The sequence below is a fragment of the Niabella sp. genome (genome assembly GCF_030150205.1).
GTDB lineage: Bacteria > Bacteroidota > Bacteroidia > Chitinophagales > Chitinophagaceae > Niabella.
This window is the reverse complement of the sequence record NZ_JASLGT010000011.1, coordinates 288,358-341,678: the sequence shown is the minus strand read 5'-3', so window position 1 is coordinate 341,678 and position 53,321 is coordinate 288,358. Positions and strand designations below refer to the sequence as shown.

General features: G+C 47.7%; 38 protein-coding genes and 1 riboswitch (1 of these 39 running past the window's edge). Of the genes, 31 read left to right on the top strand and 7 right to left on the bottom strand.

Annotated elements, in window-relative coordinates; all coding sequences use genetic code 11:
- Positions 1–273: 273 nt before the first annotated feature.
- The gene (locus Q1V85_RS11735; protein ID WP_300600108.1) at positions 274–1,263 is read left to right on the top strand and encodes a YncE family protein; all 990 of its coding nucleotides are present in this window, start codon (positions 274–276) and stop codon (positions 1,261–1,263) included.
- A 285-nt stretch (positions 1,264–1,548) separates the two neighbouring features.
- A riboswitch (Fluoride riboswitch) is annotated at positions 1,549–1,623 on the top strand.
- Between the two features lie 34 nt (positions 1,624–1,657).
- Positions 1,658–2,941: a voltage-gated chloride channel family protein gene (locus Q1V85_RS11730; protein WP_300600106.1), complete on the top strand. Its 1,284-nt coding sequence runs from the start codon at positions 1,658–1,660 to the stop codon at positions 2,939–2,941.
- A 325-nt stretch (positions 2,942–3,266) separates the two neighbouring features.
- Here the strand turns inward: Q1V85_RS11730 and Q1V85_RS11725 are convergent, their stop codons facing one another.
- A complete protein-coding gene (locus Q1V85_RS11725; protein ID WP_300600104.1) occupies positions 3,267–7,316 on the bottom strand; it encodes a hybrid sensor histidine kinase/response regulator transcription factor in 4,050 nt (1,349 codons plus the stop codon).
- A gap of 343 nt (positions 7,317–7,659) precedes the next feature.
- On the opposite strand from Q1V85_RS11725, the gene Q1V85_RS11720 reads away from it, so the two are divergent.
- The 4 genes from Q1V85_RS11720 to Q1V85_RS11705 all read left to right on the top strand — a co-directional run bounded on the left by Q1V85_RS11720 (position 7,660) and on the right by Q1V85_RS11705 (position 15,361).
- A complete protein-coding gene (locus Q1V85_RS11720) occupies positions 7,660–10,818 on the top strand; it encodes a TonB-dependent receptor (RefSeq protein ID WP_300600103.1) in 3,159 nt (1,052 codons plus the stop codon).
- A 40-nt stretch (positions 10,819–10,858) separates the two neighbouring features.
- On the top strand, positions 10,859–12,592 hold the full coding sequence (locus tag Q1V85_RS11715) for a RagB/SusD family nutrient uptake outer membrane protein (RefSeq protein ID WP_300600101.1): 1,734 nt from the start codon (positions 10,859–10,861) through the stop codon (positions 12,590–12,592).
- 157 nt (positions 12,593–12,749) lie between these two features.
- Positions 12,750–14,039 carry a glycoside hydrolase family 88 protein gene (locus tag Q1V85_RS11710; protein ID WP_300600100.1) on the top strand — a complete coding sequence of 430 codons (1,290 nt, stop codon included), beginning with the start codon at positions 12,750–12,752 and terminating at the stop codon, positions 14,037–14,039.
- A gap of 53 nt (positions 14,040–14,092) precedes the next feature.
- Positions 14,093–15,361 carry a DUF2264 domain-containing protein gene (locus Q1V85_RS11705; RefSeq protein WP_300600098.1) on the top strand — a complete coding sequence of 423 codons (1,269 nt, stop codon included), beginning with the start codon at positions 14,093–14,095 and terminating at the stop codon, positions 15,359–15,361.
- 297 nt (positions 15,362–15,658) lie between these two features.
- Here the strand turns inward: Q1V85_RS11705 and Q1V85_RS11700 are convergent, their stop codons facing one another.
- Positions 15,659–16,270 (bottom strand): sugar phosphate isomerase/epimerase, encoded by a 612-nt coding sequence (locus Q1V85_RS11700; protein ID WP_300600097.1) that lies wholly within the window; start codon positions 16,268–16,270, stop codon positions 15,659–15,661.
- On the bottom strand, positions 16,236–16,541 hold the full coding sequence (locus Q1V85_RS11695) for a hypothetical protein (RefSeq protein ID WP_300600095.1): 306 nt from the start codon (positions 16,539–16,541) through the stop codon (positions 16,236–16,238). The genes Q1V85_RS11700 and Q1V85_RS11695 overlap by 35 nt, the downstream gene beginning before the upstream one ends.
- 90 nt (positions 16,542–16,631) lie before the next feature.
- Between Q1V85_RS11695 and Q1V85_RS11690 the strand changes: the two genes are divergently transcribed.
- The 9 genes from Q1V85_RS11690 to Q1V85_RS11650 all read left to right on the top strand — a co-directional run bounded on the left by Q1V85_RS11690 (position 16,632) and on the right by Q1V85_RS11650 (position 28,466).
- A complete protein-coding gene (locus tag Q1V85_RS11690) occupies positions 16,632–17,876 on the top strand; it encodes an ATP-binding protein (RefSeq protein WP_300600093.1) in 1,245 nt (414 codons plus the stop codon).
- Between the two features lie 241 nt (positions 17,877–18,117).
- Positions 18,118–19,248, top strand: a complete 1,131-nt coding sequence (locus Q1V85_RS11685; RefSeq protein WP_300600091.1) for a TlpA disulfide reductase family protein — start codon at positions 18,118–18,120, stop codon at positions 19,246–19,248.
- Positions 19,249–19,311: 63 nt separating this feature from the next.
- Positions 19,312–19,968, top strand: a complete 657-nt coding sequence (locus Q1V85_RS11680; protein ID WP_300600090.1) for a class I SAM-dependent methyltransferase — start codon at positions 19,312–19,314, stop codon at positions 19,966–19,968.
- A gap of 357 nt (positions 19,969–20,325) precedes the next feature.
- A complete protein-coding gene (locus Q1V85_RS11675; protein WP_300600088.1) occupies positions 20,326–20,685 on the top strand; it encodes a hypothetical protein in 360 nt (119 codons plus the stop codon).
- 74 nt (positions 20,686–20,759) lie between these two features.
- Positions 20,760–21,959, top strand: coding sequence for a vitamin K epoxide reductase family protein (locus Q1V85_RS11670; RefSeq protein WP_300600086.1), 1,200 nt, complete (start codon positions 20,760–20,762; stop codon positions 21,957–21,959).
- Between the two features lie 342 nt (positions 21,960–22,301).
- The gene (locus Q1V85_RS11665) at positions 22,302–23,771 is read left to right on the top strand and encodes a DUF3375 domain-containing protein (protein WP_300600084.1); all 1,470 of its coding nucleotides are present in this window, start codon (positions 22,302–22,304) and stop codon (positions 23,769–23,771) included.
- Between the two features lie 10 nt (positions 23,772–23,781).
- Positions 23,782–24,372, top strand: a complete 591-nt coding sequence (locus tag Q1V85_RS11660) for a DUF4194 domain-containing protein (protein WP_300600082.1) — start codon at positions 23,782–23,784, stop codon at positions 24,370–24,372.
- A complete protein-coding gene (locus Q1V85_RS11655; RefSeq protein ID WP_300600081.1) occupies positions 24,344–27,727 on the top strand; it encodes an SbcC/MukB-like Walker B domain-containing protein in 3,384 nt (1,127 codons plus the stop codon). Before Q1V85_RS11660 ends, Q1V85_RS11655 begins: the two co-directional genes overlap by 29 nt.
- A 313-nt stretch (positions 27,728–28,040) precedes the next feature.
- A complete protein-coding gene (locus Q1V85_RS11650; protein ID WP_300600078.1) occupies positions 28,041–28,466 on the top strand; it encodes a Dabb family protein in 426 nt (141 codons plus the stop codon).
- 147 nt (positions 28,467–28,613) lie between these two features.
- Here Q1V85_RS11650 and Q1V85_RS11645 read toward each other — a convergent pair whose 3' ends face one another.
- Together Q1V85_RS11645 and Q1V85_RS11640 are read right to left on the bottom strand one after the other, a co-directional pair.
- Complete coding sequence (locus Q1V85_RS11645; RefSeq protein ID WP_300600076.1) at positions 28,614–28,805, bottom strand: hypothetical protein; 192 nt, start codon at positions 28,803–28,805, stop codon at positions 28,614–28,616.
- 341 nt (positions 28,806–29,146) lie between these two features.
- Positions 29,147–30,007 carry an AraC family transcriptional regulator gene (locus Q1V85_RS11640; RefSeq protein WP_300600074.1) on the bottom strand — a complete coding sequence of 287 codons (861 nt, stop codon included), beginning with the start codon at positions 30,005–30,007 and terminating at the stop codon, positions 29,147–29,149.
- 128 nt (positions 30,008–30,135) lie between these two features.
- Between Q1V85_RS11640 and Q1V85_RS11635 the strand changes: the two genes are divergently transcribed.
- The 5 genes from Q1V85_RS11635 (at position 30,136) to Q1V85_RS11615 (ending at position 35,174) form a co-directional block, all read left to right on the top strand.
- Positions 30,136–30,897, top strand: coding sequence for an SDR family oxidoreductase (locus Q1V85_RS11635; protein WP_300600073.1), 762 nt, complete (start codon positions 30,136–30,138; stop codon positions 30,895–30,897).
- Between the two features lie 76 nt (positions 30,898–30,973).
- A complete protein-coding gene (locus tag Q1V85_RS11630; RefSeq protein ID WP_300600071.1) occupies positions 30,974–32,200 on the top strand; it encodes an enolase C-terminal domain-like protein in 1,227 nt (408 codons plus the stop codon).
- Between the two features lie 16 nt (positions 32,201–32,216).
- Positions 32,217–32,558 carry an L-rhamnose mutarotase gene (locus Q1V85_RS11625; protein ID WP_300600069.1) on the top strand — a complete coding sequence of 114 codons (342 nt, stop codon included), beginning with the start codon at positions 32,217–32,219 and terminating at the stop codon, positions 32,556–32,558.
- Positions 32,559–32,563: 5 nt separating this feature from the next.
- A complete protein-coding gene (fucP, locus tag Q1V85_RS11620) occupies positions 32,564–33,823 on the top strand; it encodes an L-fucose:H+ symporter permease (RefSeq protein WP_300600068.1) in 1,260 nt (419 codons plus the stop codon).
- 40 nt (positions 33,824–33,863) lie between these two features.
- The gene (locus tag Q1V85_RS11615; RefSeq protein WP_300600066.1) at positions 33,864–35,174 is read left to right on the top strand and encodes an alpha-L-fucosidase; all 1,311 of its coding nucleotides are present in this window, start codon (positions 33,864–33,866) and stop codon (positions 35,172–35,174) included.
- Between the two features lie 299 nt (positions 35,175–35,473).
- On the opposite strand, the gene Q1V85_RS11610 is transcribed toward Q1V85_RS11615, so the two are convergent.
- Entirely contained in the window at positions 35,474–36,172 is a 699-nt protein-coding gene (locus tag Q1V85_RS11610; RefSeq protein ID WP_300600065.1) for a GntR family transcriptional regulator, read from the bottom strand.
- Positions 36,173–36,361: 189 nt separating this feature from the next.
- Between Q1V85_RS11610 and Q1V85_RS11605 the strand changes: the two genes are divergently transcribed.
- From Q1V85_RS11605 to Q1V85_RS11590, 4 genes are all read left to right on the top strand, one after another.
- On the top strand, positions 36,362–37,267 hold the full coding sequence (locus tag Q1V85_RS11605; RefSeq protein WP_300600063.1) for an aldo/keto reductase: 906 nt from the start codon (positions 36,362–36,364) through the stop codon (positions 37,265–37,267).
- Between the two features lie 15 nt (positions 37,268–37,282).
- The gene (locus Q1V85_RS11600; RefSeq protein WP_300600061.1) at positions 37,283–38,455 is read left to right on the top strand and encodes a mandelate racemase/muconate lactonizing enzyme family protein; all 1,173 of its coding nucleotides are present in this window, start codon (positions 37,283–37,285) and stop codon (positions 38,453–38,455) included.
- Positions 38,456–38,475: 20 nt separating this feature from the next.
- Entirely contained in the window at positions 38,476–40,041 is a 1,566-nt protein-coding gene (locus Q1V85_RS11595; RefSeq protein WP_300600059.1) for a sodium/solute symporter, read from the top strand.
- Between the two features lie 99 nt (positions 40,042–40,140).
- Positions 40,141–40,572, top strand: a complete 432-nt coding sequence (locus Q1V85_RS11590) for an L-rhamnose mutarotase (RefSeq protein ID WP_300600057.1) — start codon at positions 40,141–40,143, stop codon at positions 40,570–40,572.
- A gap of 771 nt (positions 40,573–41,343) precedes the next feature.
- On the opposite strand, the gene Q1V85_RS11585 is transcribed toward Q1V85_RS11590, so the two are convergent.
- Positions 41,344–42,219: an AraC family transcriptional regulator gene (locus tag Q1V85_RS11585; RefSeq protein ID WP_300600055.1), complete on the bottom strand. Its 876-nt coding sequence runs from the start codon at positions 42,217–42,219 to the stop codon at positions 41,344–41,346.
- 178 nt (positions 42,220–42,397) lie between these two features.
- Between Q1V85_RS11585 and Q1V85_RS11580 the strand changes: the two genes are divergently transcribed.
- The 7 genes from Q1V85_RS11580 to Q1V85_RS11550 form a co-directional block, all read left to right on the top strand.
- Positions 42,398–42,652: a hypothetical protein gene (locus Q1V85_RS11580; protein ID WP_300600053.1), complete on the top strand. Its 255-nt coding sequence runs from the start codon at positions 42,398–42,400 to the stop codon at positions 42,650–42,652.
- Between the two features lie 57 nt (positions 42,653–42,709).
- Positions 42,710–45,832: a TonB-dependent receptor gene (locus Q1V85_RS11575; RefSeq protein WP_300600051.1), complete on the top strand. Its 3,123-nt coding sequence runs from the start codon at positions 42,710–42,712 to the stop codon at positions 45,830–45,832.
- Between the two features lie 30 nt (positions 45,833–45,862).
- Entirely contained in the window at positions 45,863–47,605 is a 1,743-nt protein-coding gene (locus Q1V85_RS11570) for a RagB/SusD family nutrient uptake outer membrane protein (RefSeq protein ID WP_300600050.1), read from the top strand.
- Positions 47,606–47,841: 236 nt separating this feature from the next.
- Positions 47,842–50,247, top strand: coding sequence for a hypothetical protein (locus Q1V85_RS11565; protein ID WP_300600048.1), 2,406 nt, complete (start codon positions 47,842–47,844; stop codon positions 50,245–50,247).
- Between the two features lie 149 nt (positions 50,248–50,396).
- Complete coding sequence (locus Q1V85_RS11560; protein ID WP_300600046.1) at positions 50,397–51,224, top strand: hypothetical protein; 828 nt, start codon at positions 50,397–50,399, stop codon at positions 51,222–51,224.
- The gene (locus Q1V85_RS11555) at positions 51,209–52,717 is read left to right on the top strand and encodes a hypothetical protein (protein ID WP_300600045.1); all 1,509 of its coding nucleotides are present in this window, start codon (positions 51,209–51,211) and stop codon (positions 52,715–52,717) included. Before Q1V85_RS11560 ends, Q1V85_RS11555 begins: the two co-directional genes overlap by 16 nt.
- 228 nt (positions 52,718–52,945) lie before the next feature.
- Positions 52,946–53,321: the start of a hypothetical protein gene (locus Q1V85_RS11550; protein ID WP_300600043.1), read on the top strand. It continues 1,952 nt past the right edge of the window; the window shows 376 of its 2,328 coding nt (coding positions 1–376); its start codon is at positions 52,946–52,948; its stop codon lies beyond the right edge, outside the window.

Genomic DNA, 53,321 nt, shown 5'->3' with positions numbered 1-53,321 from the left:
CTACAATAACATTGAAGACTTACAACAAAGGCTAACGCAAGTCGTTAACAACATTACTACAATCATTACAAAATCAATCTGCGGAAATGAATTCTACCTAAAAACCTTTAAATATAAATTTAATGTCTAATTGGTATTACTATTCACTATTAACGCCTGCCTATTCTCCATTTCCACTCCCGATAGCAATCGGGATTCAAATTCCCAAATTCCCCAAAAAATTCAGGGTTTCTTCAGATTTGGAAGATAAGATTGTAAAAATCTTTATACCATATGCGATCAACGATCTTCTTCCTGCTGATGTTTTTTGCTGCGTCTACATTATTTGCCCAGGAAAAGCCGTACAAAGTAGTACGGAGCTTCCCCGTATCCGGTAATGACGGCTGGGATTATCTTGCCGTATATAATCAATACCTGTATATTGCGCACGGCACGCAGGTAAATGTGATCGATAAAAAATCCGGGCAACCGGTTACCGTCATTCCCAATACACCCGGTGTGCATGGTATTGCTTTTGTTGCTTCCTTACACAAAGGATATATTACCAACGGGAGGGGCAACAATGTAACCGTTTTTGATCTGAACACGAACCAGGCGCTTGGCCAGATCGCCACCGGCGAAAACCCGGATGCGATCCTTTACGATGCGTTCTCCAAACAGCTGATTGTATGTAATGGCCGGGGAAAAAGTCTTTCGGTAATTGATCCGCAAACCGATAAAGTGGTACATACCATACCGGTGAATGGTAAGCCGGAAACAGCAGTAAGTAATCTCGCCGGAAAGATATTTGTAAATATTGAAGATGCAAGTTCTATTGCTGCTGTTGATATCGTTAAGCACACGGTCATTGCCAATTGGCCGCTTGCTCCGGGCGAAGAGCCATCAGGCCTTGCAATAGACCGGAGCACCAACCGGCTCTTTGCCGGCTGTGATGGAAAACTGGTAGTGGTGAATGCCGTAAACGGGAGCGTGGTGCAAACTGTAGCAATCGGTGACGGTTCAGACGGTGTTGCCTTTGATCCTAAAGCCAGGCACGTGTTTTCATCCAACGGAGATGGTACCCTTACCGTTATTCAACAACAGGCAGCGGATCATTATACCGTTGCACAAACACTTTCTACGGCTCCGCACGCACGTACATTAACGATCGATGAAACCACCCGAACCATTTACGAGCCCGTGGCAGAGCTGCAGCCGCAAAAAGAAAAAGGGAAACACGCTCCGCCTGTGACGGGTACATTCCGGGTATTGGTCATTCAGTAGGTGAGCGGCATTTGGCGTTTAGCCTTCAGCTATCAGCCTTCAGCTATCAGTCGTCAGTTTTCAGTTATCAGTTGATCATTAAGTATGAGAGGATCTAACTTGGATCGTAAAATTGCCTTTAGCCTTTAGCATTTAGCCTTCAGCTATCAGATGACAGATGATCCTGTGTGGTTTGATCTTTGTTTTTTGTTTTTTTGGTCTTTGTCTTTTGATCTTTGTTTTTTGATCTTTGGTTCTTGGTCTTTGGTTTTTGCTCCACTTTTAGAATTCCGTATATTTGTACCATACAAAACAGGAAATGGTGTCTTCCTGAACCAACCGTTCACGCCCTGTGCGGGATCTGATGGCGCCTGCAAATAGTAATATTTTATTACTCCATTAATCTATTTGTAGGATGTATCAATTTAAAACAGAACAGGGAAAAATTTTTCACCAGTTAGCAAACTGGACCATCCGGCTCATACCCCTTTCATTTGTTGTAGGTTCATTGGTTGCCTTATTTTTATGGCTGCTGGACTGGGCTACCCATACCCGCTGGCAGCACTTATGGCTGCTTTTTTTACTGCCGCTGGCCGGTGTCTTTATCTGGGCATTGTATCACTATTTTGGTAAGGATGCGGAAGCCGGCAATAACCTGGTTATGGACGAGATCCATGAACCGGGAGGGGGAGTGCCTGCCCGTATGACCCCGTTGGTGCTGGCCGGTACGATCATTACCCACCTTTTCGGAGGCTCTGCGGGCCGGGAAGGTACCGCGGTGCAAATGGGGGGTAGTACTGCCGCTCTTTTTGCAAAATGGTACCAGCTTAAAAAGGAAGATCGCAGTATCCTGTTGATGTGTGGAATGGCTGCAGGCTTCGGCGCTGTATTTGGAACCCCGGTAGCGGGTGCCATATTCGCTATGGAAGTATTGTTTATCGGCCGTATTAAATACCATGCGCTGATTCCCTGCCTGATTTCGGCAGTGCTGGCCCATATTGTTTGCAGCAGTTATGGAATCAGTCATACCCAATATACCATCAGCTCAAAGATAAATCAGTCGGTTACTACCTGGATCCCCGGTTTTTCTTTTGACCTGTTGCTGTTATTAAAAGTAATTGCAGGGGGTATTGCTTTTGGACTGGCTGGTATGGCATTTGCCCGTTGTACCCAATGGTTAAAGCAGGGCTGGGCGCGCCTGATACCTGTTAAATGGCTGATCCCGGTTGCCGGTGGTATCGTTATCATCGGTGGCAGCTATGCCCTGGGCAGTTTTGACTATCTTGGATTGGGGGTCGTTAATCCGGATGCACATAACAGCATCCTGAGCGCATTTGCTGCCGGTGGTGTAGACACCTGGAGCTGGCTGTGGAAACTATTATTTACCGCAGTTACCCTTAGCGCCGGATTTAAGGGCGGTGAAGTAACGCCGTTGTTCTTTATTGGTGCGGCATTGGGCAATACGCTGGCTGTTTTAAGCGGTGCGCCTCCTGATCTCTTTGCCGGACTTGGGTTTATCGCTGTATTTGCAGCGGCTACCAATACGCCCATTGCCTGTATGATCATGGGCGTAGAACTCTTTGGCGGAGAAAATATCCTGTATTTTGCTGTGGCTTGTTTTACGGCTTATTATTTTAGCGGCCATTCCGGTATTTATAAGGCCCAACGGATCGCTGTTCCGAAGATTCATAAGAAATAACCCCCATTTACACATTCCCACACTTCCATATTTTCACATTTTCAAATTTTCAAATATTTTTGGGCGACATGGAGACCGGTGGAACATCGAGGCTATATTATGCCCGATAGACAAAACTAAAAGCAGAGAGCCGTTTCATGCTCGATAATCATCTGATAACTGAAGACTGAAAACTGATAACTGATAACTGAAAACTGATAACTGAAGGCTGATTTCTGCCTATAAACCCATTGACTACTACCTACTAACTATTCACTATTAACCCTTGCCTATTCACCATTCCCACACTTCCACATTTTCAAAATTTTCAAATTCCCCATCCAACTCAATTGCCGGATTCTTCCCTGTTTTTATCTGACTGGTGCTGCAGCAATGCCTGCTGTGTAAAATCGCTGGGAGCTACCCCAAAATATTTTTTAAACTCCCTGCTGAAGTATTTCCGGTCATCATATCCTACAGCATAGGAAACCTCATTAATGGTCAGTTCTTTTTGAAGGATCAACTCCGCGGCTTTTTTAAACCGGCGCGTTTTGATAAATTCATTTACAGACATATTTGTAAGCGCCCGTAATTTCTTATAGAGGATCGGGGCACTCATCCCCACTTTCCGGGATAGTTTTTCAACGCCGAAATCGGCATCCTCCAGGTGATGATCGATGAATTCAATGATCGTGGTTAAAAAATCTGAATCTATTTTGTTTCTTTCAACGATGGTTCCTTCCGGCAATGCTACCGGGGCGGCCCGCAACGTAAACTCCCGGATGGTACGCTGTTGTAACTTTTTGCGCGTTTCCAGCAGGTTACGGATATGTAATTCCAGGATCTTTGCACTAAATGGCTTGGATATGTAAATATCTGCGCCGTGCTCCAGGCCGGCCACCTGGTCTGTTTGTGTACTTTTTGCAGTGAGCATGATCACGGGGATATGGCTGGTACGTGGGTCCGTCTTTAACCGGGCACAAAGTTCCATACCATTGAGGTTGGGCATCATTACGTCACTGATGATGAGGTCCGGGATACTTTCTGTTGCCATTGCCCAGCCCTGCAACCCGTCGGCCGCCTGTTGAATATAATAACCGGGTTCCAGTTGCTGGCAAACAAGCGCGCGCAATTCAGGATTGTCTTCTACAACAAGAATGGTGTACTGCCGGCTGGCCGGTAGCAGGGGATTGGTTGTATTGGGATCGGCCTTTGCCAGGGACAGTTCTTCACTCCGGAAAACTGTGGGTACTTGCTGTTCAAGAATGGACACATATCCATTGTTTTCAAAATGTTTTTTACCATTATGGAGCGTTACAAAAAAACAGGTATAACCCTCGCTATTTGCGGTTGCCGGTGTACTTTCCACACGAATGGTTCCGCCATGCAGTTCGGTGATCTTTTTTGAAAGAGCCAGACCCAGCCCATATCCGGTGTTTTGTATCCCATGATCGGCTACCTGGTAATAATTGGTAAACAGCTTACTTAAGTAAGGCGCGGCGATTCCTCTTCCGGTATCGGCCACCTGTATTTCCGTAGTTGTTTCCCTGCGATGAACAGATACCATAATACGTCCGCCTTCCGGTGTAAACTTAAAGGCATTGGCCAGCAGGTTAAAAAATACTTTTTCCAGCTGCTTTTCATCAAAATATAACAATGCCGTTTCGGTGTCATGAGTAAGGGAAATCTGTATACTTTTCGACAGTGATAATTCGCTGAAACTGGCATAGATCTCCTGCAGGAAAGCAATGAGATCCTGTTTTTTTACCTTCAGTTTGAGATGATCGGATTCGGCCTTCCGGAAGTCCATCAACTCGCTGACCAGTTTTAACAGCCGGTTGGAATTATTTTTTATCTGGGTGATCTGTTGTGTGGTAAACTGATCCGATTGATTTACCTCAAGCAGTTTTTCAACCGGAGCCATGATCAATGCCAGGTGGGTCCGGATCTCATGCGAAACATTGGTGAAAAAATTCAGTTTCACCTGGTGCAGTTCCTCTTCTTTGTTCAGCAGCGCACGAAGGAATAAAAAGCGCATAATAAAGAAAAGTACACCAATAAAAAGCAGCAGGTAAATTGTATAGGCCCACCAGGTGCGCCAGAAAGGTGGCCATACAATAATTTTCATACTAACGGGCTGCGTCCATAACCCGTCATTATTGGCGCCCCGTACGGAAAAAGTATAATCTCCCGGAGGCAGATTCGTATAGGTAGCAGCAGGTGTTCGTACCTGTTTCCAGTCTTTGTCGAACCCTGCCAGTTTATATGAATAGCGGTTCTTATTGCTTTTTATAAAGTTGAGCAGTGCAAAATTGATGGTGAACAGGTTTTGATCATGTTTAAAATAGATCTGGCTGGTATGACTGATATTCTGTTGCAGCAATCCATCGGAAGCACCAATATGAACATCCGCATTATTGAGCCGCAGATTGGTAAATACCAGGGGCGCCTGGTATTGATTCACCTGGATCTGGTTAGGAAAGAAATAGGTGATGCCGCGATATCCGCCAAAGTAAAATGTACCTTTGCTGTCCTTTAAATAGGCATTATAATTAAACTCCCTGCCCGCAAGTCCGTCGGCAACCGTATACGAGAGCACCGCTTTTGTTGCGGGATCAAACCGCATGAGTCCCTGATCGGTACCCAGCCAAAGGAATCCGCGGCCGTCTTGCAGGATCCCGACGATGTTCCTTGAAGTGCCTGATAGGACGATGAATTGAGAAAGCACCTTTTTCTTTTTGTCATAAAAAATAAGGGTGCCATTCCGGGAGCCGGCCCATATATTACCAGCAGTATCTTCCAGGAAGGTGTTTACCGGAATAGAGCCATTAATGGTATGAAGTTGATTGCCCTGCACGGTAAAAAGGCCGGAAAGTCCGCCCATCCAGATCCAGCCGTCGCGGTCTTTATAGATCTTATTGGTAGAAAGCTGGCTTAGTTTTTTATCAATGACTGTAACCGGTAAAGGCTCCAGCTGAAGCCCGGATTTGTTAAAAATACGGATGCCCGCATTGGTGGCCAGCCAAAATCTTCCCTGGTCGTCCTCCTCCAATGAGGTAATTTCCAGGCCGGCGCTTTCCACATCTCCCGGTTTGTATAAATAATGCCGGAAGCTGTGGGTTGCCGGATCCAGCACATTTAGGCCTCCTCCATGTGTGCCGCACCAGATATAGCCCTGTTTGTCGATATATACTACTTTTACAAGGTTGGAAGCAATGCTTCCGGGGTCATTGCCGTCATTTTTAAATACGCTGAACTGACCGTTGCGGCGGTTATACAATACAAGACCACCGCCTTCGGTTCCGATCCAGAGATCGGTATTGCGGTCTTCCAGGATGCTGCTGACTACATTATTGGGGATGGCATTCCGGCTACCATCATTATGCAGCACCCCGAAGCCGGTGGTAAACGCATCCACACGGTTGGCTCCCCCAAAATAGGTTCCGATCCAAACCGATCCATTGGCATCCCTGTATAAACTATAGATAGAATTCTGGCTCAGACTTTTGGGATTAGCACCATCGTTTTGAAAAGAAACCATCCGCCCGGTATGGGTATTTAAGACGCTCAGTCCTTCCTGGGTACCAATCCAGAGAGCACTGTCATTTTGGAGCATCAGGGTCCGGATATTATCATGGATGAGTCCCTGCGGGTTATGATTCTTTATAAATCGTGTAAAGGTTTTTGTTAGGGGATCGTAGAGATTAAGTCCTGAATTCTGTGTGCCTACCCACAGGCGGTGGGCCCGGTCTTCGCAGATAGCCGAGATATTGTCGCTGCTCAGGGTTTTCGGGTTGGCTGGATGATACCGGAAAGATTCATAATAATAACGATCGCCGGTTTCCCACATCCGTACCAGGCCGGTAGTAGAACCGATCCAGATATTCCCCGCCTGGTCCTGGAAAACGGTTTTGATCATGGACCCCGCCAGGTTTTGCTTATCGGGCGTTACAAAACAGGTGATCTTTTCCCGTTTCTTGCCGGTAAGAGCAAAAAGGCCTTTTGAGGTTCCGATCCACAGACGCTGCCGTCGATCTTCAAAAATGCAATTGATGGCCACAGGGGCAGCTACGGGTAAGCGGATCTTTTCAAAATTGTCCTTTTCGTCATTATAGTGATTTAGCCCTGCGCTGGATCCCGCCCAAAGTTGCTGCCGGGAATCGCGGAAAAGCGCAATGATATTATTGGAGGAAAGACCAGACTGATCATCGCCGGCCATGTATGTTTTGATCTGGGAGCCGTCATACCGGTTCAGGCCGTTGGAGGTACCCAGCCATATAAACCCCTGTGCGTCCTGGGTAATGGACAATACAGAGTTATTGGACAATCCATTCTCAGAGGTGAGGTGATTAAAATCGATATTCTGTGCCTCGCCGGCAGTTTTAAATACAAGCAAGCTGCTTAACAGCCACACCTTTATTATATATGAAGATCCGGCTTTACAGCAGGGAAACCTGCAGCACATTGCAAAAGCTCTTTTCATCACGCCTCATGTATTTAAAAAAACAAATAAAGATAAGGAGAGAAATGGCTTTATGTAAATAAAATATTTCATTGATTATCAGCAAATTATTTCCCTGTTTAAAAAAACACCCCCATTCTTTTAGGATTTTCATCCCCCGCCGGAGCGTCCGTGGCAGATATTGCAGTCAGGAGATTGTACATGAGAGAAATGCTTGTCAGAATTGCTGTCAATCATTACATCTGCTACTATTTATCATTTAAAAAAGTTTGTGCTTATGCCATTCAAGGATTCAGGCCATGGGCTTTATCACCGCTGTTGCCGGGTGATTGCCGTATTATTTTTATTGGTGCCTTCGCTGCTACACGCGCAGTCGAAGCAAATTCAGGGTGTTGTAACGGACGATAATAAAGCGTCTGTCCCCAACGCAACGGTTGTAAACAAAACTACGGGAGCAGGTACGGCCACCGATATGCAGGGGCGGTTTAAGATCAGCGCTTCCGCAGAAGATGTGCTGGAGATTTCTGCGATCAATTATGAAACAAGCACGGTTAAGGTTGGGGTGCAAACATCCATACCTGTTAAACTGGTAGCCAGTGCAGCCAGCCTGGCAGATGTAGTGGTAGTGGGTTATGGAACCCAGAAAAAGACTTCTGTAACCGGTTCGGTGTCGGTGATCAGCAGTAAAACCATTGCCAACCGGCCGGTAACCAATGCCATTAATGCCTTACAGGGAACGGCGCCGGGTCTGGTTATTTCCCGTACCAGTGGCCAGCCGGGTAAAGAAGGCTGGAATATTAATATCCGGGGACTTGCTTCGCTAAGCGGTTCCAACTCGCCGCTGATCATTATCGACGGGGCGCCAGGTGATCTGAATACCATTAACCCGGATGATATTGCGAATGTGTCCGTGCTGGAAGACGCTGCGGCTTCAGCTATTTATGGGGCAAAAGCGGGTGCCGGGGTGGTGCTGGTAACTACCAAAACGGGAGCGGGAAGCCGGAAGCCCAAAATAACACTGTCTAACATTTATACGATCCGTACACCGTATGCACGGCCCGATATGATCAGTGCCGGCGAGCAGGCCCGTCTGCAAAATGTGGCACTGAGTAATAACGGGCAGGCCCTGGCTTATACCGATCAGCAACTGCGTTGGTTCGATGATCCGGATACCAACTATGTATGGAACACCGCAACAAAGGGCTATGATTATTACTATAATTATAACCTGGCAGATATGGTGATGCGCAAAACCAGTCCCCAGAATAATACGAATATCTCCATTTCGGGTTCCAATGGGAAATCGTCTTACCTGATGTCATTTGGTTATTCCGGACAGAGCGGTGTATTCAAATTCGGACCGGATAATTACAAGCGCTACAATGCCCGTTTGAACTATGTTACCCAGATCTCGAATAAGATAAGCTTTGATTCTCGGATCGCTTACTCTTACGAAAAAACGGCTACACCTGCCTATGCCATCGGGGGTGATGGCAGCCTGATGTATGAAATTTACCAGATCCGGAGTTCCCGTAACCCCATATGGACGCCGGGCAGCGACAGCACCAAGTATATGTACCTGGGAACACTGTCCAGGGCCATACCCACTTTAAAGGATGGCGGCTACGATAATAGCTTTAAGCATTCCATCAGTGGTGTGTTTACGCTGGCTGCAAAAGAACTGGCAAAAGGTCTGCAGTTAAGGGCTGTATACAGCCCCACGTTGATCATCAACAGCGAGGATTTCTTCCAGAAACCCATTCCCCGTTACACAATCGATTCCTCCCTCAATTCGATCTTAACCCCAACGAACCAGTGGCTCAACTATCCCGGTTATATGAATAAGATGCGGGATATTACCGTAAAGCAGGATCTACAGGGACTGGCGGATTATGACTGGCGTATAAAAGATGATCATCATTTTCATGTACTGGGTGGTTTTGAATACCAGATGTATAATTATAATTACGTTAAGGCCATGCAAAGAAGCCTGCTGGTTACTTCATTCCCAACATTGAACTATACCACACTGGCTACAGCAGATATTACCAATGTTGGAGATAATATCCAGGCCTATGCCTATGTTTCAGAATTCGGACGCCTGGATTATGAATACAGGAACAAATACTTTTTACAGGCAAATATCCGGAATGATGGTACCTCAAGGGTGGCTCCCGATTTAAGGTATAAACAATTCTGGGGCATCTCCGGGGGCTGGCGTGTAACCGAAGAGAATTGGATGAAAAATATTACCTGGCTGAATGAATTAAAGCTAAGGGCTTCTTATGGCTCAAACGGTTTGGTGCAAAACGATAATGACAACGCCAATAACTACGATTATCAGGCAACATTAAATCCGGGCTATTACCCTTTTAACGACAGCCGCACAGCCTATGTGTACCAGGGATCGTTACCCTCAGTAACCAAGGCCTGGGAGGTGATTACCCAAACGGATTTTGGCGTAGATGCATCGGCATTGAACCGGAGGCTGAATTTTACCTTTGATTATTACGTCCGCAACAATAATAATATCTTTGTACAGCAACAGCTGCCGTCTACATTGGGTGTAACGCCCAGCAGCAAAAACATCGGGGCCTTTAAAGTAAATGGCTGGCAGGTAAGCCTGGGCTGGAACGATGTATTTAAAAACGGCAGCTATTTTGTATCCGTAAACCTGAATGATAACAAAACCCTGGTAACAAGATATGATGGTTCCATTGCTATAACAGCCGGCGTTAACAAAAACCTGCCTGGATACCCGGTGAATTCCATTTTTGGTTATAAAACAGATGGCTATTTCAACACACAGTCGGAGGTGGATAATTATGCGAAAATCGACTCAAAGGTACATCCTGGAGATATTAAATATGTAGATCAGAACGGTGACGGCCAGATCACACAGGGAAACAATACCCTTCAGAACCCCGGAGACCTGGTATACCTGGGCAATACCAACCCACGATATACCTATGGCATTAACCTGGGTGCTACCTGGAAAGGCTTTGATATTTCAGCGTTGATCCAGGGCGTAGGCAAAAAATACATGTTGCTGCCGCCCACGCTGGCAATGCCTTATTACAACGGATGGCAATTACCCTGGAAGATCCATGAAGATTACTGGACACCCGATCATACCGATGCTTTATACCCTGCATACCGGTTTGGCGACCAGACCATCAATGCGCAGATCTCCTCATTCTTTGTACAAAAGGCAAATTATATACGGTTAAAAAACCTGCAGGTGGGCTATACCTTTAATAAGAAACAGCTGGGTAACGGAATGTTCGAAAGTGTACGGGTCTTCTTTTCCGGACAGGATATCTGGGACAAAACAGGGATGTGGTTTAAATACTTTGATCCGGAAAATACAGACCGGCTCACCTTCCAGTATCCCCTTTGGAGAAGTTATGCAGTGGGTATTAATGTGAACTTCTGATAATCGTACTATTTGTAAAACAAGTTCAATGAGATTAATAATGAAATACTTGAAAAAAAATATAAAGACAACAGGATTGGGGCTGCTTACGGCCGGGATGCTGTTGACAAGTGGCTGTACAAAACAGCTGGATCAGTTGTCGCAAACGACCCTGGTGAATCAGCAATTCTGGAATAATTCCAGCGACCTCAATATAGGAACCAACTACCTTTATTCCTTTCTTCCGGGTTTTGAAACGCCGCTGGAAGACCGGTACGGCGGACTGGCAATGGATGTATTTAACGGCACGCTGGATAAAATAAGCGATGGCACCCGTACGGTTCCGGCAAATGATGATAACTGGAACAATCCCTATAAACTGATCAGGGCAGCAAACAATATTCTTGAAAAAGCGCAAACGATTACAAACGATAATCCGGCACTCACCACTTACAGTATTGCACAGGCTCGTTTCTTCAGGGCTTTCGCGTATTATAAACTGGTGCGCGCTTATGGTGATGTGCCTTACCTGGGCCGCACAGCCAGTGAAACCGACTCACTCATCTTTAGTCCCCGGTTACCACGGGAGCAGATTATGGATTCTATGTATGCAGACCTGGATTTTGCCGCAGCCAATAGTCCGCAGGCAGATAAAATATCCGGAAGTACCACTGTTGCCGGATCTGCAGGAAGTGAATATGGACGTATTACCCGTGGGGGCGTGCTTGCCTTTGAATCGCGCGTGGCATTAATGGCCGGTACCTGGGCCAAGTTTCGTGGAGGCAGCAATGCCGCCAAGCATTTACAAAAAGCTATTACTGCTGCCCAAACCGTAATGACGGAAGGCAAATATGCATTGTATACCGGCGATGGGGCCAACAGCTACATATCGCAGTACGGGTATGCCGCAGAAACCTATTCGCAAAACAAAGAAGTGGTAATGGCGCGTCTTTACGGACAAAATGCTTCCAATAATGTAAGCTCCCAGTCTTTTGCACGAAATCCCACTACGGACGGTACCTGTGCGGCTACCCGCAAATATGTATTGACAGCATTGTATTCCGATGGTTTGCCTGCCGGGAAATCGCCTCTTGACTCTAATGGAAAAGAGACCGGCTTACTTACCGACTACCAGAACAGGGATCCGAGATTGGTGCTGACATCCTTTAAGGTTGGGGATCCATATGTAAGTATCAACAATGCGGTGAACCTCACCTATGGTAATACCTATTATTATCAGCAGAAGAAATATTGGGTTAAAGAAGACTTTACGCAGGGGTATGGATTTCATGACTATTACATTATCCGTTATGCAGAAGTGTTGTTAAACTATGCGGAAGCAACCTTTGAACTGAACGACGGGAAGATTTCTGATGGAGATCTGGATGCCACGATCAATTTACTGAGAAAAAGGGCCACCAATAATGATAATACGAAGTTACCGCTCTTAACAAACGCTTTTGTTACGGCAAACGGACTGGATATGCGTACCGAGATCAGAAGGGAGCGGACCATTGAACTGGCTTTTGAAGGATTCTATTATTGGGATCTTTTGCGCTGGAAAACTGCAGAAACAGAAATGCCCCAGGCGCTTGTTGAAAGAAAGTATTTCACTGGCCTTAATTATGGTGGTGCAACCCCTCCAAAAAATATTGATGCCAATGGATATATTATAATGGAGGCTGCAGCACCTGTACGTAAGTTTGATCCGAATAAAGATTACCTGTGGCCGATCCCTTCCACGCAAATAGGTTTAAGCCATGGCAACGTAATTCAAAACCCGGGCTGGCAATAATCATTGCTAAAATATATGATTCGCCCATCTGGCATCCGGTGCCGGTTTCAAGGTGTGGCCAACTAAAAACGGGCAGCGCTCATACTGTTCCATTGAAACGTTTTTAGTTGGCCGTGCCCTTGGCACAGTTCCGGATGCCTTTTTATAACTTTAATCTATGTTTAAGAATATTTTTACCGTATCCTGTGGGATCCTGTTGCTCATTTCCTGTGCTACATCAAAAGTTGGCAAGTCGCCTTCTGACGGCAATTTTGTTGCCGAAAACTTCTCAAATGGAGCAAAGATGCTGCAACTGCAGTTGAACGATGCCGATAAAAATTTTGCCACGCCCAAAGGCGCCTTCCCGCGTACTACTGATCCTAAGGGAAAACTGGTCACTACTTCCATGTACGATTGGACGCCCGGTTTTTTCCCGGGTAATCTTTGGTATACCTACGAGTATTCAAAGGATGAAGCACTGAAAAAGGAAGCGCTTCGCTGGACGGAAAAGCTGGAGCCGCTTAAAAATTTTACCGAACATCACGACCTGGGATTTATGATGTACTGTAGCTATGGCAATGCGTACCGGCTTACCCATAATGCGGCTTATAAAGACATTTTGGTGCAATCGGCCCGTTCGCTGGCTACCCGGTTCGATCCCCGGGTGGGCAGTATTAAGTCCTGGAACCGGTTTGTATCCTGGCATGGGAATAAGACCTATTATTACCCGGTTATAGTAGACAACCTGATGAACCTGGAGCTGTTGTTCTTTGCTTCAGAAGCATCGGGTGACCCTTCTTTTAAAAATATAGCCATTACCCATGCGCTCAACGCTATGAAGAACCAGGTGCGGCCCGATTACAGCACCTATCATGTAGTTTGCTATGATTCCGCCTCACCGTCTGTAGCAGGCCGGGAAACGGCACAGGGGTATGCCGATAATTCTACCTGGGCGAGGGGACAGGCATGGGCTATTTACGGGTTTACCATGGTGTACCGGTTTACAAAAGATCCACAGTTCCTGAAAACAGCGGAAGGGCTGGCCGATTACTATATAAACAATAAAAACCTGCCGGCCGACAAAATTCCGTACTGGGATTTCAATATCGGTCAGCCAGGTTATACGCCGGGTATAAAATCCAATGCGTTAAACGTAAAAACACCATACCGTGATGCTTCTGCCGCAGCGGTAACAGCATCCGCATTATTAGAGCTGAGCGGGTATGTACCCGGTCAGAAAGCCGGTCAGTATAAACAATTTGCCACCGAAACATTGCAGACACTTGCCAGCCCGGCATATCGTGCCAAAGAGCATACCAACGGAAATTTCATTCTCATGCACAGCGTGGGCAGCATTCCGCATAATAATGAAATTGACGTGCCCCTGGTATACGCCGATTACTACTTCCTGGAAGCGCTGCTGCGGTATCAGAAAATTACCCGTAACGAAAAACTGTTTAAAGAATAACAAAAAAAGACATATTTGCGCTATTAATCGGGTCTTCAATAAAACATATACAAATGAAAATCGGATCATTCGTAATCGCTCTCTTGCTGATATCCGTTGCGGGCAGCGGGCAACCGGGACGCAATCCTAAAATAACATTGGCGAATCCACGCATCGCCGGTGGTGCACAGGACCGTGCCCAATGGGTACGGAACCTGTATAAAATTGCCTATCCTGTAGTACACAATCTTGCTGCAGGCACCTTAAAAAAGAACCTGCCGCTGGAGCAGGGGCCATCCTATAACCTGGTGGTAACAGATGTAACCTACCTTGAGGCGGTTGGACGAACGGTTGCAGGGATCGCACCCTGGCTGGAGTTACCGGATGACCAGACGGAAGAGGGCATATTGCGGGCTAAGATGCGTAACGAGCTATTACAGGGACTTAAAAATGCGGTGGATCCTGCAAGTCCGGATTGTCTGAATTTTAAAAAACAAAGTCAGCCCATCGTAGATGCCGCCTATCTGTCGCATGCCTTCCTGAGGGCGCCCAAAGCCTTATGGCAGCCACTGGATACGGTTACCAAACGCCGCTATATTGATGCGTTTAAATCCCTGCGTACCCGTAGCGGAGCCTACAATAACTGGCTGGTATTTGCGGCGCTTACTGAGGGATTTTTGCGCTACATTGGGGAAGACTATGATCCGGTGCGCATCGATTATGCCCTCAACAAAATGAAGGATTGGTATACGGGTGATAGCTGGTATAAGGATGGAGACCTGTTCAGCATGGACTATTATAATTCCTATGTGATCCATCCGATGCTCACAGATCTTATCGGCACACTGCTGGAGAAGCGGCCCGGAAAAATACATGTTACAGCCGGTGACTATGAAACCGCGCTGCGCCGCATGGTGCGGCATGCAGAGTTCCTGGAGCGCATTATTGCTCCGGATGGAACGTATCCCGCTTTCGGAAGGTCGGTAACCTACCGTACCGCAGCATTCCAGGTATTGGGCCAGGTAGCGTTAATGGAAAAATTGCCGGAATACATCCGGCCGGCACAGGTGCGCTGCGCACTTACCAAAGTGTTTTCCAATATGTTTGATGGTAACCAGAATTTTGATGCCAACGGATGGCTGGTACTGGGTTTTAACGGACACCAGCCGATGATGGCCGATGTATATACCTCCACCGGAAGTTTATATATGGCTACCCTGGGCTTTTTGCCGCTGGGACTGCCGGCCAATAATAAATTCTGGACCGACCCGCCCGCAGACTGGACCAGTAAGAAGGCCTGGAGCGGACAGCCGGTGAAGAAGGACTATAAGGTGGAGTATTAGCTTTTAGATATCAGTTTTCAGTGTTCAGTTATCAGTGTTCAGTTTTCAGTTAACAGTTATCAGTGTTCAGTTTTCAGTTAACAGTTTTCAGCTGATTTTTTCTGTTATCAGTGTCAGTTATCAAGGTAAGAAACGTAATCTAACGTTGAACTTTAAACATTAAATGTTAAACGGCCATAAGCTATCCGTTTTGGCCCCGGGCATAAGATGGCCACAATGTCGCACCCGTCTCCATGTCGCCCGGAAAATATATGAAACAGCTATCAGCAGATCCTCTCTTAAACCTTAAACAAAACCCTACGCCTGAAGCTCCTTCCGGGCAAAGGCCAGGCATTTTTTTACCTCCTGCACGGCATCGGATCCTTCGGGTACTTTGTACTCCAGTTCAATGGTAATGGGGATTTTATACTTATTATTTTTAACAAGGGTTAATATTTCTTTAATCGGTGTATCGCCCTCGCCCCAGGGCAGGTTGGCCCCGCCATGCGCGGCACTTTGCCGGTCTTTCAGGTGCATGGAAGTGATCCGGTCATGCCGCTTTTTGATCAGCGCCAGCAAGGATTCGGTACTATGCCCCTGAGCGGCAATATAGTGGCCGCAGTCCAGGTTCATGGAATTGTAGGGTGATTGTTCCAGCGCTGTATCCCATAACGTATCTGTGGCCTGCGTATGGGCATGATACCCGATATAGACCTTATGTTTGGCTGCCAATTTTCCTAAACGTTCTGTTTGCTGAGGATTGTTGGGTAACTCCACAGTAACGGAGGTTGCTCCCAGTGCTTTGGCCGCTCTAAGGGCGTATTCAATTTCGGCATCCGTATTCTGGGCTCCCAGTGCATTGGGTTTATAGGCATAGATCGTTACACCGGCTGCATTAAACAGCTTTTTTACCGGAAGGGCAACCCGCATATTGCTCCACAGCATCACCCATTAACTCCACAGCACTGATCCCGCTGTTTACGGTATATTGTAAGATCTCCTGCAGGCTACCGGGCAGGCTCCGGTACGAATAGGTAATAACACCGATTTGTACACCCAAAATTTTTGAATCCGGTCCCTTAAACAAACTCCAGGGTTCTAAAAGAGCGGGAACCGTAAAGAATCCAAGAGAAGCCAATCCACTTCTTTTTAAAAAATGCCGGCGCGAAACAGCACCGGATTGTTTCTTTGTTGCAAGCATAGTATGCATGTTTTTAAATAATCGTTAACTGGTTCAAAGGTACGGGGTTCGGCTATATTTCTCTATATTCGTTTTATAAATTCGCCTTCAATGAACCCCGATCCGCTTATTATGGAAACCGCTCCCGATAAAAGATTGCAACGGTTGGTTAGTGTGGTGCAGGAGCTGTCACTGGCCCGTAACCTGGAAACTGTAACCCGTATTGTACGTACCGCGGCAAGGGCACTTACCGGTGCAGATGGCGCTACATTTGTATTGCGGGATAAAGACAAATGTTTTTATGTAGATGAAGACGCGATCAGTCCCCTGTGGAAAGGCAGCCGTTTCCCTATTGAAACCTGCGTAAGCGGCTGGGCCATGCTGAACCGGCAACCCGTTATTATTCCGGATATTTATAAGGACGATCGTGTACCCTCCGAAGCGTACCGGCCAACGTTTGTAAAAAGCCTGGTAATGGTGCCGATCCGTACAATGGATCCGATTGGCGCCATTGGTAACTATTGGGCAACGCACCACCATGCATCCGATGATGAGGCCCAGATTTTACAGTCGCTGGCCGATATTACGGCCGTAACATTGGAAAACGTACAGATGTATGCAGAGCTGGAAGAACGGGTGAAACTGCGGACGGCTGAACTGGAAGTTGCCAATAAACAACTGGAAGCTTTTTCCTACTCGGTATCGCATGATTTAAGAAGTCCCCTGGCCGGCATATTGGGCCTGGTACAGGTATTGCAGGATGAGTACGGCGTTCAGCTGGATGCCGAAGGGCAGGAACTTACGGGCCTGATTGAACAGAGTGTAATGAATATGACCCGTTTGATCGATAACCTGCTGGTGTTTTTCACCACTTCCAAAAAACAGTTAAGCAGTGTGCATGTTCCCATGAAGGAAATGGCCATCGAGTACTTTACAATGCTGAAAAGACAGGAACCGGCAGACCGCTCCTTCGAATTTTCTGTCAGTAACCTGCCGCATGCGCAGGTAGATGTATCCCTTATAAAACAAGTATGGCTCAATCTTTTAGGGAATGCCATAAAGTACAGCCGCAAAAAAAATAAAACGGTTATTGATGTCGGGTTCCTGGAAACACCGCGGGAGATCGTCTATTTTGTAAAAGATAAGGGCTGCGGTTTTGACATGACGCAGTATGATAAACTGTTCAGTGCTTTTCAGCGATTGCACAGCGAACAGGAATTTGAAGGCAATGGTATCGGGTTATCGCTGGTAGAGCGGATCATTGGCCGTTATAAGGGCCGGGTATGGGCAGAAGGAACACCGGGAGAAGGTGCTGCTTTTTATTTTTCATTACCCAGGACAGCGGCCTTCCCATAGAAAAAAGAACAATTATACCGTCCTATAAAACTGCTTTATAATATCGAAGCGGATCCGTATTTTTCAGTACTGTAGATCGGGCCGGCTTCAAAATCTTGCACCACAGATATCTTATATGTAGTATGTAGAGGTTTCCTGCCCAGATTAAACTGCCAGTAACAAAAAATAAACAAAGCCAGAACAATCCACAACTGGAGATCTTCCAATAACGTATATTTATAAACTTATAAAGATTCAATACATGAAACAGTTTTTTCTTTTGCTTGCGGCGTTTCCCCTTTGTGTTTTTGCACAAAAAGAAAAACCGGCGATCATAAAGGGACAGATACATACACCGGCGCCCCCTCAGATGCTTTATTTGATTCACTATGCTGACAAAAAAATGATCACCGACAGCACTGTTGCGGTGAACGGAAATTTTCAGTTCGCGGTTCCTATGAAAGAACCTTCGCTGGGATACCTGAGAGCAAAATTTGAAAGTCCGGAGAATGAAAAGAGCAAATACCGGTATGAGTTGCTGCCCCTGTTTTTGCAGCCGGGTATTACTGCGGTAACCATCCGTGATTCAGTAAAGCTGGCCACGGTAACCGGATCGGCCGCTCATAAGGAATTTGAACAGTATACCGCCCTGCAAAAACCATATAATGATGAGCTGATGAACCTGCGTCGCAGTTATATTGCGTGCAGGGAGAACAAAAACGAAACTGGCATGAAGCAGGCGGAGTTCCGGATGGACAGTGTATCGGACTATAAAAGGGAGCAGGTTGTGGCGCCCTACCTCGCAGCCCATCTGAAGTCGCCCATTGCATTGCATGTGTTAAGGGAATATGCCGGATACGACCTGGATCCGAATAAAATAGAACCGCTGTTTAAAAAATTACCTGCGGTAGCAAAGGCTTCTCCCGCCGGCTTGCTGATGAAGGAGAAGATCGAAAAAGCCAAAGCCACATCCATAGGTAATTTTGCACTTAATTTTACGCAGAACGATACCCTGGGGCAACCGGTAAGCCTGGCTTCTTTTAGGGGCAACTATGTGCTGCTCGATTTCTGGGCGAGCTGGTGCGGGCCCTGCCGTGCAGAGAATCCCAATGTGGTAAAAGCCTTCCAGCAGTATAAGGATAAAAATTTCAGGGTGTTGGGCGTATCACTCGACCGTACCGATGGAAAAGAAAAATGGCTGGAAGCCATTCACAAGGACGGGCTAACCTGGACGCATGTAAGCGACCTGAAGTTTTGGGACAATGCTGTTGCCCGGCAATATGGTATTGAAGCCATTCCTCAGAACCTGCTGCTTGACCCCAGCGGAAAAATCATTGCAAAGAATATCACCGGGGAGGAACTGCAAACGAAACTAAAAGAATTATTTCATTAATGGTTAAGGTAAAAGGAGGGATGGTCTTCCTGCACTGCATCTGTATAATACCGGGAAAAATATATGAGCGATAACGACGCGTTAAAAACACTGGCCGGACAGTTGCGGCAGCCCAGCGGGGCCATGGCTATAGAAGTAGCCGATATGATGCATGCTTCCAATATCGGTATGACCGTTGATGCCATCGACCGGCTCTCCATTACAGAAAACAGCCGTATCCTGGAGCTGGGACATGGGAACGGAAAGCATCTGCCGTACCTGCTGCAGCAAAAAGAAGGACTTGTTTATTACGGGCTGGACATTTCGAGGGAAATGAACCGGGAAGCAGGAACGGTCAACCAGGCTTTTGTAGCAAACAAACAGGCAATGTTTCAATTATACGACGGCCTGCACATTCCTTTTGTAGATAACTACCTGGACCGGATCTTTACGGTAAATACCATTTACTTCTGGCAGGATCCGGAACGGTTGCTGCTGGAACTGTACCGGGTATTAAAACCGGGAGGGCGGCTGAACATTACCTTTGCACAGGAACACTTTATGCAAATGCTTCCTTTTACAAAGTATGGCTTTACGCTTTACAACGACGAAAAAATTGCGCAGCTGATCAAAAAAAGTCCGTTTAAAATTACAGCGTCGGTAACCCAAACCGAAGCGATCGAAAGTAAAACCGGTGAGCGGTTCAGCAGGGATTTTACCACGGTTTCCGTGGAAAAATAATTTTCATTAATAAACAACACAAAAGAGCGCAGATCCGGAGCGGGTCTGCGCTCTTTTGTGTTGTTCCGTAAAATGAATGGCGAGCGCCTCCTGGTGTTTAAGAAAAGCATTGCTGCTTTTGCAAGCGCAGTCCTGATACAGGCCCGGCCCGGAAGTTTTTTTTAGAATCACCCAAATTGGCGACCCTCTGAATTTGGAAACCGGTCAGTCGCAGGAGTACCTTCGTTTTGGATATCCGCGATTCATTTAATCAAATTTAAAACGCCGGCAAATAGTTGCTGGTGACAAAACTTAAAAGTTTAACCAAAACGTATTCATCCGTTTCCGTACACTCTTTTATAACTAAAAAAAATTACAATGAAAAAATTAAGTATCCTGTTTGCAGCAGTTATTGCCGTGGCCGCGTTAACCATCAGCTGGAAAGCGGCTGTTAACAACGCTGCCGTGCATATTACGGATTTTACATGCGCATTTGCCGATGGCAATGGCAACCCCTTTTTTACTGACAACAGCGCTATTGTGATCACCAATAGCGGCAATGGCAATTTCAAATGTCAGGCATCCGGCGTGCCCAATTCAACCGGCAAAGCAGTCCGGTACGGCGGAGCAACCACCGGAGGATGGTGCTATACCCAGGCTGGTGCCACTGACGATTGGCAGGAAGTGATCAGTGCCGGCGGTCAGGCAACCCTGATCTGCAAGGTGCATCCAAACTAGTAAAATATTCGACATTTTGGAATAAGGCACCATATTACAGGTGCCTTATTTTTTGAGTATTAATCCATACCCACATGAAAAGAATGCTGGCAATAACAGGAGTTGCAATATTGGCCATATCGGGGGGCCTTATTTCCCGTTACCTTTTTTACAAACATCTGCACGCCGGCGGGCCCGATCTCTGCTCCGCTGTTTTTGGCAGCAGTTGCAATGGGGCGCTTACCAGCTCTTTTGCCGAAGTATTCGGTTTGCCCCTGGGAGGTTGGGGGATGCTGTATTATTTTGTACTGGGTTTGCTGTTCCTCGTTCCCCGGTTGTTTGGAAAGGCTTTTTTGCCCGGAAGTCGTTTTTTAATTTTTACGGTTACCTTCTGTAGTGTGGTCACCGGCTTGTTCTTTACCGGATTGATGCTCCGGCATCCCGCAATGTTCTGTCCCTTATGTTCACTGGTTCACGGGATCAATTTTCTGCTGTTTTTCTTGCTGATAAAAATAAATAGATATGGGTTCCCGCAGTTCTTCAGCAGTTTTAGCAGCCGTAAGCCTGTAAACGCCGGACCGGGCCGTTTCTGGAAGCCCTTTGGATTCCTGGTGGCCTTCTTTTTTGTACTATCGGCCTTTTGGGGACTAAAGGCACTGGCGCTTTCCGTAGCTGCCGCGCAAAAGGTCGATTTTAAAGCTGTACTGGCAGACTACGATCAACAACTGGTACGGAAAATTCCCCTTTTAAGGGAAGATGCAATGGCCGGTAATCCTTCAGGCCTTATGACCCTGGTGATCTTCACCGATTTTTATTGTCCCGTTTGCCGGGTCCTTTCTGCTGAAACGGAAACCATTGTGAAAGAATTCGGCAAGGAATGTTTGGTCGTATTTAAACAGTTTCCGCTAAACACCGATTGTAATCATTTCATCGACAAAAATGTGCATACCGGTGCCTGCGAGGCAGCCCTGGCGGGCCTGGCTGCGGCACAGCAGGGAAAATTTATAGAATATCACCGTATATGGCTTAACAGTAACAGTACCGAAACCATCAGCCCGGTAGAAGTGGCCCGGAAATGCGGTCTGCAAATACAGGCTTTTGATCTTTTCCGGGAAAGTCCGCTGGCAGAAACTGTTCTCCAGGCCGATATCCGGCAGGGAGCGGAACTGGGCATCGAGGGAACTCCCACCGTTTTTTTAAATGGCCGGCAAATAAAAGATACCCGTCCGGGAGTGGTACGGTCGGTTTTGATGAGGGAATTACAAGCCCGGGCCCGGAAGGCACCGGCTCAATAGTCTTCAATATGCCTTCATAATGTCTTAACTCCTGGCTTGGGAGAGCAGGACTTCATTTTCCGGAGCTCTGGTTCAATATGTCTATTTATTAATTAAATATAAATTTATCATTTAATTAATTATCAATTTTATAATTATATTTATATCTATTTTAAAATGATATTAATAAGATACCTTGAGATCACCTTTCTTGTTTATTTGATGCAGCAATCGGCTTTATAGCAAATCCATTCATTGCCGCTGCGTTGCAGGCCCCCGGGGCCCTCAATGTTCAGTTCTAAAATCTCGGCAGATTATCTTATTTTGCAGGCCCCCATTGTAAAGCGATGATTTTGTAGAGGTATGACAAGCGAGCAAATTGCGTTTTTAATTAATGCTTCACCGGCGCTGCAAATGTTACGGCTTCGTAACGCAGGCTGGGTGCTGCCCTTTTTATATACCGTTTTTAAGGAAAACCGCCGGATGGTGGTCCGGGAAGACCAGCTGGTGCCCTTGCTGGCGGAAACCCTGGGCGCCCATGCAGATGGTACGGAAGACTGGGAAGAGGCCCGGATCGATTTCGGGGAAGATGAAGAAAGCCGCAGCCGCAAATACCTGTTGAGCTGGGTGCAAAAAAGGATCCTGCAGGATTTTCCGGACACCGAAGGAAACACCAATTACCAGTTGAGCGCACATACGGAAAAAGTATTTCAATGGATGCAGAACCTGCAGCTGGGGCAGCACCATGTGGGTACGGAAAGCCGGTTTAAAATGTTGTTTTCTTCCCTGCGGGACATGGTGGAAAACACAGAAGACGATCGCGAACGCAAACTACAGATCCTGAAAGACCGGAAGGCCGAGATCGATAAAGAGATCCGGGCGCTGGAGCTGGGGGTAGCCCCACAGCGGTACAATAATGCGCAGGTACAGGAACGGCTTGACCTGTTTATTAAGCTTTGTTATGAACTGATCGGGGATTTCAGGGAAGTTGAAGATAATTTTAAACAGATCCATCGCAGCATTGTAGAGCAGCATACCCGCGCCGAGCAAAATAAAGGCGCCATTGTGGGCTTTGCCTTCGAATCCTATGATGCACTGCGCAGCAGTAACCAGGGAAAAAGCTTTTATGCTTTCTGGGACTTTCTTATTTCCCGCAGCGGACAGGAGGAATGGCGGCAATTGACCGAACAATTACTGTCCCTGCTGGATGACCGCCAGCTGGAGGCAGACACCGATTTCCTCCAAAACGTAAAATCGTTCCTGCTGGAGCAGGGGCGGTCTGTATATGATGCCAATGACCGGATGGCGGAAAAACTCAGCCGGATCATTACCGAAAAAGAAATTGCCCGGCACCGGAGGCTGCGTCAGCAGATCGGTGGCATCAAGGAGCTCATCTTTGAGCTGATGGAGGAAGAGCCCGTAACGGCCGGACTGGTGCTGGAAGAAGCTTCCGACATCCGGATGGTGATGGATCGTTCCCTGACGCTGGAAGCAAAAAAAACAGCCGGGGCCTTAAAACAACCCGCTGCGGCCGTGGAAAAGATCGCCGATATTGACCGGTTTAACCGGCTGCTGAATACCAGTTTTATTGATAAAAAGCAGCTTTGGAAAAAAGTAGAACAGGTGCTGGAACATAAACAAACGGCAACCTTAAAAGAGATCATTGAAGCCACACAGCTGGAGCATGGCCTGGCCGAAGTGATCAGTTATTATAGTTTTTTAAAAGAAAAATCAAAAAAGGTACAGGTGGTAGGCAACGCGGTAGAACTGATCCCGCTAAACAGCAATGCTGATAAGTTTGTGGAAGTACCTTATTTGTTATTTAGTAAATAGAAGCAATCGGATGGCTGAAAAAATACACACGTTTACGCCCGTATTCATTAAACTGCTAAAGGGACCTGTGGAGTATCTTGAAAAAAGTACCTGGGAAAAATTACAGCAGTACAAAGCGGAGCTCACTGCTTTTTTACAACGGCTGGGACTAACCCTGGTATTGGATGAGCAGGACGGCTATGCCTATATAAAGCACACCGTATCGGAAGAAGATGCCACCAGTGTAAGCTGGGTGCAGCGCCGGGCGCTGGCCTATGATGAAAGCGTAATGCTGGTATTGCTGCGGGATATGATGGCCGAATTTGAAGTAGGAGAGGCCACGCAGCGCGAATTGATCAAGAAACGAAGAGAGATAAAAGAATATGCCGAACTGTTCTTTAAAGAAAACGCCAGCAGGGTAAAAATGCTGAAGGACATTGACCGGCTCATTGAGCGGGCGGTGGAAAATGGTTTCCTGGAGCGTTCCGGTACACATGAAGTGGCGGATGAACAAAAATTCCGGATAAAAAAGCTGATCAAGGCCCGGGTAGACAGTGAAGTTTTAGAAGATTTTAAACAGCAATTAACAGCACATGCAGCTAAGCGTATTCAGCACGGATAATGAAAAGAGCGGCTTTCGCCTGCAGTATATGGAGGTTTTTAACTGGGGAACCTTTGATGAGCAGATCCATACCATTATGCCGGGCGGCGAAACCAGTTTGCTTACCGGATCTAACGGAAGCGGGAAAACCACCTTTGTAGATGCCCTGTTAACATTAATTGTACCGGAGAAAAAATACCGGTTTTATAACCAGAGCAGTGGCAGTGAAAAAAAAGGCGACCGTACAGAGGAAACCTATGTACTGGGTGGTTATGGCACCATTAATACTGAGAACGGCGTTACAAAAGCGCTTTACCTGCGGGAGAACCGGGAAGAAGCCTATAGCATCCTGCTGGCTAATTTTACCAACGAGGCGATGCAGGAAGTAACCCTGTTCCAGGTGCGGTACTTTAATAACGGGGATATGAAGCGCGTGTTTGGTGTGGCCCATAAAAGTCTGCATATTGAAGAAGACTTCAAACCCTTTGACCTGGGTAATGCCTGGAAGCGCCGGTTGGATCAGCAATACAATAAAGGAAGCCGGAAACAGGTAGAATGGTTTGATGCGGCCAGCAAATATGCCTATCGCCTGGTAGATGTGCTGGGAATGCAGAGCATACAGGCGCTTACCCTCTTTAACCAAACGGTAGGGATCAAAGTGCTGGGCAACCTGGATGATTTTATCCGCACCCATATGCTGGAACCCCGGGATATGGAATCCCTGTTCCAGGAACTGAAAAAACACCTGGCTACCTTGCTGGATGCCCAGCGGAATATTGAGAAAGCAGAGGAGCAGATCCGGCTGTTGCAGCCCGTACAGGAACATTATGCAGGATTCAGAAACTTGCAGGCCCGGCAACAGGAAGTACAAAAAGCCCTGCATACGGCCGCAGCATGGAAAGGGTATACCCAGGACTTATTGTTACAGCAGGCGTTGGAAGAAGCCCGCGCCGGCATTAAAGAACTGGAAGAAAAAACAACAGCGGCAAGAGCGGGTATTGATGCGCTGCACGAAGAAGAGCGCATTACCCGCAACCAGATCGATCAGAACCAGGCGGGTCAGCGTTTAAAACAACTGGAACAGGAGCTGCAGGCATTGCAGGCCAAAAGAGCGGCCGCAGAAGAAAACCTGGCACTATTTACAGAATGGTGTACCACGCTGCACCTGGAAGACAAAACGGCTTCTGATGAGGAGGGATACAAACGGGTACTGAAGGAAGCCGGTCACGCTACACAGCGGCTCGAAAAAGAAAACCGGCTGAATGAGACCGATGATTTTGACGCCAGGAACCAGCATAAAAAAGCCGGCGAGGCAAAACAGAAACTGGAAGAGGAACTAAACATCCTGCTGCATAGTAAAAGCAATATTCCGGCACACCTGGTACAGGTTCGGCGGCAATTATGTGCCGCACTGAAGCTGGATACGACCGAACTGCCTTTTGCGGGTGAGCTGATGCAGGTGAAACCCGAAGAACAGGACTGGCAGCCGGCAATTGAAAAACTATTATATGCATTTTCACTGCGGCTGCTGGTACCGGATCAATATTATAAAAAAGTAACCCGTTACCTGAACCAGACCAATACCGGAACCCGGCTGGTATATTACCGGGTGCTGGATACCCTTCAAATGATTGCCGAAGACGATACGGTATATCATAAACTCGATTTTCATCCGGAACACCCGCTTTCCGGCTGGGTGCAGCAACAGGTGATCCAACAGTTCTCTTATACCTGCCTGGAAGATGAAAAACCTATGGAGCGCTATGATAAGGCGATCACCCTGAACGGACTGATCAAAAACCGCGACCGTCATGAAAAGGATGACCGGCCGGGTAGCAATGATGCAGGACGTTATGTAATGGGCTGGAATAATGAAAGCAAGAAGGAAGCGTTGATCCGCGACCGGAATAAATTAGCCGATGAACTTTCCAATACGGCGGAGATCATTGAACGCTGCCGTAACCGGGCTGCCCGGCTGCAGAAGCAATTTTATGCGCTGAACCGCTTGCAGGAGCATAGTGGTTTTGCCTTGCTGGACGTAGCGGGTATTCAACGGAATATTCATAAAACAGAGGAGCAGCTGAAAGCATTGGGTAAAAGCAACAACCAGTTGCAGGAATTGACGGCACAGCTGGAAGAGATTGTCCGGCAGCGCCAGGAAGTACAGAAAAACTGGGAGCTGGCGGCCCAGGCCAAAACAACCCTGCAAAACAGCAGTGCAGCCATGGAGCAGCAGCGGGAACAGTTGCAATTACTGTTACAGCATATTACCGAAACAGATAAAGAAGCCCTGCTTCAGTTTCAGCAGCAGCATGCCAACATCCTGGCTGTAGTAACCCTCGAAAACATGGAAACGGTATATGCGCAGTTCAGAACACAACTCGAAAACGAAACACAGGAGGTACAGCGGTTATTGCATAAGGAGGAAACCCATTTAAACCGCAGCATCAGCCAGATCAAAAATCCATCTCCGGCCTTGCTGCAGCGTTTTCCTGACTGGTATAGCGATGTACAGTTCCTTCCGGAAGAAGCGGAACATGCGGAGGAATTTAAAGAATGGCTGGACAAGCTGACCAGTGAAAATCTTCCGAAGTACCGCAAGGATTTTGAAAACTTTGTCAACGATACCATTACTTATAAGATCGGAGGACTGAATGAGGAAATGGAAAAATGGGAGCGGGAGATCAATAATAGTGTAAACAAGCTGAACCAGTCACTGGGTGGTATCAACTTTAACAAGCTCCCGGATACCTATATCCAGCTGGGGAAACGAAAGGTACAGGACGCTACGGTAAATGCGTTCCGCAATGCCTTGCTGGATGCCTTACCGCAGGCGGCCAACTGGCAGCAAAGCAGTTTCGAAGATAAGGCAACGCATTTCCGCCAGAAAGTGCAACCGCTGATCGATAGCCTGGATGAAAGCGAAACCTACCGGGCAAGGGTGATGGATGTACGGAACTGGTTCGAATTCTGGGCCGACGAAAAGTACCGGAATACCGGGGAGCTTAAAAAGACCTATCGCCAGATGGGACAGCTGTCTGGCGGGGAAAAGGCCCAGCTTACCTATACCATCCTTTGTAGCGCTATTGCCTACCAGTTTGGTATTACCCGCGAAGGAAAGAACAGTCGCAGCCTGCGGTTTATTGCAGTAGATGAAAGCTTTAGTAACCAGGATGAGGATAAAGCTACTTACCTGATGGAACTGTGTAAACAATTACACCTACAATTACTGGTGGTGACCCCCAGCGACAAGATCCAGATCGTACAGGATTATATTGCCCATGTGCACTTAGCACAGCGGGTAAACAACCGGCATAGCATTATGTATAATATGACCATTAAAGAGTTGCAGAAACAGATGAAGAAGGCGTCTTAGTTTGGTTTGGTTCCAGGTTTAAAGTTTCACGTTAGATTACGTTTCTTACTTGATGTTCTGTCAGCAGGCCCGCATCGCCCGCATGCTGGGAGCACACCGGGAGTTGTTACTATAAACCAGATGTATAAAACCCTGCAATAACCGCTTATATGATGTATAGGGAATCAATGAAGCTTTTCCTTCGTTACCCTTGTTCAAGGTTTCCATTTGGAGCCTCTGCTTTACAAGACGCATCTGCAAAGCAGTGTCATCATTGCACCGGCTTTCCGTATCTTTATGCGATCACATCGGTTGATCATTTTAAATACAGCATATGCAGCATAAAAACAAGCGTACGCATACCCGGAGACGATTTATAAAGAATGCAGCAGTACTGGCGGCTTCACCAGCGGTCATAAGCCAACATCCGGGAGCACCGCGGCAACAGGTTATTCATCATGTGTTCTTCTGGTTAAAAAATCCGGATGCTGAGGCCGATAAGAACGCCCTGATCACCGGTTTAAAAACGCTGAAAGCCATTCCGCAGGTGCGGCAGCTGCTTATTGGTACGCCGGCCTCCACCGTAAAACGGGAGGTTGTTGATAATAGTTTCCAGGTTTCTGAGCTTATGTACTTTAACAACACGAAGGATCAGGACGATTACCAGGTACATCCCCTGCATAAAGCCTTTGTAGAAAAATACAGTCACCTCTGGGAGCGGGTAGTGGTGTACGATATGATCACAGACGGCACTGTCTAGATATATTGTCACTAAGACACAAAGACACACAAAGAAGAGAACTTAATCTTAATGGCTCTTCGTGCCTTTGAGCCTTCGCGGCGAACACCTGGTCCATTGTGTCGTTACGTGAAATAGAAACCCGCAGGTATTTATGTTTCGGATATATTAATTGCTGGCACTGATGGCCGCAACCTTATGAATATGCAGCCATTCGCGGAATTCCTCCGGGCGTTCCGGTGAAAAATGAATGATCTCTCCCGATTTAAGCAGGATCGTAAAAAAGCCGGAAGATTCCACAAATTTGTTCAGCTGTGCATGGCCGTATTCAAATTCTGGAAATAAAGCAGCAATGTTCATATTAAAACTGTTTAACCAGGCACTATGCCCCGGAATGTGTTAAATACTCCACATAAAAGTATCAAAATATCCTGCATAAAAAACAACCCGGAGTCCCCGGCAAATTTCCTGGGGACAAAAGGTGGAAATCTTTCGGTTGTAAAAAGAAAACAGCCGCCTGGCTAAACGTGTTGGCTGTATAAACCCCGGGCAATTGTTGCCGGGATCCGGCAGTAAATAATGAATGAGCTTACAGCAGTTACAGGAGCTGCGCCTCAAAGACCATGACGAACCAATTATCTGCAAATACAATCTGCGCATCTGTGGCAATAAGATATTGCATTGGCACCGGGTCAGCCATCCTATGTATGAATAAGCTTCCGGTATTCGTTGGGTTGAATATGCTTCATTTTTTTAAACAGCCGGTTAAAATGGGTAATATTATTAAACCCGCTTTCATAGCAGATCTCTTTGATACTTTTCTGACCTTCAGATAATAGTTTACAGGCATGACCGATCCGCAGTTCTGCAATAAACTGCGTATAACTTTTCCGGGTGCAGGATTTAAAATACCGGCAAAATGAATTCACCGTAAGGTTAGTGATCGCAGCAACCTCTTTGATATAAATTGTAGACTTAAAATGTTGAAGGGTATAATTATAGATCTTATTGATACGCTCCGATTGGGTAAATGGATTGTTGCTTTGATGAGCGGAGGAAATGGTACCGGCTTTTTTACATTCAGAAAGACAGATCAGCAGCTCCAGGAGAAGGACTATTCTTTTGGTATCTGTGGCGGCGATCAATTCCGTAAGAAGCCCTTTGGCTGCTTCGGCCTTTGCACCCCGGAGTATTAATCCTTTCTTACTCTTATCCAACAGGGCTGCGATCTTTTGATTTTCCGGTATAGTCAAAAAATCCTTACCCCAGAAATCCTCACGGAACTGCGTTAGTTCAATATAAGATTTTGCCGGGACCTCCGAGGTATATAAGCTGTCAAACTTCCAGTAATGTGGCAGATAGCTGCCAATAAATACCAGGTCGCCGCTTTTGAAATGATGGATACCATCCCCTGCAAACAGCGTACCACCACCTTTTATCACATGGATCAGCTCAAACTCCGGGTGGTAATGCCAGCTGTTACTCTTATACGACTTACTGTCGGACCTTGCGCTGAACGAGATCGCCGGACCGGATGTGATTTTAAGAAGAATGGGTTTCATACCTAAAGATATTCCTTTGTTGGCCAAAAATAAACCATTTATGTTAAAATAGTGTAGGTAATGGCACATACAATGCGGCCTTTGCTGTGGATTATTTTATTTCTTTGTTGTGAAGAACGAAAGTTGCCATGGTATTATCAAATAAAGTGATTGTTGTTACAGGCGGGGCCAGCGGTATCGGTTATGAATGTGTAAAAGCCTATACAAGGGAAGGCGCGCGGGTGGCGGTACTGGATGTACAGCGAGGCGCCATTGAACGGTTAGGAGAAGAAACCGGTAAGGCACATTTGTATTTGCATTGCGATGTGTCTGACGAAGCGCAGGTGAAAACAGCGGTTGCGCAAATTGAACAGCATTACGGAGTGATCGATTGCATCCATAATAATGCGGGCATTGCAGCTCCGGCCAAACCGCTGCATGAAACCACGGTTGGCGAATGGCAGGCGCTGATGCAGGTAAACGTATTCAGTATCTATTTAACCACCCGGTATGCACTTGCCGCACTGCAGCGATCGAAAGGGTGTATTTTAAACACAAGCAGTATGGTAGGAAGTATGGGGCAGGCCAATCACGCAGCTTATACAGCTACCAAGGGGGCTGTGGATGCGCTTACCAAATCGATGGCGCTGGATTATGCGGCCGATGGCATCCGGGTAAATGCAGTGGCTCCGGCCGGTGTATGGACGCCGTTGCTGCGGGAATGGGCAACGGAGCAACCCGATACGGCGGGTATTGAAACCTACCTGGATGGAATCCACGCCCTGGGCTATTGTCCCGAAGGCGATGTGATCGCAGATGCCTGTGTATACCTGGTTTCCGAAAAAGCACGGTTTATAACGGGATGCATCCTGCCTGTGGGCGGGGGCGCCGAACTGGGGTACCGGCGGTAAACGAAATAGAGGTATCCGTCAAAGTGCGACGGTTCATACAGGTGTTATTTTTATTAAACATTGACAGGACTAATATATGATTCGGGATATAGCGATTAAAGACAGACGATTTCCATTATCGGGGGGAGCCGGCAGCGATGCGGTGCACCGGAATCCGGTTTATTCATACGCGGTTACGGAACTGGTAGATGACAGCGGTATAAAAGGTACCGGTTTCGCCTTTACACTTGGAGCCGGGAACGAGCTGGTATGTAAGGCCGCAGCATTTTATGCGCAGGCATTAAAGGGATCGGATATTGAAGCGATCATGTCAGACTTTGGCAACTGGTTCAATCGCTTGTCTAACGAGCAGCAGTTCCGTTGGCTGGGCCCGCACAAAGGCATTGTACACCTGGCCCTGGCATCCGTAACCAATGCCTGTTACGATCTGTGGGCGCAGAAAAGAGGCGTGCCGCTCTGGAAGCTGCTGACCGATCTGAGCCCGGAACAATTGGTAGCCACGCTGGACCTGAGCTACCTGGAAGATGAATTAAGCCGGGAGGAGGCCATAGCCCTTATCCGGGAGCAGGAAGTAACCAGAACCCAACGGGAGCCCATTTTAAAAACGGGATATCCCGGGTATGATACCTCTGTGGGATGGTTTAATTATGACGATGAACAGATCCGTGAAAACTGCCACCGGGCGATCAATAACGGCTTTTCCGCCCTGAAGTTAAAAGTAGGATCGGCGGATGCGGAACGGGATATCCGGCGGGCACATATTGTAAGAGCAACAGCCGGCGATGCGGTAAAAGTAATGCTGGATGCCAATCAGCAATGGACCCTGCCCCAGGCCTTACAGATCTGCAGTTCCCTGAGTGCTATGAAACCCTACTGGATCGAGGAGCCCACACATCCGGACGATATTGCGGCGCATCGCATGCTGGCAAGGGCTATTGCGCCGGTACCACTGGCCATTGGAGAACATGTGCCCAACCGGGTGATCTTTAAAAACTACCTGCAGGCAAAATGCGTGGGCTTTATCCAGGCCGATGCCGTTCGGCTGGGAGGCGTAAGTGAATTCATTACCGTTAGCCTGCTTTGCCGCAAATATGGCATCCCCGTGGTACCACATGTAGGCGATATGGGACAGCTGCATCAGCACCTGGTACTGTTTAATCATATAAAACTGGGACATGAAGCACTGTTCCTGGAACATATCCCGCATTTGAAAAAAGCGTTTTTACATCCTGTAAGGATTGAAGACGGTAACTATAAAACGCCGCAGGAGCCGGGTAGTTCCTGCGCACTGGTAGAACCATAAAAACAATAAAGCTGGTATGAAACGTTTTTGTTTAACATTGGATCTGAAGAATGACCCGGAGCTCATCCGTCAATATGAGGCCTATCACCGGGCAGACCAGGTATGGCCGGAAATTATCGGCGGGATCCGGAGTTGTGGGATCTATACAATGGATATTTACCGGGCAGGGAACCGGTTGGTGATGATCCTGGAAACAACAGACGGTTTTGAGCTGCAAGCCGGCTTTGAGGCCATGGCGGCCCTGCCACGGCAGCAGGAATGGGCCCGGCTGATGGATACCTTTCAGCAACGGCTGGCTTTTGCAAAACCGGATGAACACTGGGTGGAAATGAAACAGATTTTTAAGCTTTATAACTGATCAGCGTGCCTGTATCCTCCATATCAAAACCCGCCCGGTTCCTGGTGCCACTGTGCATTGTAATGAGCCTGATGTTCTTCTGGAACATGAGCCGGAACATCAATGACATATTGATCCCGCATTTAAAACGTGCCTGCCAGCTAAGCGATTTCCAGTCTTCCCTGGTACAATCGGCCTTCTTTGGCGCTTATTTCTTGCTGGCCATTCCGGCTGGCATGTATATTCATCGCAAAGGATACAAGGCCGGAATGGTTACCGGGTTGTTGGTGGCCGCGGCCGGGGCAGCGTTGTTTTACCCCGCTGCAGAGATCCGTTATTATCCTTTGTTCCTGGGTGCGCTCTTTATCATGGCGGCAGGATTTACGTTCCTGGAGGTAACAGCCACACCCTATATTTCCAAACTGGGCGATCCTGCTGAAGCATCCAGCAGGCTTAGCTTATCCGCAGCGGTAGGCTCTGTAGGCGCTACGGCAGCACCCTATATCGGAGCACTGCTCCTGTTGCATAAAGAAGACATTCCGGAAACGGTGATCCGCACCTATTCCGCAAGTCAGTTGCAAAACTTCCTGGCTGCTGAGGCCAATCTTGTGAAACTGCCCTATGTTTCACTGGCATTGCTATTTCTCATAATGGCGGTGGTATTACTGTTTATAAAACTTCCGCCCATCCGGGATGAAGTTACCGGAAAACATTCCTTTAAAGATATTCTTAATTATCCGCACTTATTGCTGGGCGTAGGGGCTGTATTTTGTTATGTAGGGGCTGAGGTAGGAATCGTGAGTTTTATGATCCGGTATGCGCAGTCGCTGAAATTGCCCGGTCTCACACAACAAAAGTCGGCATTGTTTATTTCATTATTTATGGGCCTGGTATTAGCTGGCAGACTGGGAGGCGCTTATATACTACGGAAAGCAGCTGCATCACGGATGTTAGTCATTTCGGCGGGAGGGGCCTTCCTGCTGGTGATAACGGCCATACTGGTGAACGGGTACGGATCGCTGTTCCTGTTATCGATGGTTGGCTTGCTGACCTCCATCATGTACCCGGTTATTTTTACCTTAAGCATCAACGGGCTGGGAAACCATACAAAAACAGCATCCTCCTTATTGATCATGGGCATTGTAGGCGGGGCATTAATTCCTCCGGCGATGGGGCTGATTTCAGACAACGTGGGCATTAGCTGGGCATTTATTTTTCCGGCGCTCTGTTATGTATACGTATTGTATTTTGCAATAAAAGGATACCGGGCACCGGTCCGGAAATAACAAATAGTAACGGCAATTGATATAATTTAAAATGGTACAAATGATAAAACAAATACAACTGATCGGTTTGCTGATCCTGCTAAGCAGTAGCCTTTTAATAGCACAGCAAGAGGTTCCTTACAGTTCCATCAGCAAAAAGACCATGGAGGGATTTATGGACAAACGGTTTGGCATGTTCATTCATTGGGGACCGGTTACGCTGCGCGGAACAGAGATTGGCTGGTCGCGTAACCATGGGGTGTCGCAAAGCGATTATGATAACCTGTATAAGAAATTTGACCCGGTATCATTTGATGCAGATGCATGGGTAAAAACCGCCCGTGATGCGGGAATGAAATACCTGACCATTACCGCAAAACATCATGATGGTTTTTGTCTCTGGCCCACAGCCTATTCAGACTACAATATCATGAATACACCCTTTAAAAAGGATGTGGTAGGGGCATTGGCAAAAGCCTGTAAAAAATATAAGATCAAATTCTGTATCTACTATACCGTGCTGGATTGGTACGACCGCCGTTATCCGCTGCATAACGATGGCAACACGGTACCGGATCCCAAAGCGGATATGCAGCAGTTTGTGCAATACATGAAAAACCAGTTGACCGAGCTGGTGACCAATTACCATCCCTATATGCTCTGGTTCGACGGAAACTGGGAGGCTCCCTGGACAGCAGCACATGGCCGGGATATATACGATTTTTTACGAAAACTGGATCCGGAAGTGATCATCAACAACCGGCTGGGAAAGGGTACGCATGAAGTGATGAGCGCTGCAACAACCGGTGATTATGCCACACCCGAACAAAAGGTTGGTGGCATCAATATGACAGATCCCTGGGAGTCCTGTATTACACTTTGTACACAATGGGCCTGGAAGCCCGGCGATGCCATGAAATCATTACAACAGTGTATCCGCACCCTGGCCAGCACCGCCGGTGGAAATGGCAATCTTTTATTAAATATCGGCCCGATGCCGGATGGTCGCATCGAAGAACGGCAGGCTGCACGCTTACGTGAAATGGGCAGCTGGTTAAAGAAATACGGTGCGTCCGTTTACTCAACAAAAGGCGGACCTTTTTTACCGGACAGTGTACTGGCCGCTACCCGTAAGGGCAATAAGATCTATATACATCTTTTTCAAAAACCTGCGGGACCGCTGAAACTGCCGGCGGTGCCGGGTCTCCGGGTAAAGAAAGCATATTTTTTGCAGGGGGATAAAGTCCCATTCCGACTGGAACAGGAACAGCTCATCCTGTCCCTTCCGCAGCAGCTGCCAGATGAAAATGATGCGGTGCTGGTATTGGAAATGGATAAGAATGCTGAGTCTGTTCCGCTGATCCGGAAGTAAATATATCATTGCGCATATAAAAACATAGCCGCTCTTACCCTGACTTTTATGCAGGTCGGCAACACCTTCAGGCAGCTAAAACCGTTGATACAGGAAATAATGTCAATGGTTTTCAGGTAAATCTTACCAGTAAATTTATGCCCGGTCAGTGAGGATACCGCCCGTGGCGCAGGCCATGGTTTGTACTTCTGCAAACCATTAATAAACAATCATTTTAATAAAATAGATACCAGCCTGTTATTATAGTGCTTAAAGATGTATACAATCATTACTGACAGCTCCGGTCAAAAGGCCGTCCGTCATTTACCGGTACCATTATATACCGTTACCAGTGCAGCGGGGAATGCATCCGTTACATAAATATACCGTTTACGCACCAGGAGCGGTAAGCCCGGTACCGTTTCCAGTTTTGCGGCAAGGAAAAGATCGGCGACAACCGTATGCAGCGTTTCCTGTGTTTTTTCGATACTCAGCCGGCAGCCTTTTTCAAGGATTTCGGAGAGTGGCAGGTTGAAGTTCTCCGAAGCAGAAACCGGAAGCACCGGATTGAATTCGGTAATGGTATATTCAGGCGGTGATTCCGTTGTGCCGCTCAGCCGTTCCTGTCGCACTACTTTAACAGGAGTATTGATTCCAAAAAAGAGCAGGGCTTCATTGGATACAGTGGTATAGGATACGTGCAGCTCAAAATGGTGATGACCGGTATCAGGTTCCGTTGCCTGCATGGCAGCCTGTAGTGCAGCGGTAAGTACCGGCTTGTTGCCGGATACACAGGTGCCCTTTCTTTTTTTTCGCACCAGCAGGCCTTCAAACACCAGCTTACTGATGGCCTGTCGCAACGTACTGCGGGATATACAGAGCTGCTGGGCCAGCCGTACTTCGGGAGGAATAGGAAGGCCTTTCTGATATGCTTCCCCGCGGATCAGTTGGCGCAGCCATTCTTCTGCCTGTTGATGAAGTGGCACTATACTATTATGGTCAAGGGGTTGTTGGTACACCAGCCGATTCATTTTAAAAATGCAGTTAAACAAATACATCTACCGGAACGGTTCATGTATAACACAAAAGTATAAGGCTAAAAAACACCATCAAACAAAAAGCAAAATAACATAGGAAATAAGCAATATAGGAATGGGCCTGTCCTGTAAAATGAAATAGCTTTACGCAGCTAAACAAATTGATGGCATATGAATGAATGGAGCAGCGAAACAGGCATGTTACAACGCTATGTGCTGGGAACGGCCGGTCTGGGGGGCGTTTGGGGCCCTGTTGATCCCGGAACTTCGGTGCATACGATCATCCAGGCACTGGAAGCAGGCATCCCGGCCATTGATACGGCTCCGGCCTATGGAGATGGGGAGGCTTTTGTGGGCCAGGCATTGCAGCAGTGGAAGGGTCCACGTCCGCAGATCAGCACCAAGGTGGGACGCCTGAAAAGCTATACCTCCGATCAGGGCATTTATGATTATACGCCGGGTGGTATGGCCCGCAGCGTGGATCTTAGTCTGAAGACCCTGGGACTGTCAGACCTTGATGTGTTGTTCCTCCATGAACCCGCAGCCATTCCTGCAGCGGAAATAGAACCGGCCGTTTTAAAAATGGAGGAATTGAAACGGAACGGTTATGCAAAGCAGATCGGGTTGGGCGGAAATTATCCGGCTTCATTTCACCGCTACCTCGATGCCGGTATTTTTGATGTGGTGATGGAATTTAACCGGCTCAATGCCTGTACCATCGACGCACTGAACAGTTCTTTGCCCGAATGTAGCCAGGGGAATAGGGCATACTGGGCGGCCAGTCCGTTACATATGGGATTACTGGGCAACCGGTTCGAATCTTTTACCCGCAACCGTCCGCAGTGGCTGGAGCAAAAATACGTGGACGCCGCATCCTGCGTACATAAAATAGCAATGAAGAACCAGCGTTCATTGCCTTCGCTGGCACTCCGTTTTTTACAGAATATTCCATTCGATTTCCGCATCGTTATCGGGCCCTCAAATCCCGGGGAGCTCGGCGAATGCCTTACGGCAATGCGGGAGGGACCGCTCGAAAACAGCATCTACAAGGAAATTACAGCATATATTAAAGAATAGCATTAACCAATAACAATGGATCAGATCGATAATGAAGTGTTTCGGATCACCCGTGCCCAAATAAGGGTATTGGAACCCGTGGCTACCGTTACACCCTTCCAGGATGCTACCATGGGCCCCTTTAATCATTTTGGGCTTTCCATCCTTACCCTTGAAGACGAGGACGGCAATACAGGCGAGGCTCCTGTATTCAATACCTATATGAATATCCTGGAGAAATGCCTTTTTCCCATACTGTTTCACTCGGGCAATCTGCCCTACAAAAAGTTATATACCCTGTTGTACTGGTCCATCCGTAACGAGGGATTCCGCGGACAGGCGGCCGCGTTACTGGGGCAGCTGGATATGGCCCTGCATGACCTGGTAGCCCGACGAAAGCGGTTACCCCTGTACCGCTATTTAAACGGAAACCGGAACTCGGTCCGTATGTACGGCAGCGGCGGCGGTACCAATTACAGTTTAAAACAACTGGAAACGGAGATTAGCCGGTTCCTGGAGATGGGGGCGGATTGTATAAAGATCAAGATCGGCAGCAATTTTGGCACCGGCATGGCTGAAGATATTGAGCGGGTCCGGTTTGTGCGGCAACTGATCGGCAGCCATATACAACTGGCCGTGGATGCCAACCAGATCTGGACATTGGATCAGGCACTTGATTTTGTAAACAAAGTAGCAAGCCTGGATATTGCCTGGCTGGAGGAGCCCATCCATTCCGCAGCATATGCCGAAATTGAACAGCTTTGCAAAAGGTCTTCCATAAAAATAGCTTATGGAGAATCCGAACGCACGGCAAAAATGTTCCCTGCACTGGTGAATGCCGGTGTGGCACATTTGCAGCCCGTGCCCACACAGCTGGGAGGTATACAGGAGTGGCAGGATGTGCGCGATCTGGCGAGGAAACACCAGCTCGATTTTTCATCAGGGGGCTATTCGCTTTATACGGCTTCGCTGCTCACAACGGCACCGGAAGAATGGCCGGTAGAATACCTCTATGCCATTATGTATGGACTGGAGCAGTATTTTATGGTGCAGCCGCAATGGAAGAACGGCCGGTTCCTGTTGCCGGATATCGAAGGACTTCCGTTACGGATCGATTGGGATTACTGGCAACGGAAGGATAAATTGATCATGCACCGCACCTGGACAAAGGACGACGTTAAAAAATATGAGCCTGCAGTAAATATGTAGGTCGCTAAAAAAGCATACGGATGAATATAACGCTGGGAATCGCAGACTATATCGTTTTGATGGTGTACATCATCCTACTGCTGGCGATCGGTTTTTACCTGAATAAACGGCCGGCTAAAGGCAATACGGATATCTTTCTTGGAGGCCGGACGCTTCGCTGGTGGCAGATCGGTTTTAGCCTGTTCAGTGCCAATGCCGGGCCGATGATGCTGGTGGGTTTTGCTGGGATCGGTTTCTCACAAGGCGTGGTAGGCAGTAATTTTGAGTGGCTTGCCTGGATTTTCCTGTTATTGCTGGCCATGTTTTTCCTGCCGCATTATAGGGCCACAAAGATCAGTACCATGCCGCAGTTTCTGAAATTACGCTTTGGCAACCGGGCGTATAATTTCCTGGTGCTTTATAGTCTTATTTCCATTTTACTGGTGTGGCTCGGAAGCGCATTGTATGCAGGAGGGCTGATTATATCACAGGTATTCGGGTGGTCGTTAACACTTTCGGTGGTACTCGTTACGGTTATTGCCACCAGCTTTACCGCAGTGGGCGGCTTGAAAGCCGTGGTGCGTACGGGTATTTTTCAATCGGTCATCATTATTTTTTCATCGGTGGTGCTCACCTGGCTGGCATTAAAGCGGATTGGCGGCCTGGATGCATTTGTACAGGCTGTTCCGGATCATTACTGGAAATTGTTCCGGCCGGCATCGGATCCGGAATATTCCTGGATCGCCATCATTGCAGGATACCCGGTGGTGGCGGTATACTACTGGTGTGCCGATCAGACGATCGTACAAAAAGTACTGGCAGCCCGGGATCTTAGGGAAGGGCAGTATGGTGCTTTATTCCTGGCGGTGCTAAAGATCATCATGCCGTTGATCTTTATTTTTCCGGGTATGATGTGCTTTGTATTATTTAAGGATACGGCACAATCAGACAATGCCTATATCACCCTGGTAACCCAGCTGATGCCTCACGGATTGCTGGGCCTGTGCCTGGCGGCGCTGATTGCTGCATTGATCGACACCGTTTCCTCCGGTCTCAATTCCTTCAGCACCGTTTTTACCCTGGATGTAGCCGGCCGGTTCCGCGAAATGGATGACGCCGCAAAACGCCGTATAGGAAAATGGGTAACCCTGGTTGCCGGAATACTGGCCATCGGGATTGCGATCCTTTTTTCACGCTCCGGGAAAGGATTTTTTGAGCTGAGCCAGGGGATGGTATCCATACTGGCACCGCCGTTATCGGTGGTATTTCTTACCGGCATCCTTTGGAAACGCATGAGCCGTTTGGCCGCAGAAGTGGTGTTGTACGGCGGCGGCCTGGTTTGCCTGGTTACCGGTGTTTGTAATGTAATGAATGTTCCCTACGCAGGTTTCTGGCCCCATTTTCTGATGCTGTCGGTTTACCTGTTTGCCGGGCTGCTGGCAGTGGCGGTGGTCATCTCCCTGTTATCGCCACGGGTGCAGGATACGTCTGTACTTCCGGCTTTGCTGGAAACCGACAAAAGCCGGGGAACGGACCTCCGGAGGGTATGGGTGGGATGGGCGCTGCTGGCATTGGTGATGGCAGTGATCTACCGGATATTCCGGTAACCATACTTTTAACGGTGTTCACTGAAGCGCGGTAATATGGTGTATGATATTCTTTCAGTACATCGGTGTTTCAATCGTAATTAAAAATAAATACAAATCATGCATACAAAAAAAAGGATCTGCTGTCTTCTGGTGCTGTTCGCTTTACTTGCCGGCATCGCCGCCTGTAAGCAACAACCTGCAGTGGAGGCATTGGAAGAACGGGTCTTTGTGGTAAATATAGTGCCGGGCGATCAAAAATTGCAGGAATACCTGCAGCATCACCAGCAGATCTGGCCGGAGGTGGAAGCCGGTTTTAAAAAAGCCGGTTATAAAAACATCACCCTGTCGCGTTTCGATCACCTGGTGGTGATGTCTGTCCTCGTGCCACGGGGTGCCAGTCTCGACAGTATGAGCAAGGTAGCGGAATCGTATAGCCCCCGCTGCGCCGAATGGAACCGGCTAATGGATACTTACCAGGCCGGGGTAGCCGGTACTGCACCGGGACAAAAGTGGGTAGAGGCAAAGCCGTTTTATTTGTTTGAACGGTAAGATTACGCTAAACGCAATAGCAATCAGTAGTCAGCTATCAGTTATCAGATGCTTCCGTTCCGGATAAGCAGGTCATTTATTCGATGCAAATCCACAATAGATTCATCGTTGCCCCGAACGGGGACGCTACGACTGAAAACTGAGGACTGGTAGCTAAAAGCTCATCCAATGGCAACAATCCGTCAGCTATCAGTTATCAGATGTTTTCGTTTTATACTTGATGCCTGCTCGCTGTTCCTTATACCACTGAAGACTGAAAACTAGGACTGATAGCTAAATGCCCATCCAATGGCCACAAGCCGTCAGCTATCAGTTATCAGACGCTTCCGTTTTATACTTGATGCCTGCTCGCTGTTCCTTATACCACTGAAGACTGAAAACTGAGGACTGGTAGCTAAAAGCTCATCCAATGGCAACAAGCCGTCAGCTATCAGTTATCAGACGTTTCCGTTTTATACTTGATGCCTGCTCGCTGTTCCTTATACCACTGAAGACTGAAAACTGAGGACAGATAGCTAAATGCTCATCCAATGGCAACAAGCCGTCAGCTATCAATTATCAGATGCTTCCGTTTTATACTTGATGCCTGCTCGCAATTCCTTACCAACTGAAGACTGAAAACTGAGGACTGGTAGCTAAAAGCTCATTTGATTCCTCATTTTTACATTTCCACATCTTCAAATTTTCAAATTCAATAGGTCACCAGATTCAGCCACTGAAAACTGATAACTGGTAACTGATAGCTGAAGGCTGAAAGCTAAACACTAATGGCTAAACACCTGCCTCCGCAACCTGGTACTGTTTCAAAAACTCCTTCGGAGACAGGCCCTTGATCTCCTTAAAATGCTTATTGAAATTGGAGATATTATTATACCCGCTGTTATAACAGGCCTCGGAAACATTATGCGATTGTGCCAGTAACAGTTTGGCCGCATGCCCGATGCGTACTTCTTTTATAAAATCGGTAAGGGTTCTCCCAGTTTTGGATTTAAAGAACCGGCAGAAGGCGGCCGACGACATCGGGATCAGGGCGGCCACTTCTTCCAGGGTGATGGGGTTTCTGAAGTGTTTAAAGATATGATCAAATATCTGGTTGATCTTATTGGCTTCACCGGAACTTTCAATGATATTAAAGCCCGGGGAGCTCAGTACCCGAGAAGACGCGGAAAGCGCCAGCACGTCCAGCAACTGTAGCATCAATGCCGACCGGGTAAGTCCCTTTTCGTACAACATCTCCTGCAGGATCATTTTTGCCTTGCGCAGCGTTTCACCTGTAAACAGGACGCCCTTTGCGGCGGCTGCAAACAATGTTGCCAGGTGCCGGGCCTCCGGTTTGCGCAGCAGGCCATCGCCCATAAAATCCGGGAAAAAATGCACTACAATGGCATGTGCGGGAATCAGCGGATCGTTGGTGCGGTAGTACTGCCAGCAATGGGGGAGGTAGCTGGCCATCAGCACCAGCTCCGCGCCCTTAAATTCCTCGATATGATCGCCTATAAAACGTTTGCCGGTACAGTTCTCAATAAGGGCTATTTCAAAGTTGACATGGCACTTAAAGGACTGGTATTTTTTTACCTCCAGGAACTCGGAGCGCACCGTGAAGGATTGATCCGGGGGAAACGTAAAATTCTCGTATATGAACTGCATTAGCTGCTGATTTTGAATATGGTCGTTGTTTTAAAATCTTGCCGTATACCACATGATATCCGTTTTGTACGATTTTTTGCAATCGATTGCAAAAATAACATCAAAACGCGTCAAATTCGCTGTTGGGCAAAAGTATTTTAATCGGAAATTTTGTTTGGCTATTCAATTATAACGATTCATGCACAGCATTAAACCATTATTTAATTATGTTCAAACTAACGAGATTCCTTTTTTGCTTTACAGGCATTTTATGCCTGGTATATATGTATCGGCCTGTGGCGGCGCAGGGGCAGATAAAAGTGGAGGGATGCAAAGGCAATCTGTTGGCGTTACTCCGGTGCGCAGCTTTGCTGGTCTCTTTTGTTATGCAAAAATAACATCAGATCTGGTCAAATCTGTTGTAGGAACCTATAGGTTATTTTACAAATTTTAAGCCGTCGGTTTTTTCTTAAAAGATTGCTTGTTTAAACCGTATTCTAATATTTATTTTATGAGTAAACTAACACGATTGCAATTTCGGGTCTGGAGCGTGATCTGCTTCCTGCTCCTCTCCATGGTTACCCTGGCACAGGAAAACGTTAAAGTAACCGGCCGCATCACTGCCGCCGGTGATGGCGCACCGTTGCCGGGTGCCTCTGTCCTGCAGGAAGGAGGCCCCGCCGCCGCTACTGCCGGGCCAGACGGCGCCTTTGAAATACAAATAACCAAACATTCAAGGCTGATCGTTTCAATGGTGGGTTATGAAACGGTTACCGTTACGCCTGCTGCACAAGCCCTCCTTGTAGCGCTTCAAAAAAAAGAAGAGGGGCTGGACGAAGTAGTGGTGGTGGGGTATGGTACACAAAAGAGATCGCGGTTAACTTCGGCGGTATCATCGATGAATTCAAAGGAGATCCAGCTGATCCCAACCTCTAACCTTTCCAATGTGCTGGCCGGCAGACTGAGCGGACTTTTTGTACAGTCCGGTACCGGCACGCCGGGAATTGGTTCCGATGTGCGGGTGCGGGCAAAGGGATCCTGGAACGGCGGTGAATCGATTTATGTAATTGACGGGGTAGTGCGGGATAAGACCAGCTTTAATGCTCTTGACCCCAATGAAGTAGAGGAGATTACCATCTTAAAAGACGCCGCTTCGGCAGCAATTTACGGATCACGTTCCACCAACGGTGTGGTATTGATCACCACCAAAACGGGAAAAAGCGGTAAGCCCGTTATTCAATTTAATGCCATTGCCGGTATTGAAAAACCCGGCAAAATGCCATCCTATATGAACGTTGCCGATGCGCTGAAATTATCACAAGCCGTAAACGGCGGAATCGGGCAGGATGAAATAGACTGGGTATTAAAAAACAACCCCAAGGGTGAGAATTATTTAAATGCGGCTTACCAGGACCCCACCAATCATAAATATGCCCTGAGTGCCTCCGGTGGTACCAATATGGTTACTTATTACCTGGGAGGCTCTTATTATAGCGAGAAAGGCTTTTTACCCAATGTATGGTATAATAAATATAATTTACGGGGAAAGGTGAGTGCAAAGCTTACCAAAGATCTTACGGTGGGTTTAAACCTCAGCACCAGTTATGGAAGCCGTAACCGGTTTAATTTTACCTATGACTACGGCTCCAATGACCTGAATAATTTGTGGGGCAAGCTGTTGTACTGGGATGCCTGGGCACCGGCATATATCGACGGCAAACCGGTAAACCCCGGATGGCTGGGTAACCCGGTTGAAATGATGAAGAACGGCGGGTATTGGCGGAATAACAACCAGCAGGTAGATGCGTTGATCAATGCAGAATACCAGGTGCCGTTTGTAAAAGGCTTATCGCTGAAGATGGCGTACAGCAAAAATATAGACAACAGCTATATTAAAACCTTTGCCAAAAGACAACTGCTGTATAATTTTAAAACAACCGGTACCAATAACCTGATCCGTACCAATGAGGTCATTGGTACCACTATGAGTACAGAGCCGGGTACTGAATATATAGGCAATGAATACTATAAATCAAATACCTACCAGTTAAACGGACAGCTTTCCTATGACCGTAGTTTTGGCCTGCATCATATCAGCGGGGATGCCGTTTATGAACAATGGGAAGGACAGTACAATGGCTTCAATGCTTACCGGTATAACTTTCCCTTGCTGGCTACCGACCAGTTCTTTGCTGCAAGCGGCGATACCAAGGATTGGCGAAATGGCGGGAGCGAATCGCAGGACGGGCGGTTGTCTTATATCTTCCGGCTGGGCTATGATTATGACGGAAGATACCTGTTATCGGCGTCTATGCGGAGAGACGGTTCCGTTAAATTTGCACCCGATCAGCGCTGGGGTAATTTTCCATCCGTATCCGGTGGCTGGGTGATCTCAAAGGAAGCCTTTTATGATAATTCGGCTCTTTCGAGGATCCTGGATTTTGCAAAGATCCGTTTCTCCTACGGATCCAACGGGTATGATGATCCGGAAGACCGGACGATCGGGAAATGGCTCTGGCTGGATCAGTACAATATTTCTTCTTCCAGTTATTATATGGGCACCAGCGGAAGTGCTGCACCCCGGCTGCTTTATTCGGGTATACCCATCGCCAACCTCACCTGGGAAAAATCGAACTCTTACGACCTGGGGCTCGACCTTACGTTGTTAAAGCAATTCAACCTGACCCTGGACTTCTGGAAGCGGCACACCTACGATATCTTAGGAACCCGTGTTTTGGTAATACCGGCAGAATTCGGAGGTACGTTGCCCGCTGAAAATTACGGGATCGTAGATTCCAGGGGGATGGAAATTGAATTAGGATACCGCCATACCTTTAACTCCGATTTCTCCCTGAATGTGCGCGGCAATTTCAGTATCGCTACCAACAACGTTGTTAAAAAAGATGTAGCAGCCAATGCGCTGGATGTAGACAATCCAAATGGTAAAACACTGGGTTATGGAGCCGGTTACCGGTATGCCGGTATCCTCAGAACCCAGGCGGATATCAATGCGCTACCTGCGGGATTTACATATTTTGGTGCGCCGCCTACATTGGGATCGGCCCGGTTTGAAGACATCAGCGGGGCTGCCGGCAAGCCGGATGGAAAAGTAGATAGTTATGACCGCGTGGTGCTGGGTAAGTATTTTGGCGCAGGCTCCGCACCCTATTCCGGCGGTTTATTACTGGGCTTCAACTATAAAGGAATTACACTGGAAACGCTGTTTGCAGGTATGGCCGGTTTTAAGCTATCGTATAATGACGCCTGGGGACGGAATTTTGGCGGTGGTGCCAAAGTGCCCATGTATCATGCCGATTCCTGGACCACAGATAACACGGCGGGTACCACACCCAAACTCTATCCCTGGGGCAATCCGCAATCCTACGGCTATACGGAAACCTCCACCTTCAATGTATACAACGGAAGCTTTGTACGGCTTAAATACATCAATATCGGCTACCAGTTACCCGGTCAGTTATTAAAACATATAGGAGCAAAAGGCATCAACATCTTTGCTTCGGGCAACAACCTCTTTTATGCATCGAAGTTCAAGTTCTACGATCCCGAGGTGTACCAGTTTATGAGTTATCCAACCATGCGCACATTCTCCGCCGGTATTAATGTCAATTTATAAGCTTTGTTTTCAACACAACATATTACGAGCATGAAAAAGTCAATCAATAGATCCATGGCCATTATACTGGTGGTGTTCGGTTTAACAGCCTGCCAGAAAGTACTGGACAAAAAGAACCTGAGCGCGGTAAATCCCTCAGATGTATGGAGCCGGCCGGAACTGGCAACCGCTTACCTGAATACGATTTACTCCAGCCTGATGCCGGGCAATACCTACGGTAGCGGCAATAGCACCGATGAGGGTGTTGCCTACCAGCGGCAGGCCAATGCCTGGCTGGGTGGCACGGCAACAGAAGATAGTTACAACGGTTTTTCACAATACAATAATATCCGTACCATCAATATCTTCCTGAAGAATATTGCGGCAGCTTCTTTTGATGGGGCTTCCAAAGCCGTACTCACAGGGCAGGGATTGTTCTGGAGGGCGTGGGCCTACTACAGTTTGGTAAAAAACTATGGTGGCGTGCCCCTGATCCTTACTCCGCAGGAGCCCACTACGGATCTGACCGCGTTGCAGGTACCCAGGAGCAAAACTTCGGAATGTGTAACACAGATCCTAAAAGACCTGGACGATGCCATTGCCGTATTGCCCGATGCGTGGACCGGCGAAGACGTGGGAAGAATTGATAAAGGAATCGCCATGGCGTTTAAAGGAAGGGTGCTGTTGTTTTTTGCGAGCCCTTTATTCAACGGGTTAGGCGGCATAGCCTCCTGGCAAAAGGCCTATGATGCCAACAAAGCGGCAAAGGACTTCCTGATAGCCCGCGGAAAAGGGTTGTACCCCGCCTATGATAAGATATGGGACGATGAGCTGAACAAGGAAGTGGTAATGGTACGGCGATACAATTATCCCCAGGCTACGTACTTTCAGGGTGGGCTGATACCGCTGAACTGGTCAAAGGATGATGTGGGTTATGACCGGCCCTCCCTCGAGCTGGTGAATGCCTTCCCCATGAAAGACGGATCTGCATGGAGCGCGCAAAACCGGTTATACGATACGCTGTTCCGGAGCAGGGATAACCGGTTTTATGCAAATATTTACTATAATGGCGCGCCCAACCAGTACCTGGCGGGAATGAAGACATCCAACACCTACCTGTGGACCTACTTTGATCATATTGACAACTATTACGGACCCGCCGGAATTGCCGGTCAGCACAACCAGATTACCACCGACCCGCTCTGGTCCAATTCCAGTTTTTACCGGATAAAGGCTATCGATAAAACCATTACAGCCGGAACCGTTTATAACGCAGCAGTAGACTGGCCCGAGATCCGTTTTGCCGAAGTGCTGATGAATTTTGGCGAATGTGCCAATGAAACCGGTAAGGATGCTGAGGCGCTGGATGTATTGAAGCAGATCCGTCAAAGAGCTGGTATATGGCCGGGCGCTGCGAATAACTATGGTATTACCGCTGTTTCGCAGGCCGATATCCGCACGGCCTATCAAAACGAGCGCTTTGTAGAATTTTGCTTCGAAGGAAAACGCTGGGACGATCTGCGCCGCTGGAAATTGTTTGGTTACCTGAGAACGCTTGCGCAACGACATGGCCTGGCCATTGAATTAAAACCCGGCGAAACCGCTGTACAGCCTTTAAGCGATATCAATACGGTATGGACAAAATTTAAATCTACCGTGGTGCAAACGGAAAGTACCAATATCGCCATTCCGGATAAGTTTTATTTTTATGGAATCGCCAAGACTTTAAGGGACCGGAACCCTTTATTAAAGCAAAATAATAACTGGGGGGGCGATTTTGATCCGTTGCAGTAATGAAGAAGTGGGAATAAAAACCCATTAAGCTTTTTACATGCATTAATACGCGTCATCTCTTAAGGTTTTTTATACGGGAATACTATAGCGCCATCTTTTTAATTTGTCTCATTTTCTCTCTTATACGATCCTGGGGGCTGTCTGTAAAAGGACAGCTTCCCATTTTATGAACCATAGCGATAAAGAAACGGGATAAAGCCGTAGCTTGCCGGCAGATATACATTTAATAAACGAATATGCAGTATCGAAAATTGATCAGCTGTTTCATCCTCCTGCTTTGCAGCCGGTGCCTGATGGCAGTAGAACTAAAAACCGCTCTTACCCGTATTGTTATTAATGACAAAGGATTTTACACCTCCATAAAAGTGAATGACCGCGAAATTATGAGTATGGGCGCTTACCCCATCGTATCTGCGGTGAAGGATGGGCAGATCCTGCTTCCCAAAGCCCTTAAAACAACCGGGAATAAATTTTTGCTCACGATGGAAGACAACCAGGTGCTGGAACTGATCGTGCGGCAACAGCAGCAGGCCATTACCTACGAGGTGGGCGATATCAGCCATGCGTATAATGCCCTGGTATTTGGCCCGGTAAAAGTAACGCTTCATGAAGTGGTGGGTGAGGTAGTAGGTGTGGCCCAGGGTGGTGAGCTGGCCTTTGCCATGCAAGCACTGAATATTAAGACCAATGGAGGCATTCCCCAGGAATATGCACCTGCCTATGGAAGTTTCTTTAAGTATGCGGGCAGCAACACGGATCTTTCGGTTTCCAGCACGCCCTATTATAATTTTGCGGTGGCAGATGCAACAGACGGCGCCGTGTTTCAATTGTCGGCCCGGAATCGTTCAGAACTGGCCTACCGGAAAGTAAACCAGGTAGAAAAAGTGTTGGTGCTACCGGTAACCGGTTCTGAGGGGAATATTACCGGTGCGCGAATCGCGCTATTTGGCGACCAGCGCAGCCGGATCCTGGAACGGATCGGTAAGGTGGAAGTAGAGCAGGGGCTGCCGCATCCGCTGATCGAAGGTGAATGGGGTAAGGTTTCAAGAGGGGCCATGCGTTCTTACCTGATCACCAATTTTTCCGGAGAAGATATGGATATGGCCCTGGATAAAACACAGCGCGCCGGGTTTAAAACGATATACCATCCGGATCCTTTTAAAACCTGGGGGCATTTTGAATGGAACCCATCCTTAACAAAGAACGGTGATCAGGGAATAAAAAGCCTGGCGGACCGGGCTTCAAAAATGGGTATAAAGATCGGCGTGCATACACTCTCCAATTTCTTAACAACCAATGATGCGTATGTAACACCGGTACCCAGTAAGCAATTGCTCAAACAGGGAGTGCTCGAGCTCATCGGCAATATTGACGATGTGCAGACCCGTTTTGAGGTGGCGGCCTCCGATCTGTTCAATGTGCCGCTTACATTGAACGCGCTGCAGATCGGCGATGAGCTGATCACCTTTGGAAAGGCGGAAAAGAACGGGGACCGGATGGTGCTTACCGGTTGTACGCGGGGCGCGTTTGGCACACAGAAAGCATCGCACGAAAAAAAGGAGCCGCTGTATAAATTATGGGATTATCCCTACCGCACCCTGTTCCCTGACCTGGATTTGCAGGATGCGTTTGCTCATCGTTTGGCCGATATCTTTAATAAAACGGGTATCAGGCAGATCTCCTTTGACGGGCTGGAAGGCTGTATGTACACGGGCCAGGATTACTATGCCACCGCCAGATTTGTAACAGAATATTACAACCGGCTCAACAATAAAGCCGATCTGATCAATGATGCCAGCCGCCTGGATCACTTCCTCTGGCATATACATACCCGCATGAACTGGGGCGAACCCTGGGGTGAGGAAATGCGCAAAGGGCAGGTGGCCAGCCGCATAAAGAACCAGGATTACTTCAGGCGAAACCTGTTTCCGCGGATGCTGGGATGGTTCCTGGTGCGCCTGGCGGAACGTAATTTTGAAGCCACCTCCCTGGAAGACCTGGAATGGGCCCTATCGGAGTCGGCAGGCTTTGATGCCGGCTATGCGATGAGCATTAATATGAAAACATTAAAAGACCACGGGCAGATCAATACCTTACTGGATGCCATGAAGAACTGGGATGAACTGCGGTATGCCAATGTATTTACAGAAGAACAAAAACAACGACTGCGCGATCCGGAAACCGAATGGCACCTGGAAAAGCAAAATGAAAAGGACTTCCTGCTATACCCGTTATTTATCTCCGACCGGTTCCGTTGCAACTTATCGGAGATGCAGCCGGGCCAGCCGGGCGGTGCGGACTGGTCATGGCAGAGCCCGGAGGAAGGAACCTATGCCCTGCGGATAAAAATAGAGGGCGAAGGTGCCATTGCCAATCCGTCGTTTACCACGTCGTTGGGTGTGTTAAAGATCGAAGGTAAGTTGCAGGCAAACCAGTACATCCTGCTGGATCACCAGGGGAAGGCTACACTAACGGATCAGAATTATAAGGTGTTATCATCGTTAAATGTGCAGGGCAAGGCATTATTACCCAGGGGTGCATCCGGCGTATCGTTTGCATGTGAAGGGACGGGAGATTCCAAACCCGATGTAGTGGTGCGGTACAACACCCGGTTATCTCCGCAGAAGATCAGCAAACCCTGAACAGCTGTTCCGCATTGGATTGCTTAGCGGTTGCCTGCCGGAAAGCCTGGTCGGTGTATTGCAAAAAAAGCATTGAGGTTGGTCAATTTCAATGTGGTATGGCATCTGTCTTTTTAGAATCTTTATGAACAGAAAGATAACTGTATACAATGAATCGAAGCTATTTTACGTACTTGCTGTTTTCAGGATTGCTGGTGTTTACAAACCTGCATCTTTGCGCCCAATGGGATTTTAAAACAGATTATTTTAGAATCCATCTCAGCAATAACGGTTTTATTACGAGTATGAAAAATATTACGGTAAAGCCGGCGCGGGAATTTAGTGCGGCGAACCGGCCCTCCCCGCTGATGCTGCTTTATGATGGCAGGAAGAAAATATATTATGAACCAGTAAACGCCGCTTATAAGCCGGCAGAAAAATTATTGACGCTCACTTACAGCAACGGATCAGTAGCGCGCATCCTTATTGCTACGCATAAAAAATATCTGAGATTGCAATTGCAGTCGCTCTCAAAGCGTGAAGAGATCGAAGCCATTCAATGGGGATCTTATCATACGAATATTACCAACCTGATGGGAGAGATCATTGGTGTGGCAAGGGATACCAGCGCAAAATTGAATTATGCGATCGGTATGCTGGCCCTTAACGATAATACACTGGGAGGAATGGCTACCACGGTGGGAGATGCGGCACCGTTTCAATACATCATTCATACACCGGATGCAAAGCGGTTTCCCTTGCCGGATTCGCTGTATGAAGGACAGGTATTCAGCCTGGGTGGTAACGGCATCAGTGATGTAGCCTTTTATGCCCATAAAGAGCCCTGGTACCGGATCCTGTATGGAGACGCCGCACAGGTGGATCGGGCTGGACAAATCTCGATCTCCTACCAGTCGAGAGACCGTTCGAAAAAACGGGAAGTGTTTTTTTCGCTGATCCCGCATATGCGAAAAAACGGGAAGTGTTTTTTTCGCTGATCCCGCATATGGCGGCCAATATTCCCAACCACATCGATGTACAATCCCTGCCCGGTGTGGATTATATCGGTTCCGCCGTAGCTTTATGGGGCAGCCCGGATAGTACGGCATTGATGGATGTGATCCAAAACATCGTGTTATCCGAAAAATTGCCGCATCCCACGATTAATGGAAAATGGGTAAAAGATCCCGCGGCTTTTGTTCCGGATGCCCTCACTGCCGGCAACCTGAATGACAGCATTATCGCTTATACCAGCCGGCTGGGTTTTAAGGCGATCAGTTTATATGACCAGGGATTTCTGCGGGCCGACCGGGGAAATGAAGGCTATATCGATGGAAAACATTTTGAGCGGAAACCGATAAAGATGACCGGGGGCAACCTCTCGCACAAAGCATTTTCCGCACTTGCTGCAAAACAGGGCATCATCATCGGAAGAACACCCATCACCAATGCATTGGCGCCGGGTACTAAAGATGCCAGCCCGGTACCCAGCGATAGCCTTTGTTACCAGCAAAAGCGGTTGCTTGCCAAAAATATCAGTGCCATTGATACCATCATCGTGGTAGATGATCCCCGGTATCTCGAAGAGATCGCCAGCTGGGAAGGACATTGCGCCAATCTGAATATGATAAAGATCGGCAAGGAGCTGATCCATTACCTGGGTGTATCCGATAAACCACCTTACCGCCTGCTGAATGTAAAACGTGGCTACTGGAAAACGATACCAGCGGCCCATCCGGCAGGAGACACGCTCTACAAGCTGCAGGTAACCGTAAATTATGGTTACGACGGCGTTATTCCCGATATGGAGCTGCAGGATGAAATTGCCAAACACTTTGCGGATGTCTGCAAAATTAACGGGATCGCCTATTATGATTTCGACGGGCAGGAATTCCTGTTTAATAACGGGCACGGGTATTATTCTGCAAAGCGTTTTTTCCGCAATATGTTTGAACGGGCTACGGCGCTGGGGGTTCCCTATATCCGGTTTACGGGTGCTACCTTATCCGAAGGATCCTGGCATTACCAAAGCATCTGGAATGTGGGTGGCGGTAAAAATTTGTATGATGCAGATACCCGGGAGTGGGGCAGCACCACCAGTCAGGGAAAAGACCTCAGGGATGTAACCTATGCCAATTTTTTCCCGGTGGGCATGGGCGGCAACTTCCCCATCCGGAAAAATTCCACAGTAGAGCAGTATGAACATGTGCAGGCCATCTCCGTGGGCGTAGGCACTACCTACAGTTTAACGCTCAACCAGAAAGACGTGGAAAGCTGTCCGCAAAAGGAAGCGATCTTTCACGTGATCCGTACCTGGGAAGATGCCCGGGCGGCCAGTGCCTTTCCCCGGTGGATCAAAACAGAATTATCGGATCCGGCAAAAAGCTGGCGGCTGGAACCCGGGAATAACAAAAATACCTGGACCCTGTACCGGATGATTGACGGAAACAAAACACAGCCCGTTGTATTAAAAAGAGCAAAGGGGTATTAATGATGGCTACCGAAGTGCCGGAAGGCTGATGATTACAGCGTCAGGCGAACAGGAACTGGTGATGGAAAAACCGATTGCTGGAGACAGCATATCGTTTATAAAAAGGGACAGTTGTATCTTGCCGACCGGGCGCGCAAATTCCCGGATATGATTCCGGTAAGCGAGCGATATTCTCCGCAACAAAGTGCTGTGAGATATCTTGTCTCACAGTAAAACAACATCACATACATGAATCGTAACTTCTGTATTTTATCTTTTTTGTTCATAGGTCTGGGCGGTTTGTTTTGCCAGACCGCCGGTGCGCAGGATTTCAACGCGGTGGATCGTTGGTTGAAACCGCTCAATGGGCATATCCGGATCAGCATCAAAAAATACGATGGTACAACCCTTATCCAGGAACAGGTGGCTACACAGGAGCAACCCAAATTGACCGGTGGATGGCAGGTAACATTACAGGCACAGCCGGTTAAGGCGATACCCGGGGCACTGGACATTACTGCTGTTTTCTCCCTCACCAATGGAACCTCAAAAGCAACCGCCGTAAATGTAGATATGGACTTCAGCGGCTGGAGCCGGGATAACTATGTACTGGCTCCGGCCATTC

What these genes read in the sequence shown, in the direction of transcription:
- Q1V85_RS11565 (WP_300600048.1), top strand. Translation starts at nt 47,842, where the DNA reads ATGCAGTATCGAAAATTGATCAGCTGTTTCATCCTCCTGCTTTGCAGC.
- Q1V85_RS11600 (WP_300600061.1), top strand. Translation starts at nt 37,283, where the DNA reads ATGGATCAGATCGATAATGAAGTGTTTCGGATCACCCGTGCCCAAATA.
- Q1V85_RS11655 (WP_300600081.1), top strand. Translation starts at nt 24,344, where the DNA reads ATGCAGCTAAGCGTATTCAGCACGGATAATGAAAAGAGCGGCTTTCGC.
- Q1V85_RS11605 (WP_300600063.1), top strand. Translation starts at nt 36,362, where the DNA reads ATGAATGAATGGAGCAGCGAAACAGGCATGTTACAACGCTATGTGCTG.
- Q1V85_RS11705 (WP_300600098.1), top strand. Translation starts at nt 14,093, where the DNA reads ATGAAAATCGGATCATTCGTAATCGCTCTCTTGCTGATATCCGTTGCG.
- Q1V85_RS11595 (WP_300600059.1), top strand. Translation starts at nt 38,476, where the DNA reads ATGAATATAACGCTGGGAATCGCAGACTATATCGTTTTGATGGTGTAC.
- Q1V85_RS11585 (WP_300600055.1), bottom strand. Translation starts at nt 42,219, where the DNA reads ATGCAGTTCATATACGAGAATTTTACGTTTCCCCCGGATCAATCCTTC.
- Q1V85_RS11630 (WP_300600071.1), top strand. Translation starts at nt 30,974, where the DNA reads ATGATTCGGGATATAGCGATTAAAGACAGACGATTTCCATTATCGGGG.
- Q1V85_RS11580 (WP_300600053.1), top strand. Translation starts at nt 42,398, where the DNA reads ATGCACAGCATTAAACCATTATTTAATTATGTTCAAACTAACGAGATT.
- Q1V85_RS11730 (WP_300600106.1), top strand. Translation starts at nt 1,658, where the DNA reads ATGTATCAATTTAAAACAGAACAGGGAAAAATTTTTCACCAGTTAGCA.
- Q1V85_RS11645 (WP_300600076.1), bottom strand. Translation starts at nt 28,805, where the DNA reads ATGAACATTGCTGCTTTATTTCCAGAATTTGAATACGGCCATGCACAG.
- Q1V85_RS11625 (WP_300600069.1), top strand. Translation starts at nt 32,217, where the DNA reads ATGAAACGTTTTTGTTTAACATTGGATCTGAAGAATGACCCGGAGCTC.
- Q1V85_RS11670 (WP_300600086.1), top strand. Translation starts at nt 20,760, where the DNA reads ATGAAAAGAATGCTGGCAATAACAGGAGTTGCAATATTGGCCATATCG.
- Q1V85_RS11685 (WP_300600091.1), top strand. Translation starts at nt 18,118, where the DNA reads ATGAAACAGTTTTTTCTTTTGCTTGCGGCGTTTCCCCTTTGTGTTTTT.
- Q1V85_RS11590 (WP_300600057.1), top strand. Translation starts at nt 40,141, where the DNA reads ATGCATACAAAAAAAAGGATCTGCTGTCTTCTGGTGCTGTTCGCTTTA.
- Q1V85_RS11560 (WP_300600046.1), top strand. Translation starts at nt 50,397, where the DNA reads ATGAATCGAAGCTATTTTACGTACTTGCTGTTTTCAGGATTGCTGGTG.
- Q1V85_RS11700 (WP_300600097.1), bottom strand. Translation starts at nt 16,270, where the DNA reads ATGCGGGTTGCCCTTCCGGTAAAAAAGCTGTTTAATGCAGCCGGTGTA.
- Q1V85_RS11615 (WP_300600066.1), top strand. Translation starts at nt 33,864, where the DNA reads ATGATAAAACAAATACAACTGATCGGTTTGCTGATCCTGCTAAGCAGT.
- Q1V85_RS11665 (WP_300600084.1), top strand. Translation starts at nt 22,302, where the DNA reads ATGACAAGCGAGCAAATTGCGTTTTTAATTAATGCTTCACCGGCGCTG.
- Q1V85_RS11680 (WP_300600090.1), top strand. Translation starts at nt 19,312, where the DNA reads ATGAGCGATAACGACGCGTTAAAAACACTGGCCGGACAGTTGCGGCAG.
- Q1V85_RS11675 (WP_300600088.1), top strand. Translation starts at nt 20,326, where the DNA reads ATGAAAAAATTAAGTATCCTGTTTGCAGCAGTTATTGCCGTGGCCGCG.
- Q1V85_RS11660 (WP_300600082.1), top strand. Translation starts at nt 23,782, where the DNA reads ATGGCTGAAAAAATACACACGTTTACGCCCGTATTCATTAAACTGCTA.
- Q1V85_RS11720 (WP_300600103.1), top strand. Translation starts at nt 7,660, where the DNA reads ATGCCATTCAAGGATTCAGGCCATGGGCTTTATCACCGCTGTTGCCGG.
- Q1V85_RS11640 (WP_300600074.1), bottom strand. Translation starts at nt 30,007, where the DNA reads ATGAAACCCATTCTTCTTAAAATCACATCCGGTCCGGCGATCTCGTTC.
- Q1V85_RS11710 (WP_300600100.1), top strand. Translation starts at nt 12,750, where the DNA reads ATGTTTAAGAATATTTTTACCGTATCCTGTGGGATCCTGTTGCTCATT.
- Q1V85_RS11735 (WP_300600108.1), top strand. Translation starts at nt 274, where the DNA reads ATGCGATCAACGATCTTCTTCCTGCTGATGTTTTTTGCTGCGTCTACA.
- Q1V85_RS11575 (WP_300600051.1), top strand. Translation starts at nt 42,710, where the DNA reads ATGAGTAAACTAACACGATTGCAATTTCGGGTCTGGAGCGTGATCTGC.
- Q1V85_RS11650 (WP_300600078.1), top strand. Translation starts at nt 28,041, where the DNA reads ATGCAGCATAAAAACAAGCGTACGCATACCCGGAGACGATTTATAAAG.
- Q1V85_RS11695 (WP_300600095.1), bottom strand. Translation starts at nt 16,541, where the DNA reads ATGCTTGCAACAAAGAAACAATCCGGTGCTGTTTCGCGCCGGCATTTT.
- Q1V85_RS11570 (WP_300600050.1), top strand. Translation starts at nt 45,863, where the DNA reads ATGAAAAAGTCAATCAATAGATCCATGGCCATTATACTGGTGGTGTTC.
- Q1V85_RS11715 (WP_300600101.1), top strand. Translation starts at nt 10,859, where the DNA reads ATGAAATACTTGAAAAAAAATATAAAGACAACAGGATTGGGGCTGCTT.
- Q1V85_RS11635 (WP_300600073.1), top strand. Translation starts at nt 30,136, where the DNA reads ATGGTATTATCAAATAAAGTGATTGTTGTTACAGGCGGGGCCAGCGGT.
- Q1V85_RS11690 (WP_300600093.1), top strand. Translation starts at nt 16,632, where the DNA reads ATGAACCCCGATCCGCTTATTATGGAAACCGCTCCCGATAAAAGATTG.